The following is a 57,671-nucleotide window of genomic DNA, read 5'->3' on the forward strand; positions in this document are numbered from 1 at the left end:
TTCTCGCTTCTCGCTTCTCGCTTCTCGCTTCTCGCTTCTCGCTAGTTAATACTCTCAAAAAAGTCTTTGCTTGGCGGGAAATCGCCGGCGACATTAACGAGTTGACCTTCACCGTTGAAGTCAACGATTAGGTTTTTCTGAATTGAGTCGTTGTGACCTTCGGTATGGTGGTAGATGTAGTACCAAGTATCAGGATAACCATTCTCTACGAGCATAGGTGAGCCCATTACATAACGGACTTGCTCTTTCGTCATACCAAACTTTAATTGCTCTACTGCAGATTGCTCTACGTAGTTGCCTTGGTTGATATCAATGCGGTATACCAACTTTTCTAATAGCGAGCAGCCTGTCAGCATTGTCATAGCGAGTGGTACAGCGATAAGCCACTTTTTTAATTGCATACTTAAATTCTTGTAACTGATAAAAATCAAACTCAGCCGATAATAAACAAGCTAAGCGCTAAAGTAAAAAGCTGAGAGCATTTTGAATTGATTCAGACCATGATTTTTGAATTTGGTTGCAAAGTCGAGTCAAAATTCTTCATTGAAAGGAACTTTGACTCGAAAAAGCGGGGATTAAGCGGCGATAAGCAGCTCTTTAGCGTTGGCTAGCGTTGAATCAGTAATTTCACTTCCGCCTAGTAGTCGGGCTAACTCTGAAACGCGTTGTTCATTGTCTAAGCAGTGCATCTGAGTTTCAGTTTTACCTGCTTTGGTTTGTTTCGCGACAAACAGCTGTTGGTGACCACAGCCCGCTACCTGAGGAAGGTGAGTGACACACAGAACTTGAGTGGATTCGCCAAGTTTACGTAGCATTTTGCCAACCACAGCGGCTGTTGGACCACTGATACCCACATCGACTTCATCGAAGATCAGGCTAGGAGTATCGACTTTCTGCGCTGTGATCACTTGAATTGCCAGCGATATACGCGAAAGCTCACCACCAGAGGCAACTTTGGCAATAGGTTGCATTGGTTGCCCGGGGTTGGTTGAGACAACAAAGCACACGGTGTCCATGCCAAGTGGGGACGGGTGAGTGCCTTCATTTGATACCTCAATACGGAACTGCGCTTTTTCCATACTAAGTTCGTGCATGCTAGCCGTGATCAACTTATTGAGTTCTTTGGCATAACGAATGCGCGATTTATGGAGCTTTTCTGACGTTGCTAGGAAGCGTTGATATTTGTTTTCTACTTCTTGTTCAAGTTCTTCCAGGCGTTCGTCCGAGCAATCAAGTGCTTCTATTTGACCGAGTAGATCTTGATGATGTTGGTAAAGTTCATCAGGCATAACATGATGTTTTCTCGCCATCGACATGACTTTAGAGAAACGCTCTTCCACGTAAGCCATACGTGCAGGATCGACATCGATGTTGTCCAAGTAATTACGAAGTTCACTATTCGCTTCTTCAACTTGAATAATGGCTTCAGCAAGCATATTGGGTAACTCAGCCAACTTTTCATCTAACTCTGCGAGCTGGATTAAGGAGTGATTGGCCGATTGCAAAATACCAAGCGCGTTAACTTCTTCACCTTCGTAAATAAGTTCGATGGCTTGTTGGCAGGTAGAGGCAAGTTCTCCACTGTTTGAGAGACGCTTGTGTTCTTGTTCGAGTTCTTCATATTCATCCTCGCCAAGAGAGAGTTCATTAAGCTCTTTAATTTGGTACTCAAGAAGTTGTTTCTGAGCTAGGTTTGCCGCACTGTTTTCTTTCAACTGCTTAAGGTTGTTGTCTGATTGTCGCCAAGATTGGTAGGCGTTGCGCGTGCTCTTAAGCTGGTTAGAGTGACCTGCATATTGATCCAACATTGCCATTTGGTACTCACTTTTCATCAATTGATGATGAGCATGCTGACCATGGATGTTGATTAACAGCTGCCCCAAAGTTTTTAATTGAGAAAGTGGAACAGGGCTACCGTTAATAAATGCACGAGAACGGCCTTCTTTACTGATGATGCGACGCAGAATACAGTCGCTCCCATCTAATAAGTCGTTGTCTTCTAGCCAGCGAGTGGCATTGATATTGTTCTCTAAAGAGAAAGCCGCGCTTACTTCAGTTTTCTCTTCACCTTGACGTACCATGCTGGCTTCCGCACGCCCGCCTAAACACAAACCGAGAGCGTCAATGGCGATGGATTTACCTGCGCCAGTTTCACCGGTAATGGTTGTCATTCCCTTGGATAGCTCTAGCTGTAGAGACTTAACAATTGCAAAATTATTAACACTTAGATGAGCCAGCATTTTGTTGTACCTGTTTAAATGAACAATACTGTATAAGAAAACAGTATATACTGTTTCTTTATACAGTAAAGATTGTATTGAGAATTTTTTGATGGGGATCTAAACCTTGCTGGACGAGTTTATTGTCATTCCATAGAGCGACGAAGGAGAGAGTAGGGAATCTCGTAACAGCTTGGCCTAATAGTTCTTTTTTCAAACTTTTTATTCAGAGAACCCATCTACTATTGGTGCTGTATGGGGGAGGTATAAGGAGTTAATGTGAAACAACCTGCCGTATACATAATGGCTAACCAGTCTGGTAGCTGTTTGTACATTGGTGTTACTAGTAATCTAAAAGCGCGGGTATGGCAGCACAAAAATGGCAGTGTGGATGGATTTAGCAAGCGGTATAACATTAATCGATTAGTTCACTATGAGCTTTATCTTGATATCAAAGACGCCATAGTGAGAGAGAAACAGATGAAAAAGTGGAAGCGAGAATGGAAAGAGAGATTAATCAACGAAACCAATCGTCGTTGGGCTGACTTATACGACTTTCTTTGAGAGATTCCTGACTCTGTCGTTCCTCCATCTCAGGAATGACAGAACGTTGTATCTTGTCCTGTCATTACTTATTAAGCTCTTAAAACAACCGACTCGACCAGCCCAACTTGTTTCTTAAAACATGGTAGTAGCTGTAATCTTTCGGGTGGATCAGCTTAAGCACATTCGGGCTTTGGTAGATGTGGACTTCATCCCCCGGCGAAACTGGTAATGATACTTGGCCGTCACAGCCCACTTCTTGCATTCCGCGGTTATCTGGAGAAACGACAAGCTTAATGTGGCGCGCGCTATCGACCACAAGTGGGCGGCTAGATAGGGTATGCGGGAACATAGGCACCAGTGAAATGGCATTCAAACTTGGCGACAGAATAGGGCCTCCACCAGAGAGTGAGTAGGCGGTTGAGCCGGTTGGCGTAGATACAATGAGACCATCCGCACGCAAAGAGAACGCGAAGCTATCATCGATGTAAACTTCGAACTCAATCATATGGGCGACTTGCCCAGGGTGAAGCACCGCTTCGTTTAGCGCGGCATTGTGGCTCTTAACTTGCCCATGTCGATGCACTTCTGCTTCTAGCAAAAAGCGCTCTTCTTCGATGAACTCGCCGTTCAGTACGGCTGATAAGGCTGTTTGGAAATCTTCTGGGTTTAGGTCGGTAAGGAAACCTAAGTTACCTCTGTTTACACCTATGACTGAAATATCAAAGCGAGAGAGGACACGAGCAGCGCCTAGCATGTTGCCATCACCACCCACGACGATCGCTAGGTCGGCAATACGACCAAGTTGAATCAGACTAGCGAAATCGTCACTAGGAATATCATCTAAGATTTCACTCAATCGATCGTCGATATACACTTTATAACCTTCGCTTTGAAGCCAGGTATATAGCTCTCTATGAGTCGCTATAGCTTGCTGATCTCTTGGTTTACCAATGATGGCGATCACTTCAAAAGGTTTTTTCATAGGTTTTCCGCACCAAATAGGCTTGATTCGACAATCTTCATCCCCATAATAATGGCAAGTTAGCTATTTATGCGAATTTTTGTGTATCCCAATACGATAAACGTGATGTGTTGGGGACCAATAAAGTTGAATTCTGGAGATATCATGAGCAACGAAGAAAACAAAGTTACAGAAGAAGAGCTGGATCAAATCATCGAAGAAGCAGAGAAAGTAGAAGCAGCTGCTCAAGAAGTTGAAGCAGAGCTTGAAGAGATTGGTGATGAGAAAGACGCTAAGATTGCTCAACTAGAAGCAGCGCTACTAACAAGTGAAGCGAAAATTCAGGAACAGCAAGATGGTGTGCTACGTGCGAAGGCTGAAGTTGAAAACATGCGTCGCCGTACTGAAACTGAGATCGATAAAGCGCGTAAATACGCTCTAAACAAGTTTGCGGAAGAACTGTTGCCAGTTATCGATAACTTAGAGCGAGCAATTCAAGCCGCTGACACTGAAAACGAAGTGGTTAAGCCACTGCTTGAAGGTGTGGAACTGACGCACAAAACGTTTGTAGACACGGTTTCTAAGTTTGGTCTAAAAGAGATCAACCCTGAAGGTGAAGTGTTTAACCCAGAAATGCACCAAGCGATGTCTATCCAAGAAAGCCCAGACCACGAAGCTAATACGGTTATGTTTGTTATGCAGAAAGGTTACGAGCTTAACGGTCGCGTGATTCGCCCTGCAATGGTAATGGTTGCTAAATAATTTTCACACTTAACGTGTTTTAAACAGAAGAGAGGCTTAGGCCTCTCTTTTTTTATCCTCTCAGACCAGTTGTGTTATTTCTCAATAAATAATTGATTTGGTGAATTATTCTTAGTATGAAGTTTAACCGAAAATTAATTTCTGATTTGAAACTTGTAACATTATCGTAAACAAAGTCTTTATTTTGTAACCTTTGTGTGTATTATGTGCGAACTCTGTCGGGAAAACTGGCGGAATAAACTATAAAACCATAAATTAAAAACACAACATTCTGGAGATGAATGATGGATAAATCGCTTTCAAGCAAGATTTTTGTAGGCTTGTTTGCTGGTCTACTGATCGGTACTGCGATCCAGTACTTATTTAGCGGGATTGCAATCTTTGATACTTACCTTCTAGGCGCTGCTGAAGGCGCGGGCGGTATGTTTGTATCACTGATCAAGTTACTTGTTGTACCTTTGGTATACGTTTCAATCGTATGTGGTATTGTTGACCTGAAAGACATCACTGCCTTTGGTCGTCTTGGTGGTAAAACCTTTGCTCTATACATTATTAACACCATCATCGCGATTACTGCGGCGCTTACAGTTGGTATGATTTTCCAACCAGGTGCTGACGCGAACCTAGCAGGTACGATTTCAGAAACGGTTAAACTCACAACAACTGAAACACCTGATATCTTCTCACTAGTGGTTAACATTGTACCAAGCAACCCTGTTCAAGCGTTTGCTAATGGTGACATGCTACAAATCATCTTCATGGCAATCCTGACAGGTCTTGCTATTCAAGCTCTTGATTCACGCGGTGGTCCGGCTATTCGCACATTCAAGATGGCAAACGAAATCATGATGAAGCTAGTTGGTCTAGTAATGAGCCTTGCTCCATACGGCGTATTTGCGCTGATGATTCAGCTAGGTGCAACGTTAGACGCGAACACGCTAATGTCTGTAGCAGGCTATGTAGCGCTTGTTGTGGCAATGCTAGTGTTCTGGATCTTCTTCTTCTACCCAATGGCAGTAGGCATTGCGACAGGTACTTCTCCAAAGACGTTCCTACGTGCAACTCGTGAGCAGATCTTATTCTCTCTATCTACAGCAAGCTCGAACGCGACGATCCCTGTAACAATGCGTACTCTGACTGAGAAGCTACACGTTTCAAAATCAGTAGCCGGTTTTGGTGTACCACTAGGTGCAACCATGAACATGTCTGGTGTGTCTATCTACATCGCACTTGCAACTATCTTCGTAGCAAACGCATTTGGTCAGCCAATCAACACTGCTGATGTGTTCACTCTAGGTCTTACTATCCTACTTCTGTCAATCGGTGCTGGTGGTGTTCCTGGCGGTGGCGTTGTAATGGTTGGTGTTCTTCTTCACCAACTAGGTCTTCCACCAGAAGGTCTAGCAATCATCGCAGCAGTTGACCGTATCAATGATATGTTCTGTACATCTTCTAACGTAGTGGGCGATACAGCAGTAAACACTATCGTTGCTAAAACGGAAGGTGAAATCGGCAAACAAGAAGCAGAAGTAGAAGCGAAACCTGCTCAAGCGAATGCTTAATCAATAAAGTGTCGGAATTTGAAAGCGAGCCATAGGGTTCGCTTTTTTGATCTAAGATTCGAGAAGCTAGAGGTAAGAATCGAGACGTTACTAGCTCGACCTGTGCTTTATGATCAAAGCTCCTAAAATACGTGCAATATCATCGCAAACATTGCACAACTCATCACATTGGTTTGAATGAAGATAATTTAGGGCAGACGCAAGTAGCAATTGGGTTTTGAGTTCTCCCACAGAACCTTTGGCTACATTCAGGAAGTATGCCGTTTCTTTCCCACTTGTTCTTTCTACACCTTCAGCGATATTGCTGGGAATAGATATGCTGGAACGCCTTATTTGGTCACGAAAAGAGTAATCTTGAATATGTTGTACTGAAAGATACGTTTTCTTACAGAGTTCGAAACTTGTTTTCCAGACTTTTAGTTTTTCGTATTTCACGTTAATTCCTATTTAAAACATTAGCTTGACCCAAAGGGTTAATGCTTGCGTATAGAAATAGTATTAATAGTTGAGACTTGACAGGAGTATCAATCTGTTAAAATTGTTTCTCGCCTCTCGCCTCTCGCCTCTCGCCTCTCGCCTCTCGCCTCTCCAAATCTTTTTTAACTTTTTTTCACTTCGTCCCTTGAAAAGCCATTTGCCGCCCTTATCTATTGGGCATAGAGAAGCAAACATCATTATTTTTGTTTGTGAGCAAGGGTTGAAACCCGATTCTCCATCCCCACATAGGGGATATAGCAAAACGAAAATAGAAATTTATTCGGAGATAGCCTGATGGGTAAAATCATTGGTATTGACTTAGGTACTACTAACTCATGTGTTGCTGTACTAGACGGCGACAAACCACGTGTAATTGAAAACGCAGAGGGTGAGCGCACCACTGCATCGGTAATTGGTTACACAGACGGTGAAACGCTAGTAGGTCAACCTGCAAAACGTCAAGCAGTTACTAACCCAACTAACACGCTATTTGCAATTAAGCGTCTTATTGGTCGTCGTTTCGAAGACGAAGAAGTTCAGCGCGACATCGAAATCATGCCTTACAAAATCGTTAAGGCTGACAACGGTGATGCTTGGGTAGAAGCGCAAGGCCAGAAAATGGCAGCTCCTCAGGTTTCTGCTGAAATCCTAAAGAAAATGAAGAAAACTGCAGAAGACTTCCTAGGTGAGGAAGTAACTGGCGCAGTTATCACAGTGCCTGCTTACTTTAACGATGCTCAGCGTCAAGCAACTAAAGATGCTGGCCGTATCGCAGGTCTAGAAGTTAAACGTATCATCAACGAACCAACAGCAGCTGCTCTAGCATACGGTCTAGACAAGCAAGGCGGTGACCGCACTATCGCTGTATACGACCTTGGTGGTGGTACTTTCGATATCTCTATCATCGAGATTGACGAAGTTGAAGGCGAGAAAACATTCGAAGTACTAGCAACTAACGGTGACACTCACTTAGGTGGTGAAGACTTCGATAACCGCATGATCAACTACCTAGTTGAAGAGTTCAAGAAAGAGCAAGGTATCGATCTTAAGAACGATCCTCTAGCAATGCAGCGTGTTAAAGAAGCAGCAGAAAAAGCGAAAATTGAGCTTTCTTCTACTTCTCAAACAGACGTAAACCTACCTTACGTGACTGCAGATGCGACTGGTCCTAAGCACATGAACGTTAAAGTGACGCGTGCGAAGCTAGAATCTCTAGTTGAAGACCTAGTTCAACGTTCTCTTGAGCCTCTGAAAGTTGCTCTAGCTGACGCAGACCTATCTGTAAACGACATTACTGACGTTATCCTAGTTGGTGGTCAGACTCGTATGCCAATGGTTCAAGCGAAAGTTGCTGAGTTCTTCGGTAAAGAAGCTCGTAAAGACGTGAACCCTGATGAAGCAGTAGCAATGGGTGCTGCAGTTCAAGGTGGTGTACTTGCTGGTGATGTTAAAGACGTACTTCTACTAGACGTTACTCCTCTGTCTCTAGGTATCGAGACTATGGGCGGCGTAATGACTAAGCTAGTTGAGAAGAACACTACTATCCCAACGAAAGCGAACCAAGTTTTCTCTACAGCAGAAGACAACCAGAATGCGGTTACAATCCACGTTCTTCAAGGTGAGCGTAAGCAGGCGATGTACAACAAGTCTCTAGGTCAGTTCAACCTAGAAGGTATTCAGCCAGCACCACGTGGTATGCCTCAAATCGAAGTAACTTTCGACCTAGATGCGGACGGTATCCTACACGTATCTGCGAAAGATAAGTCGACTGGTAAAGAGCAGAAGATCACTATCCAAGCTTCTGGCGGTCTAAGCGACGAAGATATCGAGAAAATGGTACAAGAAGCAGAAGCTAACAAAGAAGCGGACAAGAAGTTCGAAGAGCTAGCAACTGCACGTAACCAAGCTGACCAAATGATTCACGGTACTCGTAAGCAAGTGGAAGAAGCAGGTGATGCACTTCCAGCTGACGAGAAAGAGAAGATTGAAGCAGCTATCTCTGAGCTAGAAGAAGCACGTAAGGGCGAAGACAAAGAAGCGATCGACGCTAAAGTTCAAGCACTTATGGCGGCAGCTCAAAAGCTAATGGAAATCGCTCAGCAGCAAGCTCAAGCACAGCAAGGTGCTGAAGCTGGTGCAGAACAAGCACAACCTCAAGACGACGTAGTTGATGCTGAGTTTGAAGAAGTTAAGGAAGACGGCAAGAAGTAATTCTTGATTCGACATACTTAATTTAATTTCTTGCGGGCGTTTGAGGAAACTCATACGCCCGTATGTTTGTAACTAAGATGTCAGTCTAGATAATGGTTCTCGAATCTCGAATCTCGAATCTCGAATCTCGAATCTTTATCTAGAATGATACAAACACCAAGCGGTGTGATAACTATCCTCCGTTTGCAGTACTACATTGGTGACGAAGAACATGTCAAAACGTGATTTTTACGAAGTATTAGGCGTAAGCCGCGATGCATCAGAGCGTGATATTAAAAAGGCGTACAAGCGCCTAGCGATGAAATTCCACCCAGACCGTAACCAGGGTGATGAAAGCGCAGCAGATAAGTTTAAAGAAGTAAAAGAAGCGTACGAAATTCTTCTCGATCCGCAAAAGAAAGCGGCTTATGACCAATATGGTCATGCTGCTTTTGAACAAGGCGGTATGGGCGGCGGCGGCTTTGGTGGCGGCGGTGCAGATTTCGGCGACATCTTTGGTGATGTGTTTGGTGATATCTTCGGTGGCGGTCGTCGTGGTGGCGGTGGTCATCGTGCTCAGCGCGGTGCAGACCTACGTTACAACATGGAACTGTCACTTGAAGAAGCGGTTCGTGGTGTATCTAAAGAAATTGAAGTTCCAACACTGGTTCACTGTGACAGCTGTGAAGGTAGCGGTGCTAAGAAAGGCACTTCTGCGGAAACCTGTGGTACCTGTCATGGTCACGGTCAGGTTCAGATGCGTCAAGGTTTCTTTGCGGTTCAGCAAACCTGTCCTACCTGTCATGGTAAGGGCAAGATCATTAAAGACCCATGTAATGTATGTCATGGACAAGGTCGTAAGCAGAAGACTAAGACCCTTAACGTTAAGATCCCAGCTGGCGTAGATACGGGCGATCGTATTCGTCTTTCTGGTGAAGGTGAAGCAGGAGAGCATGGCGCTCCGGCGGGTGACCTGTACGTTCAAGTTCATGTCAAAGAGCACCATATCTTTGAGCGTGATGGTAACAACCTTTACTGTGAAGTACCTGTGAGCTTTGCTATGGCAGCACTAGGTGGTGAAGTTGAAGTGCCAACACTTGATGGTCGTGTAAACCTTAAAGTTCCAACAGAGACCCAAACTGGTCGCATGTTCCGTATGCGTGGTAAAGGCGTGAAGGGTGTTCGTGGTGGCGGTGTTGGCGATCTGATTGTTAAACTAGTTGTCGAAACGCCAGTAAACCTAAGCTCGCGTCAGAAAGACCTACTAAAAGAATTTGAAGAGTCTTGTGGTGGTGAAGCGGCAACGAAACATAAGCCAAAATCAGAAGGCTTCTTCAACGGTGTGAAGAAATTCTTTGATGACCTAACTAGCTAACTTTAGCACTAAGACTTAGAAAGCCTGCTTCTCAGCAGGCTTTTTTATTGCCAACAATTTGGTGGTGTCATTTCACCTGTTTGATTGATAGTCAGTTGGCTATAGTGATTGTTTGAACACTGATCCTTTAATTGTGCACCGATAGGTTCTGCCTTAATAGTGTACGCAGATGCTGTGGCTGAAACAGACACAGTGAAATGCTCACTATCTACGGTGCAGAAACTACACACCCCTCCAGATAACACCGATGTCGCTGCCGATTGGTAACTCCCTGAATAGTGCTGTTCGAGTTCGATCTGAATTTTGGCTAGATCCGCCAGTGCAGCAGTCCGATGCGCCCTGAGTAAGTGACTTTGATAGCTTGGATATGCGATTGCCGCGACTATCGAGATAATGGCTAAAGCGAGCATCAATTCGACAAGTGTCATTGCTTTTACTCGATATTTTCTTGAATTACATAACTTTTTTCGAATCATTTCGAATGCTTCCTATCAGACTATTCGCCTATTTTTCTTAGCTGTTAGCATGTCTTCAAGTTGGAAACTTCTTTACATTTGACTTTGCATAGGAATTTGGGAAATGTCTCGCGGGTTTACTCTGTTAGAGCTATTAATCACGGTGCTGGTGTTGGCTGCAATACTTTCTGTCGCTGTACCCGGTTTTCATAATCTCCATCTCAATAGTCAAATGCTCAGAGCAGCCAACGAGCTCAATGGTTTTTTAAACCAAGCCCGTTCTGAAGCGATTTGGAGAAACCGCGATTTATGGGCGCATTTTACCTTCACTTCTTCGCCAGTTTTAGCCAAAGATTGGACGGTGACACTGACAGATTCAGACACTAGAGGAGAGGGCAACAAAATTCTATTCTTACAGGGCACTTCATTTAAAGACTTACAGCTCGATTGGACTTATACCGCAGATAGAATCAAATTCGATGGTCTGCGTGGTCGAATTAAAGATGGCAGCTTGAGTTTCTACCCCAAAGGTCACGCGAGCCAAGCGTTGATTGTGAAAAGTTCCTACGCGGGTAACCGAATCATGCTCTGCGCGCTAAGTGAAAGTCGTTATGGTTTTCCCAACTGTGCGTAATTGTCGTCAACGTGGGGCAAGTCTAGCCGAGCTACTGATCGCTTCGATCATGGGAGTGATGGCGATTGGGGTTATCGGAACGGTATTTACTAGCGGACAAAAGCTCGCCACCGAGCGAGGAAAACAATTGCTGCTTGCGCAAAACCTATCGAGTACCCTATTGCAAATAAAAGAGGACATTCACCGAGCAGGTTTTAATGGCGTTGCAGCTATCCCTGCCCAGTTGTCTGGAGCGACTTCTCATCTTTATATCGACAATGAGCTAGGGGTACTTGGCTATGTTTACCGCATCGCTTCTACGGGAAGCGCTTCATTTCGAAATGTCGTCTATAAACGTGAAGAGTCAGAAACCATAGAGCTAGGAGACTCACTCAAACTGTGCGAAAAGCACACTAGCGAGCCTCTCTCAATTTCCTCCGCTTCTTCATCTGGGCTCGGAGGTTACTGTTTTAATTTGTTTAACCCTAAACAAATATCTGTGACAGAGTTTTCGCTCAATAAAGAAGTGGTCAAAGGTGGCGAGGCGGAGACGCGAATGGTGACCATATCAATCCACGCGCACCTTCTTTCTGACACTGAGATAACTTATGAATCCAATCTCACTGCGTTACTTAGGAACTGGCAATGAGGCGCACCATTGAAAGAGGGTTTGCGACTCTACTTATTACCAGCGTTGTTTTGGTCACGGCTTTGTTAGTCGGGTTAACTAGTTATAAAGTTCTGTTTTATCAGATTAAACGAGCGCAAAATGAAGTTAAGGTTAGGAAGGCTCACTGGCAATCTGAAGCGGGTGTAGAATGCGCCTACGCTTATGTAAATGCATTTCCGGATCAGCTTAACGCGCTTTCTTCTGCGGCTAACACCTTACTTAATGATGTATGTAAAGAAACCTTGCAACTCGAAGCGCTTTATATTGAGCCGCTCAACGAAGATAACTACCTAGTACACGCCATTAGTGAAAACTATCGAATTAATCGCCGTTTTCATCACAGTGAAGTGAGTGGTATGGGCGCGATTCAATCGACAGCGGATTTACGTTTGATTGGGAGCATCGATATTGCTCCAGATGCGCCAAGAGAGGCTCGAACTGATGGTTTTTATGACTGCGTGGCGGTGAGGTATCTCTCTAAAGTGGCGTATGAAACAGGGGGAAGTACAGGAACATTGTCGACCAGCGCGCCTATGGTTAACGGACCTTATTCAGGTTTTAATGGCGAGTGCGCACCAGAGTACAAAACCTCTCTGTCTAGCAATCAAAGCACCTCTGAAACAGGCAATTTGTTTAAAAACGATTACCAACAAGATTCGCAGCTTAATACGTTTCAGAATTACTTTAATATGACGAAAAACGCTGAAAACATTGCGCGCGCCAAGCTGCAATATCAGGTGATCTCGCTAGCGACTGTTTCTGACGGCCACAACTGCGCTGATGTGATTAATAGCCAATTAACATCGACCAATAACAAGCTATGGATAGAAGGGCACTGCATCATCACCACTCCTTTGAACATTGCTTGGCCTTCATCACTCGTGGTAGAGAATGGTATTTTCTCTTCGACAGGTTCAAATGTATTTGCCGGATCTTTCTATCACTTAGTGGACATGACGTCATTAGACTTTAGCGCGTCGAGCCTGAATGATTATTGGAATGCAGTCAGCTTTAATAGTTCTATTCAGGCTTGGCTGGGTAGTCATACCGTCTATTTTGATAACGGTTCATTTCATCCCAAAGGTGGGTTGCACTTTGATGCGCCGGGTGGGGAAGTGGTACTAAAAGGCTCCTATGACTTAGATTACTCAGCAGCGAATAACCCTATTGAGGGGCGTAAAGTATTTGCTTGGTATCCCGGAGGCTGGTATGGGCAATAGTCGGCGAGGTTTTTCTCTATTGGAGGTGTTAATTGCCTTGTTGCTGATCGGTATTGCGAGTCTGGCTTTGATAAAGTTGCAGGTCTACACCGAGCAAAGGAGTGATTTCGCGGTTAAGAGTATTGAAGGGTTAAATCTGATTGAAAATAAACTGGAGTGGTTTCGTACCCGAGGGGCAGACCCAAGTCAGTCTAGCGTCGCGGTGGCAGATTTCGATTTGATAAGCAGTGGTTCTGACTCTCTACCTCCTTATCAGCTTAGTTGGCAAATTAGCACGCCATCTGCTGCGCTCTCTTCTTCACTTAAACAGATAACGATTAGCGCACACTGGCAAGATCGTCTGGGAGAACTTCAGCAGTTAACTCTTACTACTATGATTGCAAGGGATGGTGAGTTTATAAGCAGATAGATTCATATTGTGAATTGATAGATCTATTTTACTAACCTGCATACGTTATATTTTGCATTTTAGTTTCATTATTGTTTATTAATCTCGGGAGTTTGTGTTTGTAGTTTGTTGCACGTAGATGGCGTTTTTGCAAAATATGTCTCCAATTATGGAAAAACCTCTAGATTGTTGTGCTTTATTAGAGTGGATTCACTAAAATACATGGTGAAAAATAGACCGACATAATAAATGCATAAAGGTCTACCGCAACAACATCACATATGGAGTTACCATGAGTAACCAAGCAATTAATAAAGCTCCGTCACCAAAGCCTAGTGGTATGGACCGCTTCCTAAACTTTATTGAACGAGCGGGTAACAAGATCCCAGATCCTGCCATCCTGTTCTTTTGGGCACTGATCATTACATGGGGTGCATCTGCCCTTCTTTCTAACTTCACGTTCGACCTTATTAATCCACGTTCGGGTGAAGCGCTTGCAATCAACAACCTTCTGACTGGCGAATCTCTAGCAAGCTTTCTAGCGAACATGGTTACTACCTTTACTGGTTTTGCACCACTAGGTATCGTGCTTGTAGCGATGCTAGGTGTTGGTGTTGCTGACTCTTCTGGCTTCATTACAACTGGCCTTAAGAAAATGCTTAACTTCACACCAGCTAAGCTTCTTACACCAATGCTAATCCTTGTCGCAATCGTATCGCACACTGCTGCAGATGCGGGCTACGTACTGGTTATTCCTCTTGGTGGTATCATTTTCCACGCAGCTGGTCGTCACCCTCTAGCTGGTATCGCAGCGGCGTTTGCTGGTGTATCTGGTGGTTTCTCTGCTAACTTTATCCCTTCAGGTATTGACCCACTATTAGCAGGTTTCACGCAAACAGCAGCACAAGTTCTTGACCCTGAGTACGTAGTTAACCCACTGGCGAACATCTTCTTCACGGGTATTTCTTCAGTCATCATCGTAGCGATTGGTTGGTATGTTACTGAGAAAATCATTGAACCTCGCCTAGCTAATACACCAGTTGATGAAGATGCAGAAAAAGCACCGGATCTAGGTTCATTCACTGAGCTAGAGTCAAAAGCGTTCCGTTACGCTGGTTGGGCTATGCTTGCGGGTATCGCTCTATTGGTTGTTGCTCTGATCCCAGAAACATCAGCACTGCGTTCTCCTGAAGGTGAAATCACAGCGTTCTCAGCACCAATTATGAAGTCGATTGTTCCATTGATCTTCATTCTGTTTATCATCCCTGGTTACGTTTACGGTAAAGTGTCGGGTACGTTCAAAACCAGTAACGATATTATCAAAGCGATGGCAGATACTATGTCTACCATGGGCGCTTACATCGTAATGTCGTTCTTCTGTGCTCAGTTCCTATCGGCGTTCGCTCAGTCAAACATTGGTACTCTTCTAGCGCTATACGGTGCTGAAGGCCTGAAAGCGATGAACCTACCAGGTGAAGCAACGATCATCGGTATGATCCTTCTGACTGCGTCTGTGAACCTTCTCATTGGTTCTGCGTCAGCGAAATGGGCTCTGATTGGTCCAATCCTAGTTCCAATGCTAATGGCAGTTGGTATCTCACCAGAACTGTCTCAAGCGGCTTACCGTGTTGGTGATTCTGTTTCGAACATCATCTCTCCTCTGATGGTTTTCTTCCCACTTGTTGTGGTTTACTGTCAGCGCTACGTGAAGTCGACTGGTATCGGTACTCTAGCTTCACTAATGATGCCATTCTCTATCGCAATGCTGATTGGTTGGTCTATCTTCCTAGTTGTGTACTGGATGCTAGGTATCCCTCTAGGTATTCAAGCGCCTTACACTTACACGATGTAATTGTTGACTACCGAACACCCAATGATAAAGCCTCGCTAATTAGCGAGGCTTTTGTTTTTGTGGTGGAATATAAATCCAGTAAATGTCTGTTTCCTGGTTTTTTGAAATGTAAAAATTAATTTTTATTGGTTGTTAATTCTATCTAAGTGCTTTGGGGTAACATTAATGGTAGATCTGCATTAGGCCTATTGGCCTATTGTCTTGTGATAAGCATTCACTATGGTTTTTTATTTTGCTCACACTTCTAAGCGTGGTTTTACACCCTATATTCTGTTTGATAATGTGCCCGACCAATTTATTAAATGTGACTCAGTTAAAAGTTTAGGATGTCATTTATGAGTGAAATTGCAGCGTCTGAAGCAAAGCCTTCAGGGGTTATCGGGTTCATCGAAAGAGCGGGTAAGAAAATCCCAGATCCGGTCATTATTTTTATGTTCTTGTTTGCGTTTTCTCTGGTTGTTACCGGATTGATGGATGGCGTGAGCTTTGAAACCATGGGCAAGGGCGGGGAAGCCGTTCAGTTCTCGATTAAGAACATGTTAGCGGCGGAAAACTTCCGTTGGATGTTTGAGAACGCACTATTGCAAAACTGGTTAGCGTTTGGTCATGGCGTACTTGGCGTTATCTTGATTGTAATGCTAGGTGTTGGCATTGCGGAAAACTCTGGACTTTTAACCGCAGTCATCAAGAAAGTAGGTCTAAAGATTAGTGACCGCTTACTTCCATTGTTGGTTGTCTTCCTTGGTATCATGAGTTCTATTGCGGCGGATGCGGGTTACTTAGTACTGATTCCTCTTGCGGGTCTTCTTTATGCAGGACTAGGCAAAAACCCATTGATCGGTATGGCAGCGGCATTTGCGGGTGTATCAGCAGGCTTTAGTGCTAACTTGCTGCCAGCGACACCCGTTGATGTTGTTTTAGGCGTGAATGCTAAGATCTTTGCTGAATCTCAAAACATCCCGTTCGTTGGTCGTAACGGTGAAGAACTTAACCCTGCTACCATGCACTACTTCTTCGTTTTGGTATCAACCTTCCTGCTTGCTGTGGTTGGTGCGTGGGTGACCAAGCGCTTTATCACTCCTCGTCTGGAAAAGATGTCTTATCAACTGCCTGAGGAAGTGAACTTTGATGAGTTCGAACTTACCAAGCAAGAGCAAAAAGGTCTGCGTTGGGCTGGTGTTGGCCTAGTAGCGACTTTAGCAGCGATCTATGGCTTGGCGATTGGCCCATTAGCGACTTACACCAATGACGCAGGAAAAGAGGTAACCCCTTACCTAGATAACATCATCCTTCTTATCTCTTTAGTGTTTGCGGTTGTTGGTCTTTGTTTTGGTGTGGCAACAGGCAAGTTCAAGAAGCTGCAAGATGTAGTAAGTGCTATGGTGAAGCAGATGAACACCATGGGTTATGTGTTAGTACTGACCTTCTTCTGTTACAACTTCTTGGCGCTACTTAGCTACTCAGGTTTAGGCACTTACGTGACTTACCTAGGCGCGACTTTCTTACAGTCGCTAGGTCTGCAACAGTTCCCTGCGTTAATGCTACTTGGCTTTATTCTAACTACTGCTGTGATTAACTTGTTCGTTGGTGGTCTAACATCAAAGTGGATGTTGCTTGGTCCAATTTTCGTTCCTATGCTGTATCAGGTTAACCCGAACATGACGCCAGACTTAGTCACCGCGGCTTACCGTGTTGCTGACTCTTCAACCAACATCATTACTCCAATGATGAGCTATGCGGGTGTGGTACTGGCCTTTATGCGTAAGTACAAACCTGAGCTGACATTTGGTGATGTGATTGCCATTATGGTGCCTTATTCTGTGGCTTTCTTGACTCTGTGGTCGGCGGTATTGATTGGTTTCTTTACCTTTGGTTTGCCGTTAGGTTTTTAATCTTACCGAGCTCTCTATTCACAACGCCCAGCTTAAAACGCTGGGCGTTTTGTTATACTCGATTTGAAACGCTATAATCCATCCCCCAAATTAATGCTGCGAGCAAACATAGTGTCTACTGAGCAAGAAGCCCCACAATTTTCTGAACTAGATCATCATTTTATGCGCTTGGCACTTAAGCTGGCCGAAAGAGCAGAAGCTGAAGGTGAAGTGCCTGTTGGCGCTGTACTGGTAAAAGAGGGCGAAGTGATTGCGGAGGGGTGGAATCAATCCATCGGTGAGCATGATGCGACGGCTCACGCTGAAATGCAGACCCTACGTAAAGCGGGGCAAGCCTTGCAGAACTACCGTTTGTTGGACACGACGCTTTACGTCACTTTAGAACCATGCCCGATGTGCGCAGGTGCACTTCTACACAGTCGAGTTAAACGAATCGTATTTGGGGCGCGCGATCTCAAAGCAGGGGCAGCAGGAAGTGTGTTAAATCTATTTGAGCACCAAGCGGCTTATCACTATGCGGATGTTGAATATGGCTTACTAGAAGATGAGTGCCGTATTCAGTTACAGACATTTTTTAGACGTCGTCGTAAAGAACAAAAAGCGCAGCGTAAAAAAGCGAGAAAGTTGCAGCAGAAGGAGCAGTAGGTTTTTAAGCAAACATCTTGGCTAAGATGTTTGCTCTCTGGGTTTATACAGCGATTAACTGCATAAATGCGCGGTGACGTGCAATCACCTTTTTCTTGTTGTTGCTCAGCATACGCTTGCGGCGGTTTGCGGCAACGGTTTTATTAAGGCGTTTTGACTGCATTTTACGTCTAAGCATAAAACAACCTCCTATTGTGGTTAAAATAAAATCAATCACGATCGCTATCGAAGGTAACTGATATTCAGACGGTTAACGTCTTATACCTGCTCATTGTTACGATTTTAAGAAAGTTCGCAAGTGATCTTCGACACGATATTATATGTGGGCGAGGGAGAGGGAATTCAAGAGCGCAATCTTTAAACAAAATTGCGCTCTTAACAGTGACTATTCGTTGCTGCTTTCACTTGCAGAAACAGGCTCTGCCGCTGAGATAGGGATGGCGTCTGAGATTGCGGTTTCGGGCACTTGGATTACTGTGAGATCATCTATGCTTACGTCGTCGCTAGACGCTGTCTGCTGCTCAACATGACCAATGATACTTTGGTAATAGCGACGGATATTTTCAACGTAATTACGCGCTTCATCACCGCGGGCAAAACCATAGCGAGTTTGGCTGTAGTATTTCTTTTGACGCAGCAGTGGTAGACGATCTTTTACATCTGACCACGCATCTGGGTTACCACCCTGACGTTTAGTCAGACGTCTCGCATCCATCATATGCCCATAACCCACGTTGTATGAAGCGAGCGCAAACCAGATCTTTTCATGCTCTTCAATCGAATCAGGAATACGATCGACCATTCTGCGCAGGTATTCAACACCGCCACGTACCGATTGCTCAGGATCGAGACGGTTAGTCACTCCAACACTTTTTGCCGTTGGCAAGGTCAGCATCATCATACCGCGTACACCAGTCGGCGATTTTGCCACTGGGTTCCAGTGAGACTCTTGGTAAGCCAAGGCTGCCACTAAGCGCCAATCAAACTCGTCAGAATATTTCTTAAATAGAGGAGACCATTTAGGTAGTTTCGAATCGAGCGCACGAATGAAGGCACGGGTATCGACATAATCAAAGCTGCCAATGTGGCCAATGTATTTCTCTTCTAAAGAAGCTAAGTGGCCGGATTGATTAACTGCACCGAAAAACTCAATCAATAAGCCATATAAGCTTTCATCTTGAGAAGGGCGCAAGAACCATGAGATGGGTTGGTCTTCTGTCAGTTCGAATGCTAACGCAATGTCTGGGTAGATACGCTGTGATAATGAAACCTCGACCGAATCCGCGACCGTGAATCTAAGTTCCCCTTGAGAGACGGCTTTAAGCAGATCGTTAACGTCAGCATTTGGGTCGATATAGTAAGAAAAATCTGGATGCTGAGCCTGAATGTCGGTCAGGGTTTTATTGAAGTGAGAATCTCCAACAATACTCAGAACGTCTTTCCCTTCATTTTTCTCAATCAATTCTGCTTGTTTTGCCAGTAACTGCTTTAAGTTTCTTGGACGCCAATTACCTTTTTTGTAGACCACTTGTTGGCTTACATAATAGTAAGCAGGGCCGGGACGGAAGTTTTTAAGCCTTTCTGGAGATTGGCTAAGCCCGGCGGCAATGATGTCGATCTCTCCTTTTTCTAGGGCAGGGTAAAGGCTAGAGATACGATAAGCAGGCTTCATTTCAAGTTGAACGCCCAACTCGTTGGCAAACTCGCGCGCCAATTCATAGTCAAGACCCGCTGGGCCGTCTGGGCCAATGTAATACGATAGTTGATTATTGAGTGTGCCCACGCGCAGGACGCCACGCTCTTTAATTAAGTCGAGTTCACTTTTAGGTTCAGATTCTATTTGGCAGCCAGAGAGCAGCAAAGCTGCAAACATAACTAGGCTCAGTGACTTAAAGTGACTTATATAATACTTCTTCATTAACGACGATCTCATACATCCAGTACGGCATTTATATCAAAGTGTCATAACAAGGCAAGCCAATCAGTGATTCGGCGAGATAAGAGTTCTTAAATTCTCAATCTTGCTGTATTTCAAAATTGACAAAAAAAATGACGCAAACGGTTGCTTTTGGTGTTACATCACAAAAACAATTGCTATATAATGCGCTCGCATCAAAGAGGTGGAATCGGCATAGGTTTGAAAAACCTTCGGGAATAGCTTCGAAGGAAATACAGTAACCCACTGAATTTATTCCAATATCACCTTAATCAATTGCATAAGAGACCTAAGCGCATGAGAATTTTTCGTGGCTCCCCAGCTCTATCTGAATTTCGTGTTAACAAGCTTCTAGAGCTTTGTCGTGAACTAGGCCTACCTGTAACAGGTATTTACGCTGAGTTTGCACACTTTGCTGATCTAACGACAGACTTAGATGCGTCTGAAGTTGAGAAACTAGAAAAACTACTGACTTACGGTCCAACAATTGAAGAGCACGAGCCAGAAGGTCTTCTTCTGCTTGCTACTCCTCGTCCTGGCACTATCTCGCCTTGGTCTTCAAAATCGACTGACATTGCTAATAACTGTGGTCTAGATAAAGTGGTTCGTCTAGAGCGTGGTACGGCTTATTACATTGAAACGTCTGCTGAACTGACAGAGCTTCAATTAGTCGAGCTTAAAGCAATTCTTCACGACCGCATGATGGAAGTGGTTTTCACTGATTTTGAATCTGCACAAGCACTTTTCCAAGTGGCAGAGCCAGCACCAGTGGCGGATGTTGACCTACTTAAAGGCGGCCGCGCCGCGCTTGAAAACGCAAACGTTACCCTAGGCCTTGCACTTGCTGATGACGAAATCGAATACCTTTACGACGCGTTCGTCAACAAGCTAGATCGTAACCCAACAGACATCGAGCTGATGATGTTTGCACAGGCGAACTCGGAGCACTGTCGTCACAAGATCTTCAACGCAGACTGGACTATCGACGGCGTTAAGCAAGAGAAGTCTCTGTTCAAGATGATCAAAAACACATTTGAAACCACACCAGAAAACGTGCTGTCTGCTTACAAAGATAACGCAGCGGTAATGGTGGGTTCTGATGTAGGTCGTTTCTTCCCGAACCCAGAAACTCGCCAGTACGGTTACAACCAAGAGAAAGCACATATCCTAATGAAGGTGGAAACGCATAACCACCCAACGGCTATCTCTCCTTGGCCGGGCGCTTCAACAGGTTCTGGTGGTGAAATCCGCGACGAAGGCGCGACAGGTATTGGTGGTAAGCCAAAAGCTGGTCTAGTTGGTTTCACAACGTCTAACTTACGTATTCCAGGTTTTGAACAGCCATGGGAAACAGACTTCGGTAAGCCAGGTCGCATCGTTAACGCACTAGATATTATGCTAGAAGGCCCACTTGGTGGCGCGGCGTTCAACAACGAATTTGGTCGTCCAAATCTACTTGGTTACTTCCGTACTTACGAAGAAAAAGTGAACTCTCACGCTGGCGAAGAGGTTCGTGGTTACCACAAGCCAATCATGATTGCTGGAGGTATGGGTAACATCCGTGACGAGCACGTGCAGAAGAAAGAGATCCCAGTCGGTGCAAGCCTAATCGTTCTTGGTGGTCCTGCAATGAACATCGGTCTTGGTGGCGGTGCAGCGTCTTCAATGGCGTCTGGTCAATCAGCAGAAGATTTAGATTTTGCTTCAGTACAGCGTGAAAACCCAGAGATGGAGCGCCGCTGTCAGGAAGTGATCGACCGTTGTTGGCAGCTTGGTGAAGAGAACCCAATCGCATTCATCCACGATGTGGGCGCGGGCGGTATCTCTAACGCACTTCCAGAGCTTGTTGATGATGGCGAGCGTGGTGGTATCTTCCAACTGCGTGATGTACCAAACGACGAACCAGGCATGAGTCCACTTGAGATCTGGTGTAATGAATCTCAAGAGCGCTACGTAATGGCAGTCGCGCCAGAGAATATGGAAGTATTCGATGCGATCTGTAAGCGTGAACGCGCACCATACGCTGTAGTCGGTGTGGCAACGGAAGAGCGTGAACTGAAACTTGAAGATTCACACTTCGACAATACGCCAATCGACATGCCAATGGATGTACTTCTAGGCAAGACGCCTAAGATGCACCGTGATGCGAAGACGCTAAAAGCGAATAACCCTGCAGTTAACCGTGACGGCATTGAGTTAAATGAAGCAGCAGAGCGCGTTCTACGTCTACCAACGGTTGCAGAGAAAACATTCCTTATCACTATCGGTGACCGCACGGTGACTGGTCTAGTGGCGCGTGACCAAATGGTTGGTCCATGGCAGGTGCCAGTAGCAAACTGCGCAGTAACAGCAGCAAGCTACGACACTTACCACGGTGAAGCGATGTCGATGGGTGAGCGTACGCCAGTTGCTCTACTGGACTTCGGTGCTTCAGCTCGTCTAGCTGTTGGTGAAGCAATCACGAACATCGCAGCAACAAACATCGGTGATATCAAACACATTAAACTGTCTGCGAACTGGATGTCTCCAGCTGGTCACCCTGGTGAAGATGCCGGTCTTTACGAAGCGGTGAAAGCCGTAGGTGAAGAGCTATGTCCAGCACTTGGTCTAACAATCCCTGTGGGTAAAGACTCAATGTCGATGAAGACCAAGTGGGAAGAGAACGGCGAGCAGAAAGAAGTTACGTCTCCGCTATCTCTAATCATCACTGCGTTTGCACGTGTTGAAGATGTACGTAAGACAATCACACCACAGCTTCGTACAGACAAAGGCGATACTAGCCTTGTACTAATCGACCTAGGTAACGGTCAAAACCGTCTAGGTGCAACAGCACTGGCGCAGGTTTACAAGCAGCTTGGTGATAAGCCAGCAGACGTAGACAACGCAGCGCAGCTAAAAGGTTTCTACGAAGGCGTTCAGACTCTAGTTGCGAACGATCAAGTAGTGGCATACCACGATAAGGGTGATGGCGGTCTATTCGTTACTTTAGCTGAGATGGCATTTGCAGGTCACTGTGGTGTGAAAGCTGACATTGCTGACCTAGGTGAAGATGCTCTAGCTGCGCTATTTAACGAAGAGCTAGGTGCGGTACTTCAGGTTAAGAACGAAGATTTAGACGCTGTACTTTCAACGCTTGCAGCAAATGGCCTAGAAGCGTGTTCACACGTAATCGGCTCTGTCGAAGCGTCTGATGAGCTAGTGATTACTTCTGGTGAGACAGTGGTTCTAGAGCGTAACCGCACTGAACTACGCACTATCTGGGCGGAGACAACGCACAAGATGCAAGGTCTACGTGACAACCCAGCATGTGCTGACCAAGAGCATGAAGCGAAGAAAGACAACTCTGACCCAGGTTTGAACGTTAAGCTAAGCTTCGATGTGAACGAAGACATAGCAGCACCTTACATTGCGAAAGGTGCTAAGCCTAAGATGGCAATTCTGCGTGAGCAGGGTGTTAACTCTCACGTTGAGATGGCGGCGGCATTTGACCGTGCTGGCTTTGAAGCAACTGATATTCACATGAGCGACATCCTAACAGGTCAAGCGGTTCTAGAAGAGTACCAAGGCCTAGTGGCTTGTGGTGGTTTCTCTTACGGTGACGTACTAGGTGCGGGTGAAGGTTGGGCTAAATCTATCTTGTTCAACGAGCAAGCTCGTAATCAGTTCCAAGGCTTCTTCCAGCGTGAAGATACTTTCTCTCTAGGTGTGTGTAACGGCTGTCAGATGCTATCGAACCTGAAAGAGCTAATTCCAGGTGCAGAACTATGGCCACGATTCGTTCGTAACGAATCTGAGCGTTTTGAAGCTCGCTTCAGCCTAGTTGAAGTTCAGAAATCTGATTCTGTGTTCTTCGACGGCATGGCAGGTTCTCGTATGCCAATCGCAGTGTCTCACGGTGAAGGCCGCGTAGAAGTGCGTGATGCTGACCACCTAGCAGCGATTGAAGCTTCTGGTACGGTTGCGGTTCGTTACGTGGATAACCACGGTAACCCAACGCAGCAATACCCGAATAACCCGAACGGTTCACCAAACGCAATCACAGGTCTAACGACTCAAGATGGCCGTGTGACTATCATGATGCCACACCCTGAGCGTGTATTCCGCACTGTGGCGAATTCTTGGTCTCCAGAAGGTTGGGGCGAGAACGGTGCTTGGATGCGTATGTTCCAAAACGCACGTAAGAACATCGGCTAATTAAGCCGAGATTCGTTCTCTACACTGTAAATAGTAAAGCGCTGGTTGAGAGGCCAGCGCTTTCTTTGTTTAGAAGCGTGAAGCGGGAACGGGCTGCGCCCTATGGAACGCTGCACTTATGGATAGCGGGAACGGACTTCGTCCTATGGATCGCTTCGCTACGGAAGCTGACTACGTCCTCGAAATGTGAGGAAGTCATTCCATAGACCGAAGAATGAGGGAGTAGGGAATCTCTGTTAGTTTTCTACTCGTTTTGTGAGATCCCCAACTCGCTCGTGCCTCACTCTTGAGGATGACGTCATTCCTCGTTCTTAGGGGGGGGCAATAAATTATTAGTGCCTCATTTAAAGAAACTATTGGCAAACAGCCATTTTTTGCGCTCTAATACCGCGCTTGCCAAGGGATGGCTAAATCCCTCAATATTCCATTAGAATCCCTTAGGAAATGAAAATGTCGAACAACAAAAAATTTGCCATTCGTGTTACTGAAAAGCGTAACGGTTGGTGTGCAGAGATCACTCGCCAAGTGACTTCACGTAAAACGTCAGTATCAAAACGTGAAACTGGCTTTGAAACTGAATCAGCAGCACAAGAGTGGGCTGAAAAAGAGCTAGCAGGTTTTATTCAAAACCAAGCTCAACGTAATGAGCGTAAAGGCGAAGCACGTAAAGTTCGCATCGAACGTGAAGAGCGACTAGCTCAAGAAGCCGCTGAGAAGAAAGCACGTTACGAAGAAGCGAAACGCGCAGCTGCAGCGCAAGCTGAACTTGACGATGAAGATGATTTCTTCGAAGAAGAGTAATAAGTCGTCATTCAATAAAAAACCGCCAGCGAGGCGGTTTTTTTGTATCTAATCAACGACAGATTAGCGGAACTGGCCAGCTTCAGGTAAGAAATCAAATCCAGCAGAGGCCAACTTGGTTTCTAGCGCTGATTTATCAATGTCAAAGAAAGCCACAAGCTTGTCTAAATCACCGCCGAAGTCGTCGCGTAGCTTCATGTTGACGATGCTCATCAGCATGACAGGGTCCATGGTTTCAAAGTTGGCTAAGTTCATTACTTGTCCTCAAAATCTGAGATCAGCAAGTTTGCCGCCGCAAATGCCGCTTTTTCACGAGCCTCTTTAGGCAAAGACTCATCCGCAGCGATGTCGTTTAACGCTCTTACTGCGCATGAAATAGCTTGTGGGACATAGGCTTGATCGCCGCTTCCAATCTGTGCGTACAGTTCGCGCACTAATTCACAACAGCCGTATACTTGCATGGCTTATACTCCGATAAATGATAACTGCTCTCAAATATACACACTCAAATTGTGAAACTCAAAGTGTAAGCTTGTCCTAACGCAAAGCGTATGACGACGTGTTCAAAACCTAAGCAAAATTAATCAGTTTGCAGTTGTTGCTCTAGCTGGAAGGTGACCTCTGGGGCGAGCTGGAGTTGCTTTGCTAGCTCTTGAAGGTAAGCCTTTTCCATAAAGTTCTGCTCATCAACCACAATCAAAGAGGCAAGATACACCTCTGAGGCCTGCTGTGGTGATTGAGCAAGCCTTGCAATTTCGCTTGGGTCGAGTGGCTTGTTGAGCTCACTGTGAATCAATTGCTGAAGTTGGGTATTGGCCCCTGCTTGAGTAAGAGTTGATTCAATACGTTCCATTTCTTCATTATCGACGTGGCCATCAGCTTTTGCGGCGGCAATCATTGCTTTGATGATCAACTCGTCATGGATATTGTCATTTGAATTAAAGGTTTCTTGTGGAGATGAAGTAGACTGCTTGCCTTGATAGTCGTTGTAGACTTTGTAAGCTAAAGCGCCAAGCGCAGCGACGCCACCAATCTTTAGCGCGTTTTTGCCGACTTTTTTGCCCATCTTTTTACTCTTCTTCGAACCCATTAATAGGCTCACTAAGCCACCACCTACGGCTCCTGCACCTAAAGACTTTAGAGTGTTTGAATTGGATTGCTGCTTAAGCTGCTGTTGCCCTTTTTGGACAATGTCTGAGCTAAGGGCTTGATTGAGTAAGCTTTTAAGATCCATACGTTACCTCCGTCATTTTTGTCAGGATAAGGTAGCGAAGATGAATGGAGGATTAACAGTCGTAAACAAAAAAGACGAGCATGAGCTCGTCTTTGTATTTGATTGGGTTTAGCAGTGTATTAGTCTTCTGCGTGACCGTGGATTCCAAGCAGCTTACCATCGAGGTAGGCTTCTTTTTCATCTTTCATTACCAAGCGCTCTTCCACTAACCATTTTACCACCATAGGATAAATACGGTGTTCTTGAGTTTGAACACGTTCAGTCAGTGTCTCGACGGTATCTTCGTCAAAAATCGGCACTTTCGCTTGCAGAATCACAGGACCACCATCGAGTTGCTCTGTCACAAAGTGAACGCTAGTACCGTGTTCTTCATCACCAGCATGGATAGCACGTTGGTAAGTGTTCAATCCAGGGTATTTAGGCAATAGAGAAGGGTGGATGTTAATCATGCGTCCCATATAGTGACGAACGAATTCGCCACTTAAGATACGCATGTAACCCGCAAGCACGATGACATCAGGTTGATACTCATCGATCTGCTTCATCAACTCATGGTCAAAGGCATCACGAGTATCGAATGCTTTAGGATCAAGGAAATGTGCTGCTGAACCTGCTTTTTCTGCTCGTTCTAAAGCATAGACGCCTGCTTTGTTAGAGAATACGGCAGTGACTCGGCCACCTGTAATTTGGGTGTTACATGCGTCAATAATCGCCTGTAAGTTGGAGCCATTTCCTGAAACTAAAACAACAATACTCTTCATGCTTATTTGATCTCTACTTGTTCTTCGCCTGCTTCAGCGTTTGCGATTTCGCCAATTGCCCATGCATTCTCACCTTCGTCCTGAAGAAGCTTAACAGCAGCATCTGCTTGATCTTTTGGTAGAGCAATAACAAGGCCAACACCACAGTTAAATGTGCGGTACATTTCGTGAGTGGTTACGTTGCCTTTTTCTTGTAGCCATTTGAAGATAACAGGCCATTCCCAGCTGTTCCCATCAACAACGGCTTTAGTGCCTTGTGGAAGAACGCGTGGGATGTTTTCCCAGAAACCACCACCTGTGATGTGAGAGATTGCATGGATATCGTGCTTCTCAATCATCTTAAGTGCTGATTTGATGTAAATTTTTGTTGGTTCTAGTAGGTGCTCACCAATAGTGCGGCCTGCTAGTTCTTCGTTTTTGTCTGCGCCAGATACTTCAAGAATTTTACGGATCAACGAGTAACCGTTTGAGTGTGGCCCGCTTGAACCTACAGCGATAAGTGCATCACCAGCGGCAACTTTAGTGCCGTCGATAACGTCTTCTTTTTCAACAACACCAACACAGAAGCCAGCAACGTCGTAGTCTTCGCCTTCGTACATACCTGGCATTTCAGCCGTTTCACCACCGATTAGCGCACAGCCTGCTTGTACACAGCCGTCTGCGATACCAGATACTACGTCAGCAGCCGTATCGACATCGAGTTTGCCTGTTGCGTAGTAATCTAAGAAGAACAATGGCTCAGCGCCTTGTACGATTAGATCGTTTACACACATGGCAACAAGATCAACACCAATAGTGTCGTGCTTTTTCATATCCAGAGCTAAGCGCAGTTTAGTACCAACGCCGTCTGTACCTGAAACAAGAACTGGCTGCTTGTATTTAGTTGGCAGTTCGCATAGTGCGCCAAAACCACCAATACCACCCATTACCTCTGGGCGACGTGTGCGTTTTACAGCACCTTTAATACGGTCAACAAGCGCATTGCCTGCATCGATGTCAACGCCAGCGTCTTTGTAGCTAAGAGAAGTGTTATCAGCACTCACAGGGAAGTCCTCTGGTTTAAAGTTGGATATGAAAACGGCGCTATTCTACCAGTGGATAAACATAGATAGCAAACGTTTGCGCAAGTTTTTTCTTTTGTCATAGAACAAGAAATTGAGAACGAAATCGTTTATAATCTGAAGGTTTGTTTAAAAATCATCACATAAGCCGGAGATGGAAATGAAAGTTGTTGAAGTAAAACACCCTCTTGTTAAGCACAAACTTGGTCTAATGAGAGAAGGTGACATCAGCACTAAGCGCTTTCGCGAGCTAGCTACAGAAGTTGGTAGCCTGCTTACTTACGAAGCGACTGCAGACTTTGAAACAGAAAAAGTAACCATTGAAGGTTGGAATGGTCCAGTTGAAGTTGACCAAATTAAAGGTAAGAAGGTAACAGTTGTGCCAATCCTGCGTGCAGGTCTTGGTATGATGGACGGCGTTCTTGAGCATATGCCAAGTGCACGTATCAGTGTTGTTGGTATCTACCGTGATGAAGAAACACTAGAACCTGTTCCTTACTTCAACAAGCTAGCATCAAACATGGATGAGCGTATTGCGCTTGTTGTTGACCCAATGCTAGCGACTGGCGGTTCAATGATCGCAACAATCGATCTGCTTAAAGAGAAAGGCTGTAAGGCTATTAAAGTTCTTGTGCTTGTTGCTGCACCTGAAGGTATTGAAGCACTTGAAAAAGCACACCCAGATGTTGAGCTATTCACCGCTGCTATCGATGAGAAGCTAAACGACAAAGGCTACATCGTTCCTGGTCTTGGCGACGCAGGCGATAAGATCTTCGGTACAGTATAAGCTGAAGACGCTAAGTGAATGACAAGAGGAGCCGATTGGCTCCTTTTTTGTCTAAGAGCGGACTTCGTCCTTGAGAGCGCTCCGCTGCGAGATTGGGCTGTGCCCGCGGGAGTCTAGAACGGGCTTCGCCCTTCGAGATATGTTCGTGGTAAGTGAGTCGAAAATTGCAGGCAGTGATATTTTTCTTAGGATCTAATTGTCTGGATATAAAAGAAAAGGGTTGCACAGTGTGCCAACCCTTCAATATTTCTCGCTTCTCGCTATTTCTTCAAACTCAAAGTACCGCCAGAGCGTGGTTTGGCAGGGCGCTGTGATTTGTCACTGGCAGGCTTATAGAAAGTCTTACCTTTATTTGGCTTGGCTTTTGAGTCGCTTGAGTTGTTACCACTATTGCGGCCTTTCTTCGAGTTTGGTGCATGGCGGAACTCATCGGCGTTACGGCCTTTAAAAGTACGATTCTTCTGATTGCGACGTGCTTTAGAGTCTTGGTTCTCTTCGCGGCTATCAAACAGCTTGGCATCAGTCGCTTTGCGAATGCGTTTACCCTTGCTATCTACTTTAGATGCCTCTTCAGTGCCGCTAGAGTCTTCACACATTGCCAGAATCTCGGCTACTTCCGCATCTGTTAGGTAACGCCATTGTCCATTAGGAATCCCATCAAGCGAGATGTTCATAATGCGTACACGGCGAAGCTTGAAGACTTCATAGCCTAATGCTTCACACATACGACGGATTTGGCGGTTGAGACCTTGAGTAAGCACAATGCGGAACGAGAATTTAGTCTCTTTAGTCACAGTACAAGGAAGAGTGATGGTATCGAGGATATTCACCCCTGAAGACATCTGCTTAATAAACTCTTCAGTGATTGGCTTATCTACGCGAACCACGTACTCTTTTTCGTGGTTATTACCGGCGCGAAGAATCTTGTTTACGATATCGCCATCGTTGGTTAAGAAGATCAAACCGTCTGAAGGTTTGTCTAAGCGGCCAATAGGGAAAATACGTTTCTTGTGGCCAATGAAGTCAACGATATTACCCGGAATATCACGCTCTGTGGTACAGGTAATACCCGTCGGCTTATTGAGTGCGATGTAAACAGGTTTGTCAGTGGCAGCCGCGATTGGCTTATCATCAACTCGGACGTCATCACCTAGCTGAACCTTGGTACCCATTTCAGGTACTTTACCATTAATGGTGACACGGCCTTGCTCGATGAGGCGGTCAGCTTCACGGCGTGAGCAAAAACCTGTTTCGCTGATAAACTTATTGAGGCGTTTAGCGTTATCTTGTGACATGTTGTTCTCCTAACGTTTCACAACGGCGGTTTAAAGGTGTGCTGACCAATAAATCAGCACATAGAGGGCGCGCATTCTAGCACTGTGCTACGCGTTAACCCAGTCGTTTTTGGTGGCGTTCACGAGTTTCGATTTTTTTCTCGGCGCTTTTTCGCAGTAAGACGTACACGGCACCGGTGCCACCATGAAAGCGCTGAGCACTGTGAACACATTGCACCTCTTTAATTTGCATCAGCCATTGAGCGACAAAACTCTTCATCAGTGCTGGTGGGTTTGAACGTTCACCTTTGCCATGAACAATGACTACGGTACGAATATCCATCCGCATACATTGCTTTAAGAACTTAACCACTTCATCGCGTGCTTGTTCGAGCGTGCGCTTGTGTAAATCGAGTCTTGCTTGTATTGGGTATTTAGCAAGACGTAGCTTCTTGTACACACCGTCTTGGACGCCATCACGTTTGAACTCGATAATATCGTCAGGCTTTATCATCTCAGCATGATCGATGGACAGATATTCAGGGTCGTCTTCTGTTAACCAAATAGCTGCCTCACGCTTGGCAAGTTGTGCATCGGTTACCTGATGTTGTTTTTTATGTTCGGTCGTATCTTGCTGAAGAGGTTTTACATCGCCCATCATTTGTTGGAATAGGCTTAAGTCGTCATCTTGAGACATAGCTACATCTCAGAGTAGGAAATCAATATCAACATTATACCTGTGAAGGTAAGGGGGGGATCAAGAGTTTGCTAGATGAGAAATAAAAAACCGAAGCAGACAAGGTATCTACTTCGGTGCATAGCGAATGTCTATTCTATGAATAGGGCTAAGCGATTCTAGTGAGGAGATTTGTCGTTCATCACTTTGTAGATGAAGTAACCGCCGTAGAACAGCATTAGACCGAAGGCGCCAAAGATGACAATCATTGAAGATAGACCTACCGCATTACCAAATAGGAGATCAAGCCAAAAGTCCATAAATTCCTCCATGGAGACAAAGTGTGATGACAAGGGTTAAGGTAAACTGTGGTTAAATATGCAACACTGATCTGGATCAATTGTTGTTATTAGGTTGCGGATTTGTTCTTGTTGATGTGTTTTTGCTCACACTTTATTCGTGTTAGATGATGTTTTATACAAACGAACAATAAAATTGAAAAAGTTACTCAAAATGGCTTGCGTTAGAAATCAGAATCCGTAATATACGCCTTCGTTGACGGGCAATGAGCTCGAATAAACATCTCGGTGAATAGCGTGCTTGATAACGCATCTCGGGGTTTTGGAATAGCAGACCAGAGGGTGACCCTCTAGTAACGCAAGTTTCCAAGTCAACATTTCGGTGAATAGCGCAGCTTGGTAGCGCATCTGGTTTGGGACCAGAGGGTCGGGGGTTCGAATCCCTCTTCACCGACCACCTTTAGAAAAGCCGTAGCAGAAATGCTACGGCTTTTTGCGTTTAGGAACGGGCTACGCCCTATGGAAAGCGGGAACGGACTGCGTCCTAAGGAACGCTGCGCTTTTGGTAAATGGGATCGTGCTGCTCCCTGCTAGAAAGCTAGATTTGACTCCGGAATAAAGTGGAGCAAATTTAGTTATCCAGTTATCCAGTTATCCAGTTATCCAGTTATCCAGTTATCCAGTTATCCAGTTATCCAGTTATCCAGTTATCCATAGGACGCAGTCCGTTCCCTAATCCCGCATCCTAAATCCCTATCCCGCTTCTCAATACTTAAACTCACAATTTGAAGCTTTGCTCTTCGAAAGCTGGGTCACCTTAAAACCTTCATCTTTCAATAGCTGCAACACGCTTTGCTCACCGATTAAATGTAGGGTTCCAACGACGATGACGTATGACCCTTTGGCTTTAGGCAGCCATTTGGGGTTGGAAAGCTTTTCTGCCCAATCAAGATTGCGGTCGATGAGAAATGATTTTTCAAAATCCGCAGACATTTGTGTTAGTGAGGCAAACTCTTCCAGTTTACTCATATCACCCGCTTTCCAGCTTTCTATTAAGCAATGTGTCGCATCCTCAGAATGATCGAACTCCTCGATAGCGCTGATCAATAGCTCTTTGCCAGATTCTTTCTGCCCAGTGAGTAAGTCTATTTGAAACTGTAGTGACTCTAAGCTGAGCACCGGTTTTTCCCATAAGTTAGCTTTGTAAGCGAGCCTAACATCTACCCCATCTGCGGCAGAGTAGCCAAGGTATTCAATTTGTCTCATCTGAATGGCGAGAGCGGTAGCCCATGGCGGAGTGTGTAACAGTTCATTTGCGTTGAGCTCTAACAAATTAGATATACCAATGAGCTCGTTTTGTTGCTCCTTTGACAGTACATCCTTGGATACCAGTGTTGTTGGTGGATACTTGATACCATTGTTTTGGCGAATATCGGTTTCAACGATTAAGCCTTGGCTTGTCTTAAGTCGCTTGAAGACAATTTCAGGTAAGGGGTACATACTTTTATCGCCAACATGAACTGAGCCCATAACTGTGTATTTCAGTCCACCTTTTTCAATGTTCCAGATCAGAGGCTCGGCTTGGATGCTTGCTGATAACACCAATAGTAAGAGAAGTAATTTACGCATTAATGGATCCTTACCGATGCGGAAAAATTGTTGAAATCCGTTATTTCAACGGAGTTTGACGAGGAAAAAGTGAGTACAAAATCACGTTTTCGTATTCAAGTCATCTTTAGATATTACGATAACAAATGCCGTGTTGTGATCTTTCTTCACTTTAAATTGTGTTTTGCACCCGAAAGCTGTGATTTGGTTCTCAGTAATCTCGTCAAATTAACTACGTCGAAATTGACGAGTTGGATAAGTTCATGTTTTTTATCGCTTAAATTTAATTTGAAAATGTAAAATTTGAATCTGATCACTTTCAGTGATGATTAATTTTACGATGAAAAATAACTCGCGATATGTTGTTTGCATCTTAGTTTTAGAGCCAACTTTTTTCGGCTTAATTTACGTTTTGGGGTAAGTAAGATGTTTAAACAGAGTCTGATCGCGGCGTCGGTTGTCGCTACATTAGCAGGTTGTTCTTCGTTTCAATCTAATGAGCAAAGTGTTGTTAACTCACTCGCGAACAATCTAGATATTCAATATCAAGTGCTAACTAACCACGGCGCTAACGAAGGACTTGCTTGTCAAGAGATGGGTGCAGAGTGGGCGTCTTGTAACAAGGTAAACATGACGCTCGTTAACCAAGGTCAAGCGGTTGACTCTAAAGATTGGGCTATCTACTTTCACAGCATTCGCTTGATTTTAGATGTCGACAACGAACAATTTAAAATCTCTCGTGTAACGGGTGACCTACACAAACTAGAACCAACCGATAAGTTTGATGGTTTTGCCGCGGGCGAAGAGGTGGTACTTCCACTGGTTGGCGAATACTGGCAGCTATTTGAAACTGATTTTATGCCTGGTGCTTTTGTTGCTGCTCCAAACGCCGAGCCTAAGATGATTGCTTCTCTTAACACAGAAGACGTGGCCTCTTTCGTAACTGGCCTTGAGGGTAACAACCTGAAGCGTACGCCAGATGACAACAACGTATTTGCTAACGCAGTGTCTCGTTTCGAGAAGAACCAAGACCTAGTAAAACAAGACGTATCAACCACGCTACTACCAACGCCAATGTCTGTTGAAGTAGGTAAAGGTACTGTAGATATCGCAGCGGGTATTGCGCTGCCTAAAGATGCATTTGATGCGACTCAATTTTCGGCAATTCAAGATCGTGCAGAGGTGGTAGGTGTGGACGTTCGTGGTGAGCTTCCTGTAAGCATCACTGTTGTTCCTGCAGACTTCACCGGTGAGTTAGCAAAATCTGGTGCTTACGAAATGAGTATCACAGGCGACGGTATTGCGATTAAAGCGTTCGACCAAGCAGGCGCTTTCTACGCAGTACAATCTATCTTTGGCCTGGTAGATAGCCAAAATGCTGATTCTCTACCACAACTGTCTATTAAAGACGCGCCTCGCTTTGATTACCGTGGTGTGATGGTGGATGTGGCGCGTAACTTCCACTCTAAAGACGCAATTCTTGCAACGCTAGACCAAATGGCTGCGTACAAGATGAACAAACTACACCTTCACCTAACAGATGATGAAGGATGGCGTATAGAAATCCCGGGTCTGCCTGAGCTGACAGAAGTGGGTGCTAACCGTTGTTTCGATTTGGAAGAGAAAAGCTGTTTACTGCCTCAGCTTGGCTCAGGTTCAACATCAGATAACTTTGGTTCTGGCTACTTCAGCAAAGCAGACTACGTGGACATCCTAAAATACGCGAAAGCGCGTAACATCGAAGTGATTCCTGAAATCGATATGCCAGCACACGCTCGTGCCGCAGTGGTATCAATGGAAGCACGTTACGACCGCCTAATGGAAGAAGGTAAAGAAGCAGAAGCGAACGAATACCGATTGATGGATCCTCAAGATACATCGAACGTAACCACAGTTCAGTTCTACAACAAGCAAAGCTTCATCAACCCGTGTATTGAATCTTCAACTCGCTTTGTTGATAAAGTAATTTCAGAAGTGGCAGCAATGCACGCCGAGGCTGGTGCGCCGCTAACAACATGGCACTTCGGTGGTGACGAAGCGAAGAACATCAAGCTAGGCGCAGGTTTCCAAGATGTGAACGCTGAAGACAAAGTAAGCTGGAAGGGTACGATTGACCTGTCTAAACAAGATAAGCCATTCGCACAGTCTCCACAATGTCAGACGCTAATTACCGACGGTACAGTAAGCGACTTTGCTCACTTACCAAGTCACTTCGCAGAAGAAGTATCGAAGATTGTGGCAGAGAAGGGCATTGCAAACTTCCAAGCTTGGCAAGATGGTCTTAAATACAGTGAAGGTGAGAAAGCGTTCGCAACAGAAAACACACGTGTTAACTTCTGGGACGTTCTTTACTGGGGTGGCACATCGTCAGTGTACGAGTGGTCTAAGAAAGGTTATGACGTGATCGTTTCTAACCCTGACTACGTTTACATGGACATGCCATACGAAGTGGACCCGAAAGAGCGTGGTTACTACTGGGCAACACGTGCAACAGACACTCGTAAGATGTTTGGTTTTGCACCAGAGAACATGCCTCAGAACGCAGAAACTTCTGTAGACCGCGATGGCAACGGCTTTACTGGTAAAGGTGAAATTGAAGCGAAACCTTTCTACGGTCTATCAGCACAGCTTTGGTCTGAGACAGTACGTAACGACGAGCAATACGAGTACATGGTATTCCCTCGCGTACTAGCAGCAGCTGAGCGTGCATGGCACCGTGCTGATTGGGAAAACGACTACAAAGTGGGCGTTGAATACTCGCAAAACTCTAACCTAGTAGACAAAGCTGCGCTAAACCAAGATTACAACCGCTTTGCCAACCTACTTGGTCAACGTGAACTTGCGAAGCTAGAGAAATCAGGTATCGACTACCGCCTACCTGTACCAGGTGCGAAAGTAGAAGATGGCACGCTTTCAATGAACGTTCAGTTCCCTGGTGTTGAGCTTCAATACTCTCTAGATGGTAAGAACTGGCTGACTTACGCAGACAGCACTCGTCCAAATGTAGAAGGTGAGGTCTTTATTCGCTCGGTGACAGCGACGGGCGACAAGGTAAGTCGTGTGACTAGCGTCAAATAGCGGATTCGTTTCCCATAAAAACAAAAATGCCCGACCATTGAACTGGTCGGGCATTTTTTGTTTTCTACTATTAAGCAACTTGAGCTTGCTGCTCTTCAACTTGTTCTGCATTGCTGATTGGAGACTCAGCACCGTGCATCCAACGAACTAATGTATTTGAGAACATTAAGAGGATGACACCAGAAACGGTTGCGGCAATGGCGATGCCACCAAAGATAGACATTGCACCTAGCTCACCTACATGAGAACCAATTAAACCAGCGACATAGTTAGCAATGGCGTTGAAACCAAACCATGCACCCATCATCAGTGATGCAAGGCGAAGTGGTGCTAGTTTTGTTACCAGTGCTAAGAAGAACAGAGCTAAGGCAAATTTGACCGGTGAATTCGGCTCTTTTTTACCTAGCTTAACCCAGAAAGCGGCAAGTACAGGTGCCAGAGTAATGATAAAGAATGGGTTGAGTGATTGGAACCAGGCGGCAGGAACTTCAAAACTACCAATCATACGATCTGTGTACTGCTGAGTGTAGATGTTCATCAGACCGCCAGCTTGCTCAAAACCAGCCCAGAATACGATAACAAATAGCCCCATAACTAGAATAACCTTCAAACGGTCAACTTCTTGCTTAGTTAAAGGTTGTTTTTGTGCCGATTTTTTGTTTTCTAAGTCACGAGCAGCAGCAGGTACAGTACCAATTTCGCCCAACCAAGATTTCGCCATGGTCATTTGCATGATAAGGCTAATGACCATACCGATACCCGCGACAACAAAGCCAGCTTTCCAGCCAAATTCATTGGTGACAGAACCTGAAACAACACCTGCGATAAGGGCACCCAAGTTGATACCCATGTAGAAGATAGTGAATGCGCCGTCACGACGGTTGTCACCTTCTTCATACAGGTCACCAACCATAGTCGAGATGTTTGGTTTAAAGAGACCATTACCTGCGATCAGCAGTGCCAAACCAAGGTAGAAGCTGTGAACTGCGCTCATGCCGACCATTTCAGCCGGCAGTGCTAGCGTGAACTGGCCAATAGCCATTAGGGCTCCACCAATTAGAATTGAGCGGCGTTGACCTAGGTAGTTATCCGCTAACCAGCCACCGATCATTGGCGTAATGTAAACGAGTCCAGTATAGATGCCATACAAATCGAGAGCATCTTTAGTCGACCAGCCCAAGCCGCCGTTAAGGGTTGTATCTGTTAGATAAAGAACAAGAATGGCACGCATGGCGTAGTAGGAAAAACGCTCCCACAACTCAGTACCAAACAAAAGGAATAGACCACGAGGGTGGCCAAGGATTTGTTGATGTTGGTTTGTCATAAATTTTACTAATGTGATTTATTAAAGATTTTTATTTGTTGTTACGTATACTCTTTAGTGAATCTATCTGCAATGACTGTAAATATAAGCTAGATTTATGATTTTAATTTAAGTGTCTGAAATAAAACAAATATTTGCTTAGATTGATTAAAAAATGACGTGCTACAAACTTAGTTTTCAAAATCGAGATTGTTGTTTTTACAATACGCTGTCATATCAAAGAGCAAAGAGAAGTAGGCAATATTGACAAGGGTTGGTTGGTAAGTAAGCAAATGGATTGATTTTCAGTAATTGAAGAAGCTTGCGGTGAAAAGAAAAGAGGCTCAATGAGCCTCTTTTGAATTTGGTTTGATTAGTAAGAGTCGTTATGAACGCTTTGAACTGCTCGGCCTGATGGGTCGGCCATGTTCTTGAATGACTCATCCCATTCAATCGCCTTAGCTGACGAACAAGCTACCGATGGACCTCCAGGGACACATTCTGCCGCTGATGGAAGCGGGAATAGCTCTTCAAAGATCTCGCGGTATACATAGCCTTCTTTTGTTGTTGGTGTGTTGTATGGGAAGCGGTAGGCTGCCGTTTCCATTTGTTGATCAGAGACTTTCGCTTCAGCCACTTCTTTTAGTGTATCGATCCAGCTGTAACCTACGCCATCAGAGAACTGCTCTTTCTGACGCCATGCAATAGAGTCTGGCAGGTAGTGCTCGAAACATTCACGCAGGATGTGTTTTTCCATCTTACCGTTGCCACACATCTTGTCTTCAGGGTTTAGACGCATTGCTACATCGATAAACTCTTTGTCTAGGAAAGGTACACGACCTTCAACACCCCAGGCAGCTAGCGATTTGTTTGCACGAGCACAGTCAAACATGTTTAGTGCAAGCAGCTTACGTACCGTCTCTTCGTGGAACTCTTTTGCGTTTGGCGCTTTGTGGAAGTATAGGTAACCACCAAAGATCTCATCTGCACCTTCTCCAGAAAGTACCATCTTGATACCCATAGCCTTAATCTTACGCCCCATCAGGAACATAGGAGTAGACGCACGGATAGTTGTTACGTCGTAAGTTTCAATGTGGTAGATAACGTCACGGATGGCATCTAAGCCTTCTTGAATCGTGTAGGTCATCTCATGGTGAACAGTACCGATCTGGTCGGCTACTTCACGTGCTGCTTTCAGATCTGGTGCACCTTCTAGGCCAACAGCAAATGAGTGTAGTTGAGGCCACCATGCTTCAGACTTTTCATCATCTTCAATACGCATTGCAGCAAAACGCTTAGCAACAGCAGAAGTGATTGAAGAATCTAGACCACCAGATAGAAGTACGCCGTAAGGAACGTCTGTCATTAGCTGACGTTTAACCGCAGCCTCTAGCGCTTCAGTCAGCTCTTCTTTGCTGGTGCTGTTCCCTTGAACTGCTGCATACTCATTCCAATCACGAATGTAGTAACGCTGTGGCTTTGCATCACCACTACTGTAGTAGCAACCAGGAGGGAACTCGCTCACTGTCTTACAAACAGGTACGAGCGCTTTCATTTCTGATGCCACGTAATAGTTGCCGTGCTCATCGTAACCTTGGTATAGAGGAATAATACCGATGTGGTCACGACCGACTAGGTAGGTATCTTTCTCTTCATCGTAAAGCACAAAAGCGAAAATACCGTTGAGTTCTTCTAGAAGGTCTGCACCGAGGTCTTGATACAAAGCTAGGATTACTTCACAGTCAGAATCGGTTTGGAAGTCGTATTTGCCTTCGTAGCGAGCACGAATTTCTTTGTGGTTGTAGATCTCGCCATTGACCGCAAGGATGTGTTTTTTATCAGAGCTATATAGAGGTTGCGCGCCACTATTTAGACCAACAATCGCCAAACGCTCATGAGCTAGAATTGCTTTCTCTGAAGAATAAATACCAGACCAGTCAGGACCACGATGGCGAAGCTTCTTAGACATTTCCAAAGCAACAGGGCGTAGAGCTTCTGCGTCACTCTTTATGTCAAGAATACCGAAAATCGAACACATACAACTTCCCTTTAAAATAAAATTAACTTGTTGAGTTCAATTTGCCATTCTGATTAAAAAAATCAACCGTGTTTGATGAAAAAGTTTAATGAACTCGGTTGTAATTAAATTTCATTTAATAAAATTGCGTTTTTGGTGAATGAAGTCTAGGTGCTGCTTTGATTTTGTTCGGCGGAGACAAAAAAAGGCAGCGATTTGCTGCCTTTTGACTGAGATTATTTAGTGAAGTTGGGCTTGAGTTGATCGCAGACATGCCTCGCAAAACCGCTACCTGCCTCACTGTAAATGTTAAATGCAGCGTCTACACCACCTTCGACCAACGCATCTAGCTGATCTGGGTATTCTGCAATAGCGGCAATCTGACCTTGGAAGTTTTTACGCTGTAGCTGCTCTAAAGCGATTTGGTTACCTTGGTGGTGTGGCATCGCAAGTAATACGAGTTTTACGTTGGCTACGTCTAGGATGCGCTCCCAAAAATCAGGGTCGGTAGCATCGCCTTCAATCACGTTTCTACCGTGAGCTTTGTGTTGATGGGCCGCATCTTCGCGAACTTCGATACCTAAGCTGATTTTGCCATAGCGATTTCTCAGCTCGTCGTAAGCACCAGTGCCAATTCGCCCCATACCAAGGATCAGAACTTGAGCGTGGCCTGGACTGATCAGTTGATCACGGATGTTGAGGTTTTCTGCTGCATGTTCGCGTAACCAACGACCTGAGCGTTGATAAAGCGAGTGACCGTGGCGACTCAGTGGTGCGGCTAATACAAACGAAATTGAAACGGCAATGGCAAGGGCGACAAGAATATCACCGCTCATCCAGCCCATTTTAAAGGCTAACCCACCAACGATAAGACCAAACTCACTGAAGTTAAACAGGCTTAATGACGCAAGTAGAGAGGTGCGCACGCGAAACTTAAATGCATTAAGCACTAAGAAGTAGAGAATCCCTTTTAGTGGCAGCAGCAACATGAACAAAATTGCGAGTGCAAAGCCAGAGAGTGTTGGCTGAGCGGATAAGCCGATATTTAGGAAGAAGCAGACTAGGAATAGCTCTTTTAGGTTGAATAGAGATTTCGATAATTCCGACGCTTTCTTATGTCCGGCGAGTAACATGCCAAGGATAAGAGCACCGAGATCTGGCTTCATGCCGACTAATTCGAATAGACCCGCACCTGCAACCAAGGCAAAGAAAATCCCTAGAAGTACCAACATTTCTCCGTGGCCGACCCAATCAAGCATTTTGAAGAATAGAGGTCTGAGTAATGGTAGGGCAAATAGCGCGATTGCGTACCATTCTGGAAGCTTGCCCGTTGAAGCGGTAAGGAACACAACGGCGAAGATGTCCTGCATGACCAGAATTCCAATCGCAATGGTGCCGTAGGTAGCATTCATCTCCCCTTTCTCTTGCAGTGACTTTACCGCAAAGACGGTACTGGAGAAGGATAAGGCAAATCCGAGCAAGACGATTTGATCGATAGACATCGCCGCTAGCGAACTGACCCCTAAGAATTTGAAACAGAACAGCGCAACACTAAAGAGTGCAGTGGACAATAGATTGTGTAAGGTCGCACCTGCCCAGATCTCTTTCGAGAGTAGGGTCTTGATATCGAGCTTCAGGCCAATAGTAAAAAGAAGCAGTGTTACACCGAGATCAGCAAGCGTGATGATGGTGTCATTAGACTGAAAGCCGAAAGCGTGCAGTCCGAAGCCTGCCAATAAAAAGCCAACTAGTGGGGGGAGGTTGCATTTCAGTGCAATAAATCCGGCGAGAAACGCCGCTGAAATCAAGATCAGTTCCATATTCGTGTTGTTTCGTCCTAAAAAAACGGGCTACATATCGTAGCCCGTTATTCTAACTCAATTAGTTGCTTACAGGGGGGAGAAGATTAATCTTCTAACAATTTTTGTAGCAGAACTCCGTTTAGCATTGCGCGTTTTATCATTGCGAATGCACCTAAGGTAGGCTGCTTATCAATTTGCGAAGCAACAATCGGTAAATCTGTGTGGAAAGTGGTGAGAGATTGGTTCTCAACGTTACGGCGAATCGCTGGGAAAAGAATCTCTTCACATTGAGTAATGTCGCCAGCAATCACGATCTTTTGCGGGTTAAACAAGTTGATCGTAATCGCAATTGCCTTACCCAATTGGTTACCAACACGTACTAAGCTCTGTTTAGCCAGTTCATCACCCATATTGGCATGTTCACAGACGTCAGAGATACCGATGGTTTCAAGTTCAGTTAAGCTTGATTCATAACCTTGTTTGATCAGTTTGTTGACTCGTTCAACGATAGCTGGGTTAGCGGCTACAGTTTCTAGACAGCCAAAGTTGCCACATTGGCATTGCTCGCCAAGGGGATCTATTTGAATATGACCGATTTCACCGACGTTGCGGTTAAAGCCTAGGAATACTTGACCGTTAACGATAATACCGGCACCTGTCCCTCGGTGAACACTGACAAGAATGGAATCTTGGCAATCTTGGCTAGCGCCAAAGTAGTGTTCAGCAAGCGCCATACCACGAACGTCGTTGCCAACAAAACATTGTACATGGAAGGTGTTATGAATCAGCTCAGATAGCGCTAGGTTGTCAATCGAGATATTTGGCATGTATTCAACCACGCCAGTTTCTGGATTGACGAGACCAGGCAGGGCAACACCAATCGCAATAAGTTGATTGATATTGGTCTGGTTATCTTGAATAAAGCTTTTTAACTGGGAAAGTAACCCTTCGACCAGCTCTTCTTGGGTTGTATAGAAGAATTCGTTGTAATCTGAGGCAAGCTCTTTGCCGCCCAAATCGTACAAACTGAACTGAAGGTAGTCACGACCAAGTCGAATCGCTACTGAGTGGAAAGGCTCAACTTCTGTTGTCAAAGAGATCGCTCGGCGTCCCCCTGTAGAAGCTTGTTGCGCGACCTCTTTAATCAGGCCGCGCTCTAGAAGTTGGCGGGTAATTTTTGTAACACTGGCAGGCGCCAGCTGGCTAACATCAGCAACTTGAATCCTCGAAATTGGACCTTGCTGATCGATCAGCCTGTAAACAGCTGCACTATTTAGTTGTTTTACTAAATCTACGTTACCTATTTGTCCGCCATTCATTCTTAATTTTGCTCGTATTGTCCGTTAACAACTGTCGCCTGAACATTGAAGTCACGATCAAATACGGTAAGGTTAGCCACCATGCCTTTTTTAACTCGGCCTAGTTGCTCTTCCAAACCCATTGCTTTCGCAGGATACAGAGTAGCCATGCGCAGTGCTTCGTCCAGTGCGATACCGACGTGCTCAACCGTGTTTTGAACTGCTTCAATCATTGTTAGTGCTGAGCCGCCAAGTGTGCCGTTTTCATCAACACACTTACCATCTCGGTAATATACTTTCTTACCAACAAAAATAAAGTAATCCATGTCAGCGCCTGCAGGAGCTGTGGCATCGGTCACTAATACTAATTTTTCGCCCTTAATTTTGTGAGCGATACGAATGTTTGCATAGTCTACGTGGAAGCCATCAGCAATGATGCCCGCATAAACGTCAGGGGTATCGTAGATCGCGCCTACAACACCTGGTTCACGGCCGACCATTGGCGTCATTGCGTTGAACAAGTGAGTCGCAAATGAGATACCTGCGTCAAAGCCTTTACGTGCTTCGGCATACGTGGCATTCGTGTGACCAATTGATACCACAATCCCTGCTGCTTTTAAGCGTTCGATATGTGCAGGGTCATTGTGTTCTGGCGCTAGTGTTACTTTGGCGATGACGTCTGTGTTTTCACACATGAAGTCGATCATGCTGTCTTCAGAAGGACGGATATGATCGACACTGTGAATCCCTTTTTTCATCACGTTTAGGTATGGACCTTCAAGGTGCAGACCGAGTGACTGATTTTGGTATTTAGCATGGTAGTCACGCGCTGCCGCTACCGCTTGACGCATATCTTCATCAGAAGATGTAATTAGCGTTGGAAGGAAGCTTGTACAACCAGATTTCAGGTTCGCTTCATGCATGATTTGCATAGTTTCAGCGGTAATCTCGTCGTTTAGCATCACGCCACCACAACCGTTCAATTGCAGGTCGATAAAGCCAGGGCTAACGTTTGCACCATTTAAATCTCGTGTCTCGATACCTGCAGGCAGTTCAGACACTGGGCATACTGACTCAATCAGATTGTTGTTAATAATTACAGCATGTTCAACGAGGACGTCGCTGCCGGTATAAATTTTACAGTTAGTTAGCGCATACATGGTTAGCTAATCCTTATAAGTTTAGAATCTTAATACCTTAGGTCATCAATTGAAGTTAAATATTCACTAAATAGTTGTACTTTATTTGTGAGCTTCAATTAGATCGCAAAATATCTTTAGCAAACGAAAAAATGAGTTCTCAATATTGTGTAAGCACCTTGTATGGTGCTACATCCGCTAGTGATTTACGTCGCATTGGTATCAAGCGCGAAGAGTACGCCTGACAATCACTTCGGCCTTATTTGTACTGATAGGTTAACGCGAATGTGGCTCAATGAATGCTATTTTTTTGGATTGTAAAATAAGTTTTATGATCTCGCTAGCAAAAACCTTCCGGATCACCTGTTTCTGGTGATTATGATCACAAATGATGAGGTTTTAATTTGCGGAGCAAAATTAATGTCATAAACTGAGCAGGACTAAATTGAGCGGCTAAAAAAAGTGGCTCAGCCAAAATACAAAATCCTATAGGGGGAACTTAAGGTGAATATTCTTGGATATGCGCAAAAGTTAGGTAAAGCTCTTATGCTTCCTATCGCAACGCTTCCAGTTGCGGCGCTCTTACTACGTTTGGGTCAAGGTGACCTATTAGACATTCCATTTATGGCGCAAGCTGGTGGCGCTATCTTTGGTCAACTTCCACTACTATTCGGTCTAGGTATCGCGATTGGTCTTTCTAAAGACGGTCAAGGTGCTGCAGGTCTAGCGGGTGCGGTTGCTTACTTCGTACTTACAGCGACAGCAACAACAATCAATGCTGACGTTAACATGTCATTCTTCGGTGGTATCATCGCTGGTATTATCGCTGGTCACTCTTACAACGCTTTCCATGCTACACGTCTTCCTGAGTGGTTGGCATTCTTCTCTGGCAAACGTCTAGTACCAATCATGGCTGGTCTATTCGCGCTAGTTGCAGGTGCAATTTCTGGTGTTGTATGGCCAACGATCCAAGGCGGTCTTGACGCACTAGCACACGCAGTTTCTACTTCTGGTGCTATTGGTCAGTTCGTATACGGTACTCTTAACCGTGCACTTATCCCTGTAGGTCTTCACCACGTTCTTAACTCTTACTTCTGGTTCGGTATGGGTACGTGTCAAGAAGTTCTAGTTACTGGCGCTCAAGCTGCTGGTCAAGCACTTCCTGCTCTACAGCAACTTTGTGTAGACCCAGCTCTAGCTAAGACTCTTGTTGCTGGTCAATCTCACACGTTTGAGTTTGCTAACTCTGTAACTCCAGAAATCACTGCAACTGTTAAAGAAGTAACTGAAACAGTTAAATCTGGTGACCTACACCGTTACTTCGGCGGCGATAAGTCTGCTGGTGTATTCATGAACGGTTTCTTCCCAGTAATGATGTTCGGTCTACCTGGTGCAGCTCTAGCTATGTACCTAGCAGCTCCTGCTGAAAAACGTAGCCAAGTTGGTGGTGCACTATTCTCAGTAGGTTTCTGTTCTTTCCTAACAGGTATCACAGAGCCTCTAGAGTTCATGTTCGTATTCCTTGCACCTGCGCTATACGCAATGCACGCAGTATTTACAGGTCTATCTCTAGTTGTTGCTAACATGTTTGGTACTCTGCACGGCTTCGGCTTCTCTGCAGGTCTAATCGACTTCATCCTAAACTGGGGTCTAGCAACTAAGCCGGTAACTCTACTACTAATCGGTCTAGGTTTCGGTGCTCTATACTTCTTCACATTCAGCTTCGCAATCCGCGCATTCAACCTGAAATCGCCAGGTCGTGAAGACGATGAAGAAGAAACTGCAGGCGCTCCTGCTGGTGAAGCGAAAAACGGCGACCTAGCGCGTCAATACCTAAAAGCTCTAGGTGGTCACGACAACCTAACGTCAATCGATGCTTGTATCACTCGTCTACGTCTTACTCTAAAAGACCGCTCAGTAGCTGACGAAGTTGTACTTAAGAAGCTTGGTGCGAAAGGTGTTGTTAAGCTAGGTGAGAACAACCTTCAAGTTATCCTTGGTCCTCTAGCTGAAATCGTTGCTGGCGAAATGAAAGCAATCGGTGCTAACGAAGACCTATCTGATGTAAAACTTCCTTAATTACGACACGTAAACTAAGAAAGTGATGAAAGCCTCCTTCGGGAGGCTTTCTTGCGTTTTGAGGGTTTCGAAACTGATCCCTGCTAGCTTATTAACCATACAGAGAAAAAAAAGACGTTTTGCTTCGAGATATTGTTGTGTAATCCACCATAATTGTGGATCATTAGACGCTATGTACTTGACGGTCATTTAAATCGTCTAAGTAAGAATTATCTGAACAATACTAAAACAATTGAGGTGCTATAGATGAGTGAAGCTGAGGCTCGTCCATCGAATTTCATTCGCCAAATCATTGATAAAGATTTAGCGGATGGTAAACACACTAGCGTGCATACTCGTTTCCCGCCAGAGCCAAACGGCTATCTGCATATCGGTCACGCTAAGTCAATTTGCTTAAACTTTGGTATTGCTCAGGACTACCAGGGAAAGTGTAACCTACGTTTTGATGACACTAACCCAGAAAAAGAAGACGTTGAATACGTTGAGTCAATTAAGAATGATGTGAGCTGGTTAGGCTTCGAGTGGGATGGGGACGTATGTTACTCATCAAACTACTTCGATAAGCTATACGGCTACGCAGTGGAATTAATTAACAAAGGCTTAGCGTACGTTGAAGAGCTAAGTCCTGAGCAGATCCGTGAGTATCGTGGCACACTTACCCAGCCTGGTAAGCCAAGCCCGTACCGTGATCGTACACCTGAAGAAAACTTAGCGCTGTTTGAGAAAATGCGTGACGGTGGATTCGAAGAAGGTAAAGCGTGTCTACGTGCAAAGATTGATCTGGCATCTTCTTTCATTGTGCTGCGCGATCCTGTTCTTTACCGTGTGCGCTTTGCTGAGCACCACCAAACGGGTGACAAGTGGTGCATCTACCCAATGTACGACTTTACTCACTGTATTTCGGATGCGCTAGAAGGCATTACCCACTCACTGTGTACGCTTGAGTTCCAAGATAACCGTCGTCTATATGACTGGGTACTAGAGAACATCACTATTGATTGCCAACCTCACCAGTATGAGTTTAGTCGCCTAAACCTAGAGTACACGGTGATGTCTAAGCGTAAGCTAAACCAACTTGTCACTGAGAACCTAGTGAACGGTTGGGACGATCCTCGTATGCCGACTATTTCTGGTCTACGTCGTCGCGGCTTTACGCCTGCTTCTATTCGTGAGTTCTGTAAACGTATTGGTGTTACCAAGCAAGACAACATGATTGAGATGAGTTCTCTTGAGTCTTGTATTCGTGATGACTTGAACGAAAACGCACCTCGCGCAATGGCTGTGCTTGATCCGGTTAAGATCGTTATCGAGAACTTCGAAGAAGGCAAAGTAGAGTCTTTGACGGTAGCAAATCATCCAAACAAACCTGAGATGGGCGAGCGCGAAGTACCGTTCACTCGCGAAGTTTGGATTGAGCGTGAAGACTTCCGTGAAGAAGCGAACAAGAAGTACAAGCGTCTGGTTCTGGGTAAAGAAGTGCGCCTACGTGGTGCTTACGTGATCAAAGCTGAGCGTATCGAAAAAGATGCAGAGGGTAACATTACCACTATCTTCTGTAGCTACGATGCAGACACGCTAGGTAAGAACCCAGCTGATGGCCGTAAAGTGAAAGGTGTTATTCACTGGGTATCTGCTGATAAAGGCTTGCCAGCTGAGATTCGTCTATACGATCGCTTGTTCACTGTGCCGAACCCAGCAGCAGCGGATAACTTTGCTGAGACAATCAACCCTGAGTCACTGGTTAAGCTGAATGGTTTTGTTGAGCCAAGCCTAGCTCAAGCGCAAGCTGAGAAGGGTTTCCAGTTTGAGCGTATGGGCTACTTCTGTACGGATATTAAAGATTCTAAGCCAGAGGCTTTAGTGTTTAACCGAACTGTAGGTCTTCGCGATACTTGGGCGAAAATCGAAGCTAAGTAATCGTCTTGCACTCTAGTTTGAAAGCCAGTCCTCGTGACTGGTTTTTTTATAGATGGCGATTGGGATTAAATAGCAGGCAATAAAAAACGCCAGCTTTTGGCTGACGTTTTAAAGTTGGCTGTTAAGACGAAATTATTTCTTCGACTTATGCGCGTCTGGGTTGTCTTTGCAGCTACCGTCAGCACATTTACCGTAAAGGTAAAGGCTGTGGTTAGTCAAAATAACATTGTACTGGGCCGCGATTTCTTTCTGACGTTCTTCAATGATGTCATCAGAAAACTCAATCACTTCACCACAATCTAGACACACTAGATGGTCATGGTGGTGCTGAGTTGACAGTTCAAATACAGATTTGCCGCCTTCAAAGTGGTGGCGAGTTACGATACCTGCATCATCAAATTGGTTTAATACGCGGTATACAGTCGCTAGACCAATCTCTTCACCTAGATCAATCAGCTTTTTGTACAGTTCTTCAGCACTGATATGTTGGCATTCAGGTTGCTGTAATACTTCTAAAATCTTTAGTCTTGGAAGGGTAACTTTAAGACCAGCATCCTTAAGCGCTTGGTTATTGTCTGACATATACTTTCCTGTTGATGATCTGCAGTTATTAACAGAATTCAATATTCCTATCATTATAGGGTAGTACTGATAAACAATAAACCACGAACTTCAAAGGGTTACTAGTATTTTTTTATAAACAAGTGAGAAGTCACTGATAAAACATGTCAGACCAGTTACAATTGGTTAACAAGTGAGGAAGAATAATCAGTTAAGGACAAGGAATGAATAAGTCATTGGCTAAAATTTATAAGCCTGGAGTGGTTAAATTTGCGCTCAACTCTTGGCCACCTTTTTGGGGGGCGGGGATCAAGATACTCTCAATCAGTGACGACTTTCGTGAAGTCAAAATGAAACTTAAGCTACGTTGGTGGAACAAAAATGCCAATCGTACCCAATATGGCGGCAGCATTTTCTCTTTAACCGATCCTGTCTACTCTTTGATGTTAATGGGGATCTTAGGCGAGCGTTACTACGTCTGGGATAAGGAAGCGAGTATCAACTTCATCAAGCCGGGGCAAAGTGATCTGTTTGCTGAGTTTTGTGTCACTCAAGATCAGCTTGAAGATATTTTAAAGCAGACGGCTGACGGCGATAAATGTTTCCCAGAGTTCATTATTTATGTCAAAGACAAACAAGGCAATGTGGTGTCTGAGGTGCAGCGTAAACTCTATGTGCGTAAAAAACCGCAATTTAGAGAAGAGGATGCAGAGGAACAAACGGCATAAAAAAACCTCCTTTACGGAGGTTTCTTAATTCGGCGAGGAGATTAGTCTTCTAGCTCTGCTAGGCACATCTCTTCGTGAATCTGCTTACACCAGCTGTTCACGCGCTCTTCAGTTAGCTCTGGCTGGCGGTCTTCATCGATACATAGACCAACGAATTGGCTGTCATCGCCTTCAACTAGGCCTTTAGATGCTTCGAACTCATAGCCTTCAGTTGAAGTGTAGCCAAGGATAGTACCACCTTTAGCTTCAACGATATCACGTACTGTACCCATAGCGTCACAGAAGTACTCTGCGTAGTCTTCTTGGTCACCACAGCCAAAGATTGCGACTAGCTTAGTCGAAAAATCGATTTGCTCTAGCTCTGGGAAGAAATCATCCCAGTCACATTGTGCTTCGCCGTAGTACCAAGTTGGGATACCAAGAAGCAGAAGATCGAAGTTATCAATATCTTCTTTGCTGCTTTTAGCGATATCTTGAACGTGAACCAGTTGTTTACCTAGTTGCTTTTGAATCATCTTTGCAACAGCTTCAGTGTTACCTGTGTCGCTACCAAAGAAGATGCCTACACTTGCCATAGATTCGTTACCTTTACTAATTTCTGTTGTGGGCTCGGTTGATATCAGCCGATACCACCACCTTCCCAGCTAAGCTGAATAATGCCTTTGGCGATAAACCCAGCACAGCCAAGGAATAGGACTAACCATACAATGCGACGACCGAAAGGGGGAACATTACCCGCTTTTAAGACATCTTTTATCGCCATACCGATAAAGAAAAAGATAGACGCGAAAAGCAGATCGAGACCAATTGACTCGAGCATGTTCATGTAGTCGTAGAGCATGGAATCCCTTTATGCCAAATTACTTGCGCCGCACTATACCACTGTTACTGAATAAAGTTAACGGGCATAGTACAACTGATCTCTCATTCTGTTTTACGCAATGAACTTGCGAATAGCACGTATCACTTCAGCCGGCTTTTCGGCATGTAACCAATGTCCGGTATTAGCGATAACATGGGCTTTAGCATTGCTAAACTGCTGTTTCACTTGCCCTTGGTGCTCTGCGGTTAAGTAATCTGAATCACCACCTTTGATAAATAGGGTAGGCGTAGAAATTGTTTCAATAGTTTGCCAACCAAGAATCTCCCAGTAGTTATCCCACAAGCTTTCGACATTAAAGCGCCATGCCAAATGTTCACCTGTGTTATACAAAGACTTACCAAGAAACTGGCGCACACCTTCTAACTCGATATGCTCGGCTAAAATACTAAGCGCTTGCTTACGCTGGGTAGGCTTTTGCTCGATCACGGCTTTGAGTCCGTTAAACACATTATCATGACGACTTTGTGTGTATTGGACCGGTGCCATATCTAAAACAAGCAGCTTATGAATCTGATCTTGCGCGATTTCCGCTAACTTCATTGCTACCTTGCCACCCATAGAGTGGCCGACTACGGTGTAGTTGGTGAGATTGAGATGTTGCAATAGAGCATAGACATCTTGTGCCATCAACGGGTAGCTATGTTCACCACTTTGAAATGAGAGGCCATGGTTGCGCAGGTCAATACTTAGCACTTGATGATCTTCTTTTAGATCGCGAGCAAGCAAACCTAAGTTATCCAAATTACCAAACAACCCATGGATCAATACAATGGTGTGACCCTCACCTTCGAGTTTGTAGTTGAGCAGATGTGACATTTTATTCTATTCGTGACAGGTAAACCGTAGAGTCTCTTTAAAGATCTCGCTATAATCCCCCAGAGTTTAAACATAGAGATTGTGAAAAGCGAATGAAAACAATTGAGGTTGATGAGGATCTATACCGTTACATCGCAAGTCAAACCCAGCATATTGGTGAGAGTGCTTCGGACATTTTGCGTCGTCTTTTGATGACTGAAGGTCAAGCACCTGTTGCCAAACCGCAGGTTGTGGCGCAACCAAAGGGTGTAGTGGTTAGCAAAGATGCAATAAAAGAAGAAACAGTAGATAGCGTTAAAGAGATGCGATCATTGCTTATCTCTGACGAGTTTGCTGGTCTTAAGAAAGCGATTGACCGCTTTATGCTGGTTCTAGCAACGCTGCATCGCATTAACCCGAATGACTTTTCAGAAGCGACTCAGGTTAAAGGCCGTAAGCGTGTTTACTTCGCTGATAATGAGCAAACACTGCTGGCTAACGGTAACACGACTAAACCGAAATCAATCCCTGGTTCACCATTTTGGGTCATTACCAACAATAACACTAGCCGCAAGAGGCAGATGGTTGACCAACTGATGGCGAGGATGAACTTCCCATCAGACCTGATTGAGAAAGTGACAAACTCAATCTAAAGAATTCTGATTGAAACCTCATAATGCACAACTCAGTTAACGTATTATGAGGTTTTTTTATTTCTACATATTTTTAAGAAAGGATGTCAAATGGCTATGCACCCACGAGCGGGACAAAAAGCTCAACAGCAAGACCTGCATAATATTCCAGCCCTAGTTGCAAATTATTTTCTTCTTCAACCTGACTCTTCGAACCCTGACCACAAAGTTGAATTTGGTACATCTGGTCACCGTGGTAGCGCAGATAAGTCTACATTCAACGAACACCATATTTTGGCGATTGCTCAAGCGGTAGCGGAAGTTCGCGCAGAAAAAGGCACAAAAGGCCCACTGTTTGTTGGTAAAGATACGCACGCGCTATCTGAGCCGGCATTTTCAACAGTTGTCGAAGTGCTTGTCGCTAACGGTGTGCAAGTGATTGTTCAACAAGATAACGGTTACACGCCAACGCCGGGTGTTTCTCATGCTATTTTGACTCACAACCTGAAACATCAAGACAAAGCAGACGGCATTGTGATTACACCGTCTCATAACCCACCGCAAGATGGTGGTATTAAGTACAACCCAACTCATGGTGGTCCTGCGGAAGGTGAATTGACACAAGCGATTCAAGACCGTGCAAATGTACTTATCGCTGAAGGTTTGCAAGGCGTTAAACGTATGCCGTTAGGTGAAGCTAAAGCTTCAGAACTGTTCATCGAGCAAGATCTTGTAAAGCCATACATTGATGACTTAGTTAATGTTATCGATATGGAAGCTATTCAAAAAGCAAACCTAAAAATTGGAGTCGATCCACTTGGCGGCAGCGGTATCGACTACTGGCGTCAAATCGGCTCTGCTTACAATCTAGATCTGACTTTGGTTAGCGAAGCGATTGATCCATCATTCCAGTTTATGTCGTTAGATAAAGATGGCGTGGTTCGTATGGACTGTTCATCGCCTTACGCAATGGCGGGTCTGTTAGCGCTAAAAGATGAATATGATTTGGCGTTTGGTAATGACCCAGACTACGACCGCCATGGTATTGTTACACCAAAAGGTCTGATGAACCCAAATCACTTCTTAGCGGTATGTATCGACTACCTATACCGCCATCGCGAAGGATGGGGTAAAGACGTCGCTGTTGGTAAAACACTAGTATCAAGCGCACTAATTGACCGTGTAGTTGCTGATCTTGGTCGCGAACTGTGTGAAGTCCCTGTTGGCTTTAAGTGGTTTGTTGATGGCCTGTATGAAGGTAAATTTGGTTTTGGTGGCGAAGAGTCAGCAGGGGCATCTTTCCTACGTAAAGATGGTACGCCTTGGTCTACCGATAAAGATGGCATCATTCTATGTCTTCTAGCTGCTGAGATTACAGCGGTAACAGGCAAGAACCCTCAAGAGTACTATGAAGAGCTAGCGGCGAAACATGGCGCATCGGAATACAACCGTATTCAAGCTGTGGCTAATGGTCCGCAAAAAGATGTGCTTAAGAAACTGTCTGCTGAGATGGTAACGGCAGAAACGCTAGCAGGTGAAGCGATCACTGCACGTTTGACACATGCTCCGGGTAATGGCGCGGCAATCGGCGGTCTGAAAGTGACGACGGAAAATGGTTGGTTTGCGGCTCGCCCATCTGGCACAGAAGACATCTACAAGATCTACTGTGAGAGCTTTAAAGGCGAAGAGCATTTGAAGCAGATCGAAGCAGAAGCGCAAGAGATCGTGAATCAGGTATTTGCTGACGCAGGTCTTTAATTCCGACCATTAAGTGTTGTATCAAGGGCTGACTATTTGTCAGCCTTTTTTTTGTAGCTGAGAACTGGAACGGGCTGCGCCCTTCGGGAACGGACTTCGTCCTATGGATAACTGGATAACTGGATAACTGGATAACTGGATAACTGGATAACTGAAATTGCTCCCTCATAGTTTAGTTGTCAACTCTCGCTCTCTAGAAGGGCGAAGCCCGATCCCGCTTTCCATAGCGCAGCGTTCCTGCTCTCCATAGGACGAAGTCCGTTCCAGCTTCCTGCCTTGCCCCGGCCAAGTGTCAGGCACAACAAACCAAAATTGACCGTTTTGTGTCTGAGCATGGACAAACCTTCCATTGGGTTTATCGATAGGGTTGATGAATTCTTCTAGTCCGACCGCCCAAAGTGGCTTTTCAAGTTCATACAGAGGCTCACCGATTTGTTCCCACTGGCTTTGATAGCACCAGTGTCCGGTGATTTGACTTTGATTGAGTGACAGTCCTAAACATTCTTGTGGAACGGTCTCTGGCGAAAAGGGATTAATGTACAACCTTCCTTGAATCAATAGATGTTCTGTTAGATCTTGATATTGAGGGTATTGGTTAAGAAACTCATCAGTCGAGCTCATTTTTAGCTGGTGGGAGAGCATTCTGGCCAGTTTTTTATCAAGCTGATCATGAGCGTTTGGTCCATACCAAATTCCGCTATGTAAAAGGTAGAATTTGATTGCCACTTCCCAATGTTCTTTACGCTGTTGCTGATGATTTTTAAGAATAAGATCAATCGCGCCTAAGGTTTGCCCACAAGATTTATTGATCTGAATTTCTTCATCGAGCAATGCAAAGCGGTCACTTTGAGTGAGTAACTTGGTGCAAAGGTATTGATAGATAAAACCAAGTCGCGGGTTACCTTGATATTCCTCTTCGATATAGGGAGGAACAGATAGAGAAGAGAGCTCCTCAAAAGGTGGCTTTAACTCGAATAGTGATGGAGTCTTGGCAATCCAATGATAAAAACGCTGTAGAGAATGCATCCTTGAGCCTATAACTGTGTGGTTAAAGAGAGTGTACCATGCACTCGCCTCTAGCATCACTGGTGCGGTTGACTTACACTTTGCTACAGTGAATTGAGCAAGCCTCGACAATAAAAATGGAAGCCCAAATGAATAACTTACAGCTAGAAAAAATCCTCAACGAGAAGCTATCTCCTCAACTGATTAAAGACTATGCGCCGAATGGCTTGCAGGTTGAGGGAAAAGAGCAGATTAAAAAAGTCGTCACTGGTGTAACTGCTTCTCAAGCATTGATTGATAAAGCGGTTGAGTTAAAAGCTGATGCGCTACTGGTTCATCATGGTTATTTCTGGAAAGGTGAGCCAGAACCTATTCGTGGTATGAAAGGCAAGCGCATTCGTACTTTGATAAAAAACGACATTAATTTAATGGGTTACCATCTGCCACTTGATATCCACCCTGAGTTAGGTAACAACGCGGAACTTGCTCGCTTACTCGATATTGAAGTAGAAGGCGGCCTAGAAGGGCACCCACAATCCGTGGCTATGTTTGGACGTTTGAAATCTCCAATGATGGGGACTGAGTTTGCAGCCAAGATCAATCAAGTACTCAATCGCCAGCCCCTTCATATTGCACCGGAAAATGCAGGTAAAGTGATTGAAACGGTCGGTTGGTGCACAGGTGGTGGTCAGGACTTTATTGAATTGGCAGCGAGACACGGTTTAGATGCGTTTATTTCGGGTGAGATCTCAGAACGCACTACTTATTCTGCTCGTGAGCAGGACATTCACTACTTTGCAGCAGGTCACCACGCGACAGAGCGCTACGGAATCAAAGCACTAGGCGAGTGGCTAGCCACAGAACATGGCCTAGATGTTGAGTTTATTGATATTGATAATCCGGTGTAGAGAAGGAACGGGCTACGCCCTACGGGAGAGCTGCGCTTTTGGAGAACGGGATCGGGCTTCGCCCTGCGAGAGAAATATTTGTCATTCCTTAGACCGAAGAATGAGGGAGTAAGGAATCTCTAAAGGTTGGCGGCTCGCGGTGAGAGATCCCCAACTCACTCGTGCCTCGTTCTTGAGGATGACAACTAATCTAATAAAAAAGGGCTAATGTTCGCACATTAGCCCTTTAACGTTTTGCTAGTTAGCTATTATTCACGCTCATGCAGAGGTGAGAACTCACGTTGTACTTCACCTGTGTAAAGCTGACGCGGACGACCGATACGGTTTAGTGGATCGCTGTGCATTTCGTTCCAGTGAGCAATCCAACCGATAGTACGCGAAATCGCGAAGATAACAGTGAACATAGATACTGGGATACCGATAGCTTTAAGAATGATACCAGAGTAGAAGTCTACGTTCGGGTATAGCTTCTTAGAAACAAAGTATTCGTCAGAAAGCGCGATACGCTCAAGTTCCATTGCCACATCAAGTAGTGGATCTTTGATATTAAGCTCTTTAAGAACTTCGTGACATGTTTCGCGCATAACCGTTGCACGAGGGTCGTAGTTCTTGTAGACACGGTGACCGAAGCCCATTAGGCGGAATGGGTCATCTTTGTCTTTCGCGCGCTCAACATACTCAGGAATGTTTTCTACGCTACCGATCTCTTCAAGCATCTTCAGACATGCTTCGTTCGCGCCGCCGTGAGCTGGGCCCCAAAGAGAAGCGATACCCGCTGCAATACATGCAAATGGGTTAGCACCAGAAGAACCAGATAGACGTACTGTTGATGTTGACGCGTTTTGCTCGTGGTCTGCGTGTAGAGTAAAGATTTTATCCATTGCGCGAGCAACGACAGGGTTCACTTCGTACTCTTCACATGGATTAGCGAACATCATGTGTAGGTAGTTTTCAGCGTAGCTCAAATCATTACGTGGGTAGATGAAAGGCTGACCGATAGAGTACTTGTAACACATAGCCGCAAGCGTTGGCATTTTCGACAGTAGTCGGTATGCCGCGATTTCGCGGTGCTCGTCGTTGTTGATATCTAATGAATCGTGGTAGAACGCAGCAAGTGCACCTACTACACCACACATTACAGCCATAGGGTGAGCGTCACGGCGGAAACCGTGGAAGAAACTAGCAATTTGCTCATGGACCATAGTGTGACGAGTAACAGTAGTTTTGAATTGCTCGTATTGTTCACGTGTTGGGGCTTCACCGTAAAGAAGGATGTAACATACTTCTAAGTAATCAGCGTTATTTGCTAGCTGATCAATTGGGTAACCGCGGTGCAAAAGAATACCTTTACCGCCGTCAATGTAGGTGATTTGAGATTCACAAGATGCAGTGGCAAGAAAACCTGGGTCAAAAGTAAAAAATCCGTTTGCTCCAAGTGTACGAACATCAATCACAGGTGTGCCTAGGGCACCTTCCATAATTGGCAGTTCGATAGGTGCTTGACCTTCAACATGAAGGGTAGCTTTCTTATCTGCCATAACAATCTCCTTTGTTTATTATTTAATCCGTCCAGGATGTTTGTGTGCCATTTTTGTACGTGTGATCGTTATCAAAGTCAATTTTTCTCATCTGATGTGTGCACTTGTTATGATTTTTTGAACGTATAAGGTGAAAAATCTGGTCTGTGTAGCAAAAATTGTTACATCAATTGTATTAGAATGTTGCCAGCCGTATAGTGGCGCAGTAAATTTTGGTGGAAACCTTATAAATTCAAGGCTTGAAACAAATGTGAGGTGAAGTTTTAATCCTTGTTGTTAACAATTATTTTACAAAATACTCCGGCAATTGTTGCAGTCTAGTGTTAAATAAATGTTAACTTTTGTAGGTTTGCAATCAAAATTCGTTCATAACTATAAATGCTCAATGGAGCTGAGTGAGCAAGCCCGTGAAAGAAAGAAAGTCAAGACCTGTTAATTTAGATTTACAGACCGTAAGCTTTCCGATCACTGCAATCGCATCAATTTTACACCGTGTATCCGGTGTAATTACGTTTGTCGCAATCGGAATCCTGCTTTGGTTACTATCCATTTCTCTATCCTCCCCAGTCGGTTACGCACAAGCTGTTGACTTAGTCGATGGTTTCTTTGTGAAGTTTATCTTATGGGGCATCCTAACGGCTTTGGCCTATCACATTGCAGGTGGCATTCGTCACTTACTAATGGATCTTGGTCATTTCGAAGAGCTGGAATCTGGCGCGATGAGCGCTAAGGTTGCATTCGCAGCAACAGCCGTTCTGTCTCTACTGGCGGGGGTAATGGTATGGTAAAACACATTTCATCTTTTGGTCGTAATGGTGTGCACGATTTCTTATTGATTCGTGCGACTGCAATCATTATGACGCTTTACACTATCTATCTGGTTAGCTTCTGTGCTTTCACAGATATTTCTTACGTATCTTGGACCCAGTTCTTTGGTGGTACATTCACTAAAGTGTTTACAATGCTGGCGCTTGTATCTGTTCTAATTCACGCGTGGATTGGTTTATGGCAGGTACTGACTGATTACATCAAGTGCGCCAAGCTTCGTGGTGGCCTACAGCTAGCTATCATTGCTGTATTGTTCGGTTACTTCTTCTCTGGTCTATTTATTCTGTGGGGTGCGTAAGTGTCTATTCCAGTTCGCGAATTTGATGCCGTAGTAATCGGCGCTGGTGGTGCAGGCATGCGCGCTGCACTGCAAATCTCTGAGCAAGGCCTATCTTGTGCATTGCTTTCTAAAGTATTTCCAACTCGTTCACACACTGTTTCTGCACAAGGTGGTATCACGGTTGCGCTAGGTAATGCGCACGAAGATCACTGGGAACAGCATATGTACGATACCGTTAAAGGTTCCGACTATATTGGTGACCAAGACGCAATCGAATACATGTGTAAAAACGGACCAGAGTCAGTGATTGAATTAGAGAAAATGGGTCTCCCATTCTCTCGCTTTGACAATGGTAGAATCTACCAACGTCCGTTTGGCGGACAGTCGAAGAACTTCGGTGGTGAGCAAGCAGCACGTACAGCTGCGGCGGCTGACCGTACAGGTCACGCTCTACTTCACACGCTATACCAACAAAACGTTAAGCACAAAACAACTATCTTCTCAGAGTGGTATGCACTCGACCTAGTTAAGAATGAAGATGGCGCAGTTCTTGGCTGTACAGCCCTTTGTATGGAAACGGGCGAAGTTTGTTACTTCAAATCGAAAGCAACCATTCTGGCGACAGGTGGTGCTGGCCGTATTTACGCTTCAACAACTAACGCTC

Annotated in this window: 52 protein-coding genes and 1 tRNA gene (1 of these 53 running past the window's edge); 26 read left to right on the plus strand and 27 right to left on the minus strand. The window is 44.9% G+C overall.

The window, feature by feature from the left end:
- Positions 1 to 41: 41 nt before the first annotated feature.
- Together bamE and recN are read right to left on the minus strand one after the other, a co-directional pair.
- The gene (gene bamE, locus LYZ37_RS03670) at positions 42 to 401 is read right to left on the minus strand and encodes an outer membrane protein assembly factor BamE (RefSeq protein ID WP_004744368.1); all 360 of its coding nucleotides are present in this window, start codon (positions 399 to 401) and stop codon (positions 42 to 44) included.
- 174 nt (positions 402 to 575) lie between these two features.
- Positions 576 to 2,240 carry a DNA repair protein RecN gene (gene recN, locus LYZ37_RS03675; protein ID WP_272786530.1) on the minus strand — a complete coding sequence of 555 codons (1,665 nt, stop codon included), beginning with the start codon at positions 2,238 to 2,240 and terminating at the stop codon, positions 576 to 578.
- A 258-nt stretch (positions 2,241 to 2,498) separates the two neighbouring features.
- Between recN and LYZ37_RS03680 the strand changes: the two genes are divergently transcribed.
- On the plus strand, positions 2,499 to 2,783 hold the full coding sequence (locus LYZ37_RS03680) for a GIY-YIG nuclease family protein (RefSeq protein WP_272786531.1): 285 nt from the start codon (positions 2,499 to 2,501) through the stop codon (positions 2,781 to 2,783).
- 79 nt (positions 2,784 to 2,862) lie between these two features.
- Here the strand turns inward: LYZ37_RS03680 and nadK are convergent, their stop codons facing one another.
- On the minus strand, positions 2,863 to 3,747 hold the full coding sequence (gene nadK, locus LYZ37_RS03685) for an NAD(+) kinase (RefSeq protein WP_004744366.1): 885 nt from the start codon (positions 3,745 to 3,747) through the stop codon (positions 2,863 to 2,865).
- Positions 3,748 to 3,891: 144 nt separating this feature from the next.
- Between nadK and grpE the strand changes: the two genes are divergently transcribed.
- Complete coding sequence (gene grpE, locus LYZ37_RS03690) at positions 3,892 to 4,488, plus strand: nucleotide exchange factor GrpE (protein WP_272786534.1); 597 nt, start codon at positions 3,892 to 3,894, stop codon at positions 4,486 to 4,488.
- A gap of 284 nt (positions 4,489 to 4,772) precedes the next feature.
- On the plus strand, positions 4,773 to 6,050 hold the full coding sequence (locus LYZ37_RS03695; RefSeq protein WP_272786536.1) for a dicarboxylate/amino acid:cation symporter: 1,278 nt from the start codon (positions 4,773 to 4,775) through the stop codon (positions 6,048 to 6,050).
- A gap of 90 nt (positions 6,051 to 6,140) precedes the next feature.
- Here the strand turns inward: LYZ37_RS03695 and LYZ37_RS03700 are convergent, their stop codons facing one another.
- A complete protein-coding gene (locus tag LYZ37_RS03700) occupies positions 6,141 to 6,485 on the minus strand; it encodes a four helix bundle protein (RefSeq protein WP_272786537.1) in 345 nt (114 codons plus the stop codon).
- 336 nt (positions 6,486 to 6,821) lie between these two features.
- Between LYZ37_RS03700 and dnaK the strand changes: the two genes are divergently transcribed.
- Positions 6,822 to 8,738: a molecular chaperone DnaK gene (gene dnaK, locus LYZ37_RS03705; protein WP_272786538.1), complete on the plus strand. Its 1,917-nt coding sequence runs from the start codon at positions 6,822 to 6,824 to the stop codon at positions 8,736 to 8,738.
- 211 nt (positions 8,739 to 8,949) lie between these two features.
- Positions 8,950 to 10,092: a molecular chaperone DnaJ gene (gene dnaJ / locus LYZ37_RS03710; protein ID WP_239852063.1), complete on the plus strand. Its 1,143-nt coding sequence runs from the start codon at positions 8,950 to 8,952 to the stop codon at positions 10,090 to 10,092.
- Between the two features lie 44 nt (positions 10,093 to 10,136).
- On the opposite strand, the gene LYZ37_RS03715 is transcribed toward dnaJ, so the two are convergent.
- The gene (locus tag LYZ37_RS03715) at positions 10,137 to 10,520 is read right to left on the minus strand and encodes a type IV pilin protein (RefSeq protein ID WP_336314490.1); all 384 of its coding nucleotides are present in this window, start codon (positions 10,518 to 10,520) and stop codon (positions 10,137 to 10,139) included.
- A 151-nt stretch (positions 10,521 to 10,671) separates the two neighbouring features.
- Between LYZ37_RS03715 and LYZ37_RS03720 the strand changes: the two genes are divergently transcribed.
- The 7 genes from LYZ37_RS03720 (at position 10,672) to tadA (ending at position 17,827) form a co-directional block, all read left to right on the plus strand.
- The gene (locus LYZ37_RS03720) at positions 10,672 to 11,181 is read left to right on the plus strand and encodes a GspH/FimT family pseudopilin (protein WP_272786544.1); all 510 of its coding nucleotides are present in this window, start codon (positions 10,672 to 10,674) and stop codon (positions 11,179 to 11,181) included.
- Positions 11,159 to 11,809 (plus strand): PilW family protein, encoded by a 651-nt coding sequence (locus LYZ37_RS03725; protein ID WP_272786546.1) that lies wholly within the window; start codon positions 11,159 to 11,161, stop codon positions 11,807 to 11,809. The genes LYZ37_RS03720 and LYZ37_RS03725 overlap by 23 nt, the downstream gene beginning before the upstream one ends.
- A complete protein-coding gene (locus LYZ37_RS03730) occupies positions 11,806 to 13,050 on the plus strand; it encodes a hypothetical protein (RefSeq protein WP_272786547.1) in 1,245 nt (414 codons plus the stop codon). The genes LYZ37_RS03725 and LYZ37_RS03730 overlap by 4 nt, the downstream gene beginning before the upstream one ends.
- Positions 13,040 to 13,459, plus strand: coding sequence for a prepilin-type N-terminal cleavage/methylation domain-containing protein (locus LYZ37_RS03735; RefSeq protein ID WP_272786549.1), 420 nt, complete (start codon positions 13,040 to 13,042; stop codon positions 13,457 to 13,459). The genes LYZ37_RS03730 and LYZ37_RS03735 overlap by 11 nt, the downstream gene beginning before the upstream one ends.
- A 271-nt stretch (positions 13,460 to 13,730) precedes the next feature.
- A complete protein-coding gene (locus tag LYZ37_RS03740; RefSeq protein ID WP_272786550.1) occupies positions 13,731 to 15,290 on the plus strand; it encodes an AbgT family transporter in 1,560 nt (519 codons plus the stop codon).
- 335 nt (positions 15,291 to 15,625) lie between these two features.
- Positions 15,626 to 17,182, plus strand: a complete 1,557-nt coding sequence (locus tag LYZ37_RS03745; RefSeq protein ID WP_272786551.1) for an AbgT family transporter — start codon at positions 15,626 to 15,628, stop codon at positions 17,180 to 17,182.
- Between the two features lie 93 nt (positions 17,183 to 17,275).
- A complete protein-coding gene (gene tadA / locus LYZ37_RS03750; RefSeq protein ID WP_420794625.1) occupies positions 17,276 to 17,827 on the plus strand; it encodes a tRNA adenosine(34) deaminase TadA in 552 nt (183 codons plus the stop codon).
- Between the two features lie 43 nt (positions 17,828 to 17,870).
- On the opposite strand, the gene LYZ37_RS03755 is transcribed toward tadA, so the two are convergent.
- On the minus strand, positions 17,871 to 18,005 hold the full coding sequence (locus LYZ37_RS03755; protein ID WP_272786552.1) for a hypothetical protein: 135 nt from the start codon (positions 18,003 to 18,005) through the stop codon (positions 17,871 to 17,873).
- Between the two features lie 207 nt (positions 18,006 to 18,212).
- On the minus strand, positions 18,213 to 19,745 hold the full coding sequence (gene mltF / locus LYZ37_RS03760) for a membrane-bound lytic murein transglycosylase MltF (RefSeq protein ID WP_272786554.1): 1,533 nt from the start codon (positions 19,743 to 19,745) through the stop codon (positions 18,213 to 18,215).
- A gap of 315 nt (positions 19,746 to 20,060) precedes the next feature.
- On the opposite strand from mltF, the gene purL reads away from it, so the two are divergent.
- Both purL and LYZ37_RS03770 read left to right on the plus strand, forming a co-directional pair.
- Entirely contained in the window at positions 20,061 to 23,957 is a 3,897-nt protein-coding gene (gene purL, locus LYZ37_RS03765) for a phosphoribosylformylglycinamidine synthase (protein ID WP_272786555.1), read from the plus strand.
- A 450-nt stretch (positions 23,958 to 24,407) separates the two neighbouring features.
- Positions 24,408 to 24,758: a DUF3622 domain-containing protein gene (locus LYZ37_RS03770; RefSeq protein ID WP_239826348.1), complete on the plus strand. Its 351-nt coding sequence runs from the start codon at positions 24,408 to 24,410 to the stop codon at positions 24,756 to 24,758.
- A 63-nt stretch (positions 24,759 to 24,821) separates the two neighbouring features.
- On the opposite strand, the gene LYZ37_RS03775 is transcribed toward LYZ37_RS03770, so the two are convergent.
- The 5 genes from LYZ37_RS03775 to purM form a co-directional block, all read right to left on the minus strand.
- Positions 24,822 to 25,013 carry a DUF4250 domain-containing protein gene (locus LYZ37_RS03775; RefSeq protein WP_171322356.1) on the minus strand — a complete coding sequence of 64 codons (192 nt, stop codon included), beginning with the start codon at positions 25,011 to 25,013 and terminating at the stop codon, positions 24,822 to 24,824.
- Positions 25,013 to 25,219 (minus strand): YaeP family protein, encoded by a 207-nt coding sequence (locus tag LYZ37_RS03780; RefSeq protein ID WP_039478024.1) that lies wholly within the window; start codon positions 25,217 to 25,219, stop codon positions 25,013 to 25,015. Before LYZ37_RS03780 ends, LYZ37_RS03775 begins: the two co-directional genes overlap by 1 nt.
- A 119-nt stretch (positions 25,220 to 25,338) precedes the next feature.
- Positions 25,339 to 25,992: a tellurite resistance TerB family protein gene (locus LYZ37_RS03785; protein WP_272786558.1), complete on the minus strand. Its 654-nt coding sequence runs from the start codon at positions 25,990 to 25,992 to the stop codon at positions 25,339 to 25,341.
- Between the two features lie 119 nt (positions 25,993 to 26,111).
- Complete coding sequence (gene purN, locus LYZ37_RS03790) at positions 26,112 to 26,753, minus strand: phosphoribosylglycinamide formyltransferase (RefSeq protein WP_004742989.1); 642 nt, start codon at positions 26,751 to 26,753, stop codon at positions 26,112 to 26,114.
- A 2-nt stretch (positions 26,754 to 26,755) separates the two neighbouring features.
- Positions 26,756 to 27,796, minus strand: coding sequence for a phosphoribosylformylglycinamidine cyclo-ligase (purM, locus tag LYZ37_RS03795; RefSeq protein WP_272786560.1), 1,041 nt, complete (start codon positions 27,794 to 27,796; stop codon positions 26,756 to 26,758).
- Positions 27,797 to 27,974: 178 nt separating this feature from the next.
- Between purM and upp the strand changes: the two genes are divergently transcribed.
- On the plus strand, positions 27,975 to 28,601 hold the full coding sequence (gene upp / locus LYZ37_RS03800; RefSeq protein ID WP_239852044.1) for a uracil phosphoribosyltransferase: 627 nt from the start codon (positions 27,975 to 27,977) through the stop codon (positions 28,599 to 28,601).
- A 260-nt stretch (positions 28,602 to 28,861) separates the two neighbouring features.
- Here the strand turns inward: upp and rluF are convergent, their stop codons facing one another.
- The 3 genes from rluF to LYZ37_RS03815 all read right to left on the minus strand — a co-directional run bounded on the left by rluF (position 28,862) and on the right by LYZ37_RS03815 (position 30,871).
- Positions 28,862 to 29,896: a 23S rRNA pseudouridine(2604) synthase RluF gene (gene rluF / locus LYZ37_RS03805; protein WP_272786561.1), complete on the minus strand. Its 1,035-nt coding sequence runs from the start codon at positions 29,894 to 29,896 to the stop codon at positions 28,862 to 28,864.
- Between the two features lie 94 nt (positions 29,897 to 29,990).
- The gene (gene smrA / locus LYZ37_RS03810) at positions 29,991 to 30,572 is read right to left on the minus strand and encodes a DNA endonuclease SmrA (protein WP_272786562.1); all 582 of its coding nucleotides are present in this window, start codon (positions 30,570 to 30,572) and stop codon (positions 29,991 to 29,993) included.
- Positions 30,573 to 30,730: 158 nt separating this feature from the next.
- Positions 30,731 to 30,871, minus strand: coding sequence for a DUF3149 domain-containing protein (locus LYZ37_RS03815; protein WP_004742983.1), 141 nt, complete (start codon positions 30,869 to 30,871; stop codon positions 30,731 to 30,733).
- A 359-nt stretch (positions 30,872 to 31,230) separates the two neighbouring features.
- Here LYZ37_RS03815 and LYZ37_RS03820 point away from each other — a divergent pair.
- Positions 31,231 to 31,307: transfer RNA gene (locus LYZ37_RS03820), tRNA-Pro, on the plus strand.
- A 308-nt stretch (positions 31,308 to 31,615) separates the two neighbouring features.
- Here the strand turns inward: LYZ37_RS03820 and LYZ37_RS03825 are convergent.
- Positions 31,616 to 32,479 carry a TraB/GumN family protein gene (locus LYZ37_RS03825; protein WP_272786564.1) on the minus strand — a complete coding sequence of 288 codons (864 nt, stop codon included), beginning with the start codon at positions 32,477 to 32,479 and terminating at the stop codon, positions 31,616 to 31,618.
- A 405-nt stretch (positions 32,480 to 32,884) separates the two neighbouring features.
- On the opposite strand from LYZ37_RS03825, the gene LYZ37_RS03830 reads away from it, so the two are divergent.
- Positions 32,885 to 35,536 (plus strand): beta-N-acetylhexosaminidase, encoded by a 2,652-nt coding sequence (locus LYZ37_RS03830; protein ID WP_272786566.1) that lies wholly within the window; start codon positions 32,885 to 32,887, stop codon positions 35,534 to 35,536.
- Between the two features lie 70 nt (positions 35,537 to 35,606).
- Here the strand turns inward: LYZ37_RS03830 and LYZ37_RS03835 are convergent, their stop codons facing one another.
- From LYZ37_RS03835 to nagA, 5 genes are all read right to left on the minus strand, one after another.
- Positions 35,607 to 36,860: a peptide MFS transporter gene (locus LYZ37_RS03835; protein ID WP_272786567.1), complete on the minus strand. Its 1,254-nt coding sequence runs from the start codon at positions 36,858 to 36,860 to the stop codon at positions 35,607 to 35,609.
- Positions 36,861 to 37,212: 352 nt separating this feature from the next.
- Complete coding sequence (gene asnB, locus LYZ37_RS03840) at positions 37,213 to 38,877, minus strand: asparagine synthase B (RefSeq protein WP_272786569.1); 1,665 nt, start codon at positions 38,875 to 38,877, stop codon at positions 37,213 to 37,215.
- 215 nt (positions 38,878 to 39,092) lie between these two features.
- A complete protein-coding gene (locus tag LYZ37_RS03845) occupies positions 39,093 to 40,676 on the minus strand; it encodes a cation:proton antiporter family protein (RefSeq protein WP_272786570.1) in 1,584 nt (527 codons plus the stop codon).
- 86 nt (positions 40,677 to 40,762) lie between these two features.
- Positions 40,763 to 41,977: a DNA-binding transcriptional regulator NagC gene (gene nagC / locus LYZ37_RS03850; RefSeq protein ID WP_272786571.1), complete on the minus strand. Its 1,215-nt coding sequence runs from the start codon at positions 41,975 to 41,977 to the stop codon at positions 40,763 to 40,765.
- A gap of 2 nt (positions 41,978 to 41,979) precedes the next feature.
- Positions 41,980 to 43,116 (minus strand): N-acetylglucosamine-6-phosphate deacetylase, encoded by a 1,137-nt coding sequence (gene nagA / locus LYZ37_RS03855; protein WP_272786573.1) that lies wholly within the window; start codon positions 43,114 to 43,116, stop codon positions 41,980 to 41,982.
- 483 nt (positions 43,117 to 43,599) lie between these two features.
- Between nagA and nagE the strand changes: the two genes are divergently transcribed.
- Positions 43,600 to 45,174 (plus strand): N-acetylglucosamine-specific PTS transporter subunit IIBC, encoded by a 1,575-nt coding sequence (gene nagE / locus LYZ37_RS03860; protein ID WP_171322369.1) that lies wholly within the window; start codon positions 43,600 to 43,602, stop codon positions 45,172 to 45,174.
- A 246-nt stretch (positions 45,175 to 45,420) separates the two neighbouring features.
- Positions 45,421 to 47,091 (plus strand): glutamine--tRNA ligase, encoded by a 1,671-nt coding sequence (glnS, locus tag LYZ37_RS03865; protein ID WP_272786576.1) that lies wholly within the window; start codon positions 45,421 to 45,423, stop codon positions 47,089 to 47,091.
- 132 nt (positions 47,092 to 47,223) lie between these two features.
- On the opposite strand, the gene fcrX is transcribed toward glnS, so the two are convergent.
- Positions 47,224 to 47,673 (minus strand): ferric iron uptake transcriptional regulator FcrX, encoded by a 450-nt coding sequence (gene fcrX, locus LYZ37_RS03870; RefSeq protein WP_004744501.1) that lies wholly within the window; start codon positions 47,671 to 47,673, stop codon positions 47,224 to 47,226.
- Positions 47,674 to 47,876: 203 nt separating this feature from the next.
- Here fcrX and LYZ37_RS03875 point away from each other — a divergent pair, with 203 nt between their 5' ends.
- On the plus strand, positions 47,877 to 48,380 hold the full coding sequence (locus LYZ37_RS03875; protein ID WP_272786579.1) for a DUF4442 domain-containing protein: 504 nt from the start codon (positions 47,877 to 47,879) through the stop codon (positions 48,378 to 48,380).
- A gap of 41 nt (positions 48,381 to 48,421) precedes the next feature.
- Here the strand turns inward: LYZ37_RS03875 and fldA are convergent, their stop codons facing one another.
- The 3 genes from fldA to LYZ37_RS03890 all read right to left on the minus strand — a co-directional run bounded on the left by fldA (position 48,422) and on the right by LYZ37_RS03890 (position 50,079).
- Entirely contained in the window at positions 48,422 to 48,955 is a 534-nt protein-coding gene (gene fldA / locus LYZ37_RS03880) for a flavodoxin FldA (protein WP_272786581.1), read from the minus strand.
- Positions 48,956 to 48,999: 44 nt separating this feature from the next.
- Positions 49,000 to 49,221, minus strand: coding sequence for a DUF2788 domain-containing protein (locus LYZ37_RS03885; protein ID WP_004744504.1), 222 nt, complete (start codon positions 49,219 to 49,221; stop codon positions 49,000 to 49,002).
- Positions 49,222 to 49,314: 93 nt separating this feature from the next.
- The gene (locus tag LYZ37_RS03890; RefSeq protein ID WP_272786582.1) at positions 49,315 to 50,079 is read right to left on the minus strand and encodes an alpha/beta fold hydrolase; all 765 of its coding nucleotides are present in this window, start codon (positions 50,077 to 50,079) and stop codon (positions 49,315 to 49,317) included.
- Positions 50,080 to 50,171: 92 nt separating this feature from the next.
- Between LYZ37_RS03890 and seqA the strand changes: the two genes are divergently transcribed.
- A complete protein-coding gene (gene seqA, locus LYZ37_RS03895; RefSeq protein ID WP_004744506.1) occupies positions 50,172 to 50,711 on the plus strand; it encodes a replication initiation negative regulator SeqA in 540 nt (179 codons plus the stop codon).
- A gap of 90 nt (positions 50,712 to 50,801) precedes the next feature.
- Positions 50,802 to 52,448 carry a phosphoglucomutase (alpha-D-glucose-1,6-bisphosphate-dependent) gene (gene pgm / locus LYZ37_RS03900; RefSeq protein ID WP_272786583.1) on the plus strand — a complete coding sequence of 549 codons (1,647 nt, stop codon included), beginning with the start codon at positions 50,802 to 50,804 and terminating at the stop codon, positions 52,446 to 52,448.
- 165 nt (positions 52,449 to 52,613) lie between these two features.
- Here pgm and LYZ37_RS03905 read toward each other — a convergent pair whose 3' ends face one another.
- Positions 52,614 to 53,474: a DUF1853 family protein gene (locus LYZ37_RS03905; protein ID WP_272786584.1), complete on the minus strand. Its 861-nt coding sequence runs from the start codon at positions 53,472 to 53,474 to the stop codon at positions 52,614 to 52,616.
- 128 nt (positions 53,475 to 53,602) lie between these two features.
- Between LYZ37_RS03905 and LYZ37_RS03910 the strand changes: the two genes are divergently transcribed.
- A complete protein-coding gene (locus tag LYZ37_RS03910) occupies positions 53,603 to 54,361 on the plus strand; it encodes a Nif3-like dinuclear metal center hexameric protein (protein ID WP_272786586.1) in 759 nt (252 codons plus the stop codon).
- 248 nt (positions 54,362 to 54,609) lie between these two features.
- On the opposite strand, the gene LYZ37_RS03915 is transcribed toward LYZ37_RS03910, so the two are convergent.
- Positions 54,610 to 55,899 carry a citrate synthase gene (locus LYZ37_RS03915; protein ID WP_171322375.1) on the minus strand — a complete coding sequence of 430 codons (1,290 nt, stop codon included), beginning with the start codon at positions 55,897 to 55,899 and terminating at the stop codon, positions 54,610 to 54,612.
- Between the two features lie 395 nt (positions 55,900 to 56,294).
- On the opposite strand from LYZ37_RS03915, the gene sdhC reads away from it, so the two are divergent.
- The 3 genes in view from sdhC to sdhA are tightly spaced (each overlapping or abutting the next) and all read left to right on the plus strand, a layout consistent with a single transcriptional unit that may run on beyond the window.
- Positions 56,295 to 56,687 (plus strand): succinate dehydrogenase cytochrome b556 subunit, encoded by a 393-nt coding sequence (gene sdhC, locus LYZ37_RS03920; RefSeq protein ID WP_004744511.1) that lies wholly within the window; start codon positions 56,295 to 56,297, stop codon positions 56,685 to 56,687.
- Positions 56,681 to 57,025 (plus strand): succinate dehydrogenase, hydrophobic membrane anchor protein, encoded by a 345-nt coding sequence (gene sdhD / locus LYZ37_RS03925; RefSeq protein WP_004744512.1) that lies wholly within the window; start codon positions 56,681 to 56,683, stop codon positions 57,023 to 57,025. The genes sdhC and sdhD overlap by 7 nt, the downstream gene beginning before the upstream one ends.
- Positions 57,026 to 57,671 carry the start of a succinate dehydrogenase flavoprotein subunit gene (gene sdhA / locus LYZ37_RS03930; protein WP_171322376.1) on the plus strand. 1,121 nt of this gene lie beyond the right edge of the window, so the window shows 646 of its 1,767 coding nt (coding positions 1-646); the start codon lies at positions 57,026 to 57,028; its stop codon lies beyond the right edge, outside the window. It abuts the gene before it with no gap.

Source organism: Vibrio tubiashii (genome assembly GCF_028551255.1).
GTDB lineage: Bacteria > Pseudomonadota > Gammaproteobacteria > Enterobacterales > Vibrionaceae > Vibrio > Vibrio tubiashii_B.

Bases quoted from the DNA above. Each gene is read 5' to 3' on its own strand.
- LYZ37_RS03770 (WP_239826348.1), top strand. From the start codon at position 24,408: ATGTCGAACAACAAAAAATTTGCCATTCGTGTTACTGAAAAGCGTAAC.
- recN (WP_272786530.1), bottom strand. From the start codon at position 2,240: ATGCTGGCTCATCTAAGTGTTAATAATTTTGCAATTGTTAAGTCTCTA.
- LYZ37_RS03910 (WP_272786586.1), top strand. From the start codon at position 53,603: ATGAATAACTTACAGCTAGAAAAAATCCTCAACGAGAAGCTATCTCCT.
- smrA (WP_272786562.1), bottom strand. From the start codon at position 30,572: ATGTCTCAAGATGACGACTTAAGCCTATTCCAACAAATGATGGGCGAT.
- LYZ37_RS03745 (WP_272786551.1), top strand. From the start codon at position 15,626: ATGAGTGAAATTGCAGCGTCTGAAGCAAAGCCTTCAGGGGTTATCGGG.
- LYZ37_RS03890 (WP_272786582.1), bottom strand. From the start codon at position 50,079: ATGTCACATCTGCTCAACTACAAACTCGAAGGTGAGGGTCACACCATT.
- dnaK (WP_272786538.1), top strand. From the start codon at position 6,822: ATGGGTAAAATCATTGGTATTGACTTAGGTACTACTAACTCATGTGTT.
- nadK (WP_004744366.1), bottom strand. From the start codon at position 3,747: ATGAAAAAACCTTTTGAAGTGATCGCCATCATTGGTAAACCAAGAGAT.
- LYZ37_RS03785 (WP_272786558.1), bottom strand. From the start codon at position 25,992: ATGGATCTTAAAAGCTTACTCAATCAAGCCCTTAGCTCAGACATTGTC.
- LYZ37_RS03735 (WP_272786549.1), top strand. From the start codon at position 13,040: ATGGGCAATAGTCGGCGAGGTTTTTCTCTATTGGAGGTGTTAATTGCC.
- LYZ37_RS03885 (WP_004744504.1), bottom strand. From the start codon at position 49,221: ATGCTCTACGACTACATGAACATGCTCGAGTCAATTGGTCTCGATCTG.
- LYZ37_RS03815 (WP_004742983.1), bottom strand. From the start codon at position 30,871: ATGGACTTTTGGCTTGATCTCCTATTTGGTAATGCGGTAGGTCTATCT.
- LYZ37_RS03730 (WP_272786547.1), top strand. From the start codon at position 11,806: ATGAGGCGCACCATTGAAAGAGGGTTTGCGACTCTACTTATTACCAGC.
- bamE (WP_004744368.1), bottom strand. From the start codon at position 401: ATGCAATTAAAAAAGTGGCTTATCGCTGTACCACTCGCTATGACAATG.
- LYZ37_RS03715 (WP_336314490.1), bottom strand. From the start codon at position 10,520: ATGACACTTGTCGAATTGATGCTCGCTTTAGCCATTATCTCGATAGTC.
- sdhD (WP_004744512.1), top strand. From the start codon at position 56,681: ATGGTAAAACACATTTCATCTTTTGGTCGTAATGGTGTGCACGATTTC.
- LYZ37_RS03720 (WP_272786544.1), top strand. From the start codon at position 10,672: ATGTCTCGCGGGTTTACTCTGTTAGAGCTATTAATCACGGTGCTGGTG.
- grpE (WP_272786534.1), top strand. From the start codon at position 3,892: ATGAGCAACGAAGAAAACAAAGTTACAGAAGAAGAGCTGGATCAAATC.
- LYZ37_RS03725 (WP_272786546.1), top strand. From the start codon at position 11,159: ATGGTTTTCCCAACTGTGCGTAATTGTCGTCAACGTGGGGCAAGTCTA.
- fcrX (WP_004744501.1), bottom strand. From the start codon at position 47,673: ATGTCAGACAATAACCAAGCGCTTAAGGATGCTGGTCTTAAAGTTACC.
- tadA (WP_420794625.1), top strand. From the start codon at position 17,276: ATGCTGCGAGCAAACATAGTGTCTACTGAGCAAGAAGCCCCACAATTT.
- nagA (WP_272786573.1), bottom strand. From the start codon at position 43,116: ATGTATGCGCTAACTAACTGTAAAATTTATACCGGCAGCGACGTCCTC.
- LYZ37_RS03905 (WP_272786584.1), bottom strand. From the start codon at position 53,474: ATGCATTCTCTACAGCGTTTTTATCATTGGATTGCCAAGACTCCATCA.
- mltF (WP_272786554.1), bottom strand. From the start codon at position 19,745: ATGAAGAAGTATTATATAAGTCACTTTAAGTCACTGAGCCTAGTTATG.
- nagC (WP_272786571.1), bottom strand. From the start codon at position 41,977: ATGAATGGCGGACAAATAGGTAACGTAGATTTAGTAAAACAACTAAAT.
- LYZ37_RS03740 (WP_272786550.1), top strand. From the start codon at position 13,731: ATGAGTAACCAAGCAATTAATAAAGCTCCGTCACCAAAGCCTAGTGGT.
- LYZ37_RS03830 (WP_272786566.1), top strand. From the start codon at position 32,885: ATGTTTAAACAGAGTCTGATCGCGGCGTCGGTTGTCGCTACATTAGCA.
- purN (WP_004742989.1), bottom strand. From the start codon at position 26,753: ATGAAGAGTATTGTTGTTTTAGTTTCAGGAAATGGCTCCAACTTACAG.
- LYZ37_RS03780 (WP_039478024.1), bottom strand. From the start codon at position 25,219: ATGCAAGTATACGGCTGTTGTGAATTAGTGCGCGAACTGTACGCACAG.
- LYZ37_RS03835 (WP_272786567.1), bottom strand. From the start codon at position 36,860: ATGACAAACCAACATCAACAAATCCTTGGCCACCCTCGTGGTCTATTC.
- LYZ37_RS03695 (WP_272786536.1), top strand. From the start codon at position 4,773: ATGGATAAATCGCTTTCAAGCAAGATTTTTGTAGGCTTGTTTGCTGGT.
- rluF (WP_272786561.1), bottom strand. From the start codon at position 29,896: ATGTCACAAGATAACGCTAAACGCCTCAATAAGTTTATCAGCGAAACA.
- pgm (WP_272786583.1), top strand. From the start codon at position 50,802: ATGGCTATGCACCCACGAGCGGGACAAAAAGCTCAACAGCAAGACCTG.
- seqA (WP_004744506.1), top strand. From the start codon at position 50,172: ATGAAAACAATTGAGGTTGATGAGGATCTATACCGTTACATCGCAAGT.
- LYZ37_RS03825 (WP_272786564.1), bottom strand. From the start codon at position 32,479: ATGCGTAAATTACTTCTCTTACTATTGGTGTTATCAGCAAGCATCCAA.
- purL (WP_272786555.1), top strand. From the start codon at position 20,061: ATGAGAATTTTTCGTGGCTCCCCAGCTCTATCTGAATTTCGTGTTAAC.
- LYZ37_RS03845 (WP_272786570.1), bottom strand. From the start codon at position 40,676: ATGGAACTGATCTTGATTTCAGCGGCGTTTCTCGCCGGATTTATTGCA.
- LYZ37_RS03875 (WP_272786579.1), top strand. From the start codon at position 47,877: ATGAATAAGTCATTGGCTAAAATTTATAAGCCTGGAGTGGTTAAATTT.
- asnB (WP_272786569.1), bottom strand. From the start codon at position 38,877: ATGTGTTCGATTTTCGGTATTCTTGACATAAAGAGTGACGCAGAAGCT.
- LYZ37_RS03915 (WP_171322375.1), bottom strand. From the start codon at position 55,899: ATGGCAGATAAGAAAGCTACCCTTCATGTTGAAGGTCAAGCACCTATC.
- glnS (WP_272786576.1), top strand. From the start codon at position 45,421: ATGAGTGAAGCTGAGGCTCGTCCATCGAATTTCATTCGCCAAATCATT.
- fldA (WP_272786581.1), bottom strand. From the start codon at position 48,955: ATGGCAAGTGTAGGCATCTTCTTTGGTAGCGACACAGGTAACACTGAA.
- dnaJ (WP_239852063.1), top strand. From the start codon at position 8,950: ATGTCAAAACGTGATTTTTACGAAGTATTAGGCGTAAGCCGCGATGCA.
- upp (WP_239852044.1), top strand. From the start codon at position 27,975: ATGAAAGTTGTTGAAGTAAAACACCCTCTTGTTAAGCACAAACTTGGT.
- LYZ37_RS03755 (WP_272786552.1), bottom strand. From the start codon at position 18,005: ATGCTTAGACGTAAAATGCAGTCAAAACGCCTTAATAAAACCGTTGCC.
- LYZ37_RS03775 (WP_171322356.1), bottom strand. From the start codon at position 25,013: ATGAACTTAGCCAACTTTGAAACCATGGACCCTGTCATGCTGATGAGC.